The sequence below is a fragment of the Micromonospora sp. NPDC005161 genome (genome assembly GCF_053599855.1).
Genome location: NZ_JBSFYQ010000015.1, coordinates 114475 through 171480, shown reverse-complemented (window position 1 = coordinate 171480; position 57006 = coordinate 114475). Strand labels below are relative to the sequence as shown.

Here is a 57006-nt window from a genome sequence, read left to right as displayed (position 1 = left end):
GGCCGGGTTCGAGGTGGATGAGCTTCGGCGTGGTGGTGTTGCGGCGTGGCCCGTACTCCGTCTTCACGCTGTCGTAGATCTTCGTGCTCCAGATCGACACGGTGATCGTGCTCGACCTGTAGGACGTGTCGATGAGCAGGCCGTACTGGGTGTTGTTGCGGAACTTGAAGTCCAGGTTCGGCCAGAAGATGGTCGACTCGATGACCGCCGGGTACCGGTCGAACCAGTACGAGTGCGGCTTGTGCTCGACGTCCTCCAGCCCCGCGTAGTAGGTGGCGTTGAACAGCGTGGTGGTGAACTGTGAGGTGCCGCCCCCGACACCGGGCACCAGCTTGCCGTCCAGGATCACCGGCGCGTCCCGGTAGCCCTGCGCGTAGCCGCGTTCGCCGGTGTGGCCGTTCAGCGAGAACGTCTTTCCCGGCAGCACGACCGTGCCGTCCACCTCCCTGGCGATCGTGGCGATGTTCTGGCTGCGCGACGAGGCCATGCCCCCGGTGAACCGGGTGGTGAAGGTGGAAACCCGCTCCTTGATGCCGAGACCGGCCAGCTCCTCCGCGGTCAGCTCGGGCGGTGTCGGCTTCAGTTCGCCGGTCACCTCGCGGCCGTCCGGCTTCGGCAGCACGGCCAGCAGATCACGGCCCAGGGTGGCGGTGTCCAGCTGCTGCCCCGGTCGCCCGTCGGTGACCTTCGGTCGGCCACCGGAAATGGTCATCGTCGCGTTCTTCGGCGGCACCTCGATGGCGTCCAGGTCGTCGCCGAGCGCCGAGCGCAGCCGCTTGACGTCCACCGTCGGGGTCAGCTTGCCGGCCTTGTCGGCGGTGAACCGCAGGCCCTTCGCGATGGCCGCGGGCGGGATCTTCAGCGAGCCGCGATCGGTGCGCAGGGTGACCGGTGCGGAGACCGCTGGCTTCGCCAGCTCGGCGACCAGCCGGTCCAAGTCCTCGGCGGTGGTCGCCGGCTGGCTCTCCACCAGCGGCACGGTGACCGGGGTGCCGGCCAGCCAGCCGGCGCGGACCGCGTCGGCGGAACGCTGCGGGTCGAACGCCAGCCCCGGCTTGGGCTGGACCACCTTCGGCGTGGTGCCCTTGTAGGTGATCGCCGGCATCGTCATCGGGCGGGCCTGGTCGCCGAGCACCTTGCGGAGCGCGACGTCCAGCCGATCCACGTCGACGGTGACGACCGGGTCGACGGTGCGGGAGCCGACCAGTCGGCTGACCGGGTGCGCGTCGGCCTCGGCTGCGGCCGCCACGGTGCCCTCGACGTCGACGTTCAGCCCCACGTCGGTGGGGTTGATCTCGGCCGTGCGCTCCCCGACGCTGACCCGCAGCGGCGCGGCGAGGGCCGCCGCCCGCCGGTCCAGCTCCGCCCGCAGCTCCCGGTGGGCGTCGGTAAGGCTCCGGCCACCCAGCTCGGCGCCGAGCACACTGGTGCCACGGGGAACATCCCCGGCGTACGCCCAGGCGCCAGCGCCCGCCACGGCGGCGAGCACGCCGCCGGTGACGCCGGCGGCGAGGAGCATCCGTAGCCGGCGGGGGCTACGCCGGCCGCCCGCCGGCTCGCCGATGGGAGGTGGCGTGACCTGCCCCGGCCCGTCGTCGGGCCAGGTGACCGCGGTGACCTGCACGGTGGGCCGGTCGTCGGCGGGTGGACTTATTTCGCCGTACAGCGTCACTGCAACCTCGATCGCCAGGTGCCGCGGGAGGTCCTCCCTCCCGTAGGCACCTACGGTAACGAATGCCCGGCCGTCCTCGTCGGCTGCACGCCCACCGGTGCCGATACCGCGTGTCGTCCCGGCGTGTCGCGCGGGGCGGGGGCGATGTCCGCGTGGGACCGCGCACGTGGCACGGTGGCGCTGTGAACACTGCGGAGCGGGTGTTGGCGTACGGCGGCGGGTGGCTGGACCGGGCGGGTGAGTTGCGCACCGATCCGGCCCGGCTGAGCGCACTGCTCACCGACGCGACCACCGTGGTGCTGCCGCTGTGGCGGGACCGCTGTCTCGTCGACGGGACCGGCCCGGTCCGGTTGACCGCGGAGCGGGCGTCTCTCGTCCGGTCCGCCGCGGGCGAGTCCGTATTCCTGGGGCTCGACGGGGACGCCGCCGTGTTCGCCGCGGACCTCTCCGCGCTCAGCGAGCAGTCCGCCGTCGAGATGGCCGGTGCGGCGCGGGCCGTCGACGTACGCGCACTGGTCGGCCGGCTGGACCCGGCCGAGGCGGCCGTCCAGGCGTACGCGCGGGGGTTGCTGCACTGGCACCGGCAGCAGCGGTACTGCGGCGCGTGCGGAGCGCCTGCTGTGGCTGGCGGCGGCGGGCACGTGCGGACGTGCACCGGCGGGGAGTGCGGGCGGCTGCTGTTCCCCCGGATCGAACCGGCGATCATCGTGCTGGTGGTGGCACCCGACGAACCGGGTGTGCCGGAGCGCTGCCTGCTGGCCCGGCACGCGGGCGCGGCGCAGGACGCGTACTCGACGCTGGCCGGCTTCGTCGAGGTGGGCGAGAGTCTGGAGGACGCGGTCCGGCGGGAGATGGCCGAGGAGGCCGGGATCACCGTGACGGACGTGGCCTATCAGGGGTCGCAGGCGTGGCCGTTCCCGGCCGGGCTGATGGTGGGCTTCCGGGCCAGCGCCGGATCGGACGAGGTCCGGGTGGACGGTGTGGAACTGCTGGAGGCCCGCTGGTTCACGCGGGCGGAGCTGCGGGAGCGGGTCTCCGCCGGTCGTCCGCTCGGCCGGGTCGACTCGATCGATCACCAGCTGCTGGGCGCCTGGCTGGCCGACGGCGACTGACCCTCGGCCACCGGTGGCCGGCCTTCCGGGGTCCGCCGCGGGTACGGCGAACGGTCAGCCAGATCATCACGGCGGCGGTCAGCGCGGCGGTGACCAGCGCGCAGCTGAGCAGGCCCTCGACCGTGCGCGGCGCCACCAGCAGGGCCGCCCCGACCAGGCCGGCGGTGGCCACCCAGAGCGGCGCGGCCGGCCATCGGGCACCGGTCGCCACCCGGTCGTTGACCAGCATGAACACCACCGCGTAGAGAGCGCCGGTGGCGGCGAAGAGCGGGGCCGCGCCGGCCAGGTGCAGGTAGTCCGCGCCGCCCACCAGCCGGAAGGCCAGCCCACCGGCGAGGGTGGCGGCGGTCACCAGCACCGCACCGCAGGCCACGATCAGCGCCAACGCGAGCGCGCGAGCCCTCCGGTCGCCCCACGCCAACCTCGGCAGCACCAGCAGCGTGACCACCTGCGGCGCCCAGAGCGCGCCCTTGGTGAGCACCGACCCGACCGCGTAGCCGCCGGAGCCGGTGGCCGGTAGGAGTTGGCGGGCGAGGATCAGGTCGGCGTACGAGATGACGAGCATCGCCAGGGTGGCGCCGCACGCTGTCAGCACCTGCCGGCCGCTCAGTGTGCGGTCCTGCTCGCCGGCAGGGGTGGGCGCGACCCTCGGCTCAGGGGCGGCACCGCTGACGGCCGTGCTGCCGGGGGCGGCGAGCCGGGCCAGCAGCGGCAGGACGAGGAAGCCGGCGAGCATGCCGAGCAGCAGGGAGCCGACCGGTCCCCACCCGAGGGTGAGCCCGACGATGAGCCCGCCGTAACGCCCGGCGGCGAGCCCGGTCATCGCGCCCGAGAGCCGCAGGAACCGCTGGTCACCTTGAAGCTCGCCGAGCCAGCGACCGGCCAGCACAGTGGCGAAGGTGGTCGGGGCGAGCAGCAGGGTCAGTGCGACCGGAAGCCGGAGCGCCAGGGTGAGCACCGGTGCCGCGGCGAGGGTCACCCCGGCGGTGAACGCGGCGGTACGCAGCGCCAGTCGTGTCGTCCCGCTGGACCCCCACCTGGCGCGGTGGGCCGCCACCGCGATCTGCAGGCCGAACCCGGGCACTGCCGCGATGGCGCCGAGCGCGAGCACCGTGGCCAGCGCGCCGAGGTCGGAGGCGGTCAGCTGCCGGGCACCGAGCATGGGGACCAGGTAGGCCAGGCCGTTGGTCAGCATGGTGGCGGCGGTGACGGCCGCGCCCGCGACACCGAGCCGTACGACCCCCTTGTCGCGGGCCGGGCGCTTCGCCGAGTCGGGCCGGGTCACCTCCGCCACCAGCCGGGGCTCTTCGGTGGTCACTCGGGCTTCGGCACCAGGTCGCCGATGGTGATCTCGTTCGTGCAGAGCGTCAGGTCCGAGCCGGTCACCGTCAGCTCCACCGCGTCGTCACCGCCGGTGATTTCGAAGAAGCGCTGGTTCAGGCCCCTCTTGACCGGGAACGTGTGGCTGCCCTGCCCGAACCGCAGCACGGCCATGCCATCGGTCGAGCTCAGGTAGCCGATACGGACGATCCAGTCCCAGTGGTGCCGTGGCTTGTCCAGCGGCATCCGGACGGTCTGGCCGGGCGTCACCAGGTAACCGCAGCCCTCCTGCGGACCCGGGACGATGCTGCTGCCCTGAATGGTGGCCACCTGCACCCGCCCGAGGCCGTCCAGGATCGAGGCGTTCTCCGTCTCGGTCACGAACTCCGGACGCGAGCCGGCGGCCGCGAAGAACCGGGACTGGTAGTTGTACGGCCAGGAGAGATTCGACAGGACTTCGCTCGGGAGCGGCGTGTCGAAGAAGACGGTGCCGGGCGGGGCGCTGGCCAGCTCGATCCGGGCCGTGTCGAGGTAGGACCGGCCGTACTTCTTCGCCCACTCGTCGCCGTAGCGCGACGTGGTCCAGACCGTGCCGAACATCGCGGCCACCAGCAGCAGCGCCAGACCAGCCGTCACCACCTCGCGGTACCGCTCGGGCACCGGCCCCAGCCAGTCCGGCGGTGGGGGCGTCGACGGCCGCCGCTCGCCTCGACTGGCCGGGGACGCTGCGGTGGTTTCCGGCGCGCGCTCCGCCGGGGGCCTCGGCCCTGCCGTCGGCCGGGGCTCCGGTGCCTGCTCCGGGTCGAGTGGGGTGTCCGGCTCGGTCGTCGGTTCGCCGGCCGGGCCGGGGTCCGGGTCGTCCGGGGCTTCGGCGTGGATCACACCGGCCCGGGACGAGTGGGCCGCGACCACGGAGCGCGGTGCGGCCGGCGACGGCTCCGAGCGCGGCGCCCTGGGCGCCACCCCGCTCAGCGCCGCGGCCGGCTCCGCGTCGGCGGGCGGTGCCGGAGACCCCGCGGGCGGAGTTGACTCGTTGTCGGTCGGCTCGCCGCCGGAGGGCGTTGATCGGGCGATCCCGACGAGGGCCACGCCGACGCAGAGGGCGGCGACCACCACGGCGTCGCTGACGTAGCGGGGTACCCCGCCCGCGACGCCGGAGAAGACCGAGCCGAGCCGGGTGGCCGCCAGCAGCGCCGTGACGAGGATCAGGTAGCTGCCGAGCAGCACCCATGCCCGGGTGGCCCGGCGGTCCCGCTTCACGGTCAGCACGATCAGCGCGGCGAAGACCGCCCAGGCGATCCAGCGACCGAGGTCGGGCGGTGCGACCACCGGCGACCCGTCTCCCGCGCCCAGCCAGCCCCAGGGGCCGCCCAGCAGTCCGGGCACGAGCGTGGAACCGAAGAGTTGGGTGAAGAACGACAGCACCTCCTCCACCGACTCCGGCCGGCGTACGGACGACTCGGCGCGCCCCAGGTAGACGGCGGCGAACGCGCCGACCAGCGCGGTCAGCACCAGCCAGGACGGCCACCAGCGGCGCAGCGCCGTCAGCACCGAGCGGACCGGACCGCCGTCGGTGAAGAAGCAGACGGTGAAGAGGAAGACCAGGGGTACGGCCAGCAGAGCCTTCTCGAAGAACAGCAGACCCAGCAGCACGGAGAGGACCAGCGACAGCAGGTGGCGCTTGCGACCGGTGCGGACGTACCTGAGCTGGGCACCGAGGGCGAGCACCATGCTCAGCTCCATGGGCAGCATGTTCGCGCCCACCGCCCACCACGAGGTGGCCTCCAGAGTCAGCGGGCTGAACAGGAACATCCCCAGCGGGACGAGCAGCAGGCGGCTCGGTCGCAGCAGGTCCCGCAGCAGTCGGTAGAACGCGACGGAGAGCACCGCCTGACCGGCGGCCATCAACAGCACGTACGGCCAGTAGGTGAGCCCGAAGGCGTCGGTGACCAGCCAGGTGAGCAGCCGTCCGCCCGGCATGAAGTGGTTGTTGTAGAGGCTGAGCAGGAAATCCGGGGTGAGGGCCGATTCGGTGGACTGCGTGACCAGCACGTAGTCGTCGGCCGCGAGGTAGCCGCGGGAGGCGATCTGCGCCCGCCACAGCACGCTGACCACGATCATCGTGACGGCCAGGGGTCGGATCGGATCGACGCGTACCCGTCCGCCGGCCTCGCCGGTCTCGCCACGCGCCGCGTCCACCTCGGATCCGGTCAATGCCATGGCGGGAAGACTGCCACACCGGTGACGGGTGGCCCCATCAGGTCAACGGATGGTTCAGGGGCCGACGGCGGTCCGCGTACAGTGGCCGCCACCAGCGCGACGGGTGCTCGCGCCGGACCGGGGTGGGGTCGACGAAATGCGCGAACGGTTGGTGCCGCACGGTGTCGCCGCCGCCGTCACGGCGGTGGTCCTCGCGCCGCTGGTGCTCCCCGGATACGTGCTCCGCTACGACATGGTCTTCGTGCCCCGGCAGGCGCTTGGCTGGGAGGTGATCGCTCCGGCCTCGGCGCTGCCCCGGGCCGTCCCGCAGGACGCCGTGGTGGCGCTGGCCAACCAGCTGGTGCCGGGCTGGTTGCTGCAACGGCTGGTGTTGGTCGCGATCCTCTACCTCGCGGCCCTCGGCGCGGCCCGGCTGGTGCCGACCGAACGGGTCGCGGTGCGGGTGGTGGCCGCCCTCGGGTACGCCTGGACGCCGTACCTGGCCGAGCGGCTGCTCGTCGGCCAGTGGGGGCTGCTGGTCGCGTACGCCGCGCTGCCCTGGCTGGTCCGGGCGGCGATCGGGGTACGGACCGGCCGGCCCGGCGCGCTGCCGCGGCTGCTGCTCGCCGCGGCGGCGTCCGCGCTCACCCCGAGCGGCGGCGTGATCGCGCTGGTGGCGATCGCGGTGCTGCTGCCCGGCCGGTATCCGGGGGCGGCCCGGGCGGCCTCGACCGCGCTGGGCGCGACGGTGCTGCTCAACGCGCCGTGGCTGGTCGCCGGGTTCGCGAGCACCGGCAGCGGGAAATCCGACCCGGCGGGCGTGCTGGCCTTCGCGGCGCGGGCGGAGAACTGGGCCGGGCCGCTGGTGGCGCTCGCCGGTACCGGCGGCATCTGGAACGGGCAGACCACGCCCGCCTCCCGGGGCGCGCTGCTGGTGCCACTGGTCACCGTGCTGGTGCTGGCCGTCGCCGGGTTCGGCGTACCGCTGCTGCGCCGGCGCTGGCCCGCCCCGGTGACCGGCCGGCTCGGCCTGCTCGCCGTCGGTTCCTGGCTTGTGGCGGCGCTCGGCGCGCTGCCCGGCGGCGCGGACCTGCTCGGCTGGCTGGTCGCGACCCTGCCCGGAGCGGGGCTGGTCCGGGACGGCCAGAAGCTGCTCATCCCGTACGCGCTGGCCCTGGCGGTGGCCGCCGCGGTCGGCGCGGAACGCCTCGCCGACCGGCTGGCCGCCCGTTTCGACCCGGCCACCGGGCGGGTGCTGCTGGTCGGTGCCGCGCTGCTGCCGGTGGCGCTCCTGCCCGACCTGGCGTTCGGTGCGGCGGGTCGGCTCCGACCGGTGGCCTGGCCGGCGGACTGGACCACGGTGGCCCGGCTGGTCGAGCAGCGGCCCGGTGAGGTGATCTCGCTGCCGTTCCAGGAGTACCAGCGCTACGGGTGGAACCGGGACCAGGTGGTGATCGATCCGGCGCCCCGGTACCTCGGTGTGCCGGTGCTGATCGACGACACACTGCGGGTGGGTGGGCTGGCGGTGGCCGGCGAGGACCCGCGCGCCGAGCGGGTGCGGGAACTCCTCGACGCCGGGACGCCGGTTTCGGCGGCCGGCGCCCGCTGGGTGCTGGTCCAGCGGGCGGCGGGACCGCCGCCGCCTCCGACGTCCCTGGCCGGACTGCGGATCGTCCACGATGGACCGGAGCTGACCCTGTACGAGAATCCGCGCTGGTCTCCGCCGCCCGCGCCGACCCGGCCCGGGCCGGTCGGGCTGGCCCACCTGCTCGCCGGAACGGTGGTGCTGGCCATCGGTTTTTCGGGCGCTGCGCGGGCACGCTACCGCGTGGTAGCGTCCCGGCACGCGAGTCCCGCGGAAGGAGAAGGTGGATGAGGAACCTGCCCGCGTTCGTCGCCGTCGGGGTGCTCGGGGTCGTGCTCGGCCTGCTCGGTAGCGTCGGTCTGGCGAATGTGCTCAGCCCGTCCGCCAAGGAGGCTGCCACCACCAACGTCAATGGTGAGCAGGGCGCCGAGCCTCCGCTGTACGGCACGCGCTAAGTCAGACGACGAAAGGGCGCCCGCTGGTCGCGGGCGCCCTTTCGTGGTGCTCGGGTCAGCCGGCCCGGCCCGTCGCCTGGGCCACCAGTTGGGCGAAGCGGGCCCCGGTCGCCGTCCAGGTGAAGCGGGACGCGTGGTGCAGCGCCGCCTCACCCATCGCCTTGCGCCGCACGTCGTCGGCGAGCAGTTCGCGGACCTGGGCGGTGAACTCCGCCTCGTCGTCGGCGAGCAGGCCGGTTTCGGTGTCGACCATCGCCTCGGCGACGCCGCCGGCGTAGCGGAAGGCCACCGTCGGGGTGCTGCGCGCGGCGGCCTCGACGATGGTGAGCCCCCAGCCCTCCTTCAGCGACGGGGTGAGCGCCACCCAGGCCGAGGAGAGCACGGCATGCTTCTCCTCCTCGCTGATGAAGCCGGTGAACCGGACGCGGTCGGCGATGCCGAGCGAGTCGCACAACTCCCGCAGCGGCTGCTCCCACCAGCCCTGACCGGCCACCACCAGCTCCAGGTCGGGCAGCTCACCGACGAGTTCGGCGACGGCGCGCAGGGCGATCTCCACCCGCTTGTGCGGGACCAGGCGGCCGAGCACCAGCAGCGACGGGTGTGGCGTGCGCGGCAACGGCGGTCCGGTCACCGGCGGCGTGCCGTTGGGCACCACGTCGATCCGCTCGGCGGCGACCCCGAGCGCGGCCAACTCGGAGCGGCTGGCCTCGGAGACTGTGACGTACCGGCAGCGCCGGTAGAGCAGGACGGCCAGCCACGACTCGATCCACCAGCCGAGCCGGGCCATCCACGGGCCGAAGACGACCGGCCACTGCTCCCGGTGCACGTGGTGCACCAGCGCGATCACCGGTCGGCCGGCGTACAGGGGGGCGAAGAACGGCACGCCGTTGCAGACGTCGATCACCAGGTCGGGCCGGCCGAGACCGCGCCGGCCGAGCGGGCCCACGCCGAACCGGCCGGCGAGACAGGTCAGCGCGGCCCGGGCGTAGACGGTGTGCCGGGAACCGCGCCGCAGCACGCGTACGCCCTCGGCGGTGGTGTCCGTCGGGCCGGCGTTGCCGTGCGCGGCGCAGAGCAGGGTCACCCGGTGGCCCATGGCGACCAGTTCGGCGGCGATCCGCTCGAGGTAGACCTCGGAGCCGCCGCCTTCCGGGTTGGTGGTGTCGCGCCAGTTGAGGAACAGGACGTGGCGTGTGGGGGTGCCGGAGGGGTCCACGCTGCTCCTACCGATGAGTAAGTGAGCACGATCGCGCCACCCTAGGGCGGCCCGGCCCGTGGGCGCAATGGGTCGCACCGGCAGCGAAGATCGGATAACCGCTCGTCGATCGGGGGTTTGCCGGCGGCGGAAAAGCTTGGCAGGGTGTGCAGCGCAACCGCGCGTGACGGCCGGCGTCCAGGTGACGCCGCCCGGCGGGCGCGATGGATTCCGACCTGCGCACGGACGCGCCGGTACGTGACGAGGAGGTGGCCGGCGGTGTTGCGCGACGGGCTCGCGCCGGTGCGCTCCCTCTTCCGCCGATCCCCGGTGGTGCTACTCAGCGCCGCCCTGGTGCTGCTGCTGACCGGTTGGGCCGCCGTGGCCTACGTGCGAGCGGACCGGGGTGTGCCGGAGTGCGCCGAGCGGGTCCAGCTGCGGGTGGCCGCCGCGCCGGTGATCGCCCCGGCCCTGGACCGGATCGTACGGGCCAGCGTCGGTCGGCAACCGTGCGTGTCGATCGCCGTGCAGGCCCGGGAGTCCGCCGCCGTGGCCGGGGAACTGGCCAACGCGGCGGACGTCGCCGACGCGTGGCTGCCGGAGTCCACGTTCTGGCTGCGCCGGGCCCGGGCCGGGGGCGCCTTCGAGGTGCCGGGCGAGGGCACCTCGGTGGCGAGCACCCCCGTGGTGCTCGCGGTGACCGAGCCGGCCGCGCGTCGACTGGGATGGCCGGCGAAGGCGGTGCCCTGGGCGTCGCTGATCGGACCGAAGGCCCGTCCGGCCCCGGTGGGAGTGCCGGACCCGGCCGCCGATCCGGCCGGGGTCGCGGCGCTGCTCGGCGTGCGCGCCCTGGTCGCCGGTGAGCGGCAACCGGCCGCCGCGATGGCGGCGGTGCTGCGCCGGCTCGCGGGTGAGACGTTCCCCGCTGGCGAGGGCGGGGGCGTGCTGGCACCCGGGGGCGGGCTGGCCGGTAAGGCCCAGGCGGTGGCGGCCAGCGAGAAGGCCGTGCTCGACCACAACGCGTTGGCCGGCTCCAACAAGCTGGTCGCCGCGTACCCGGAGATCGGCGTCCCGTCGCTGGACCTGCCGTACGTGGTGCTGCCCGCCGCCCGCGGCCAGGTCCGGGAGGCGGCCGCGGGCTTCCTGGCCAACCTGCTGACGGTCGAGTCCCGGGACGCGCTGCTCGGGTTCGGCTTCCGGACGGCGGCGGGCTTCCCGCCGGCCATTCCCGACGACCGCCGACTGCGGGCGGAGGAGCGCAGCCCGGTGCCGTTGCCCGCCGAGGAGGCGGTCACCGAGGTGTTGAACGGCTGGAGCGGCGTGCAGCGCAGCGCGCGGATCCTCACCGTCATCGACGTCTCCGGCTCGATGGCGGCTCCGGTGCCCGGCACCGGCGAGACCCGGCTCGGGGCGACCGTCAAGGCCGCCCAGGAGGGCGCCGGTCTGCTGTTGGACAACAGCGAGCTGGGGATCTGGGTCTTCTCCACCAAGGTGGACGGGGACCGGGACTACCGGGAGATCCTGCCCGTCGCCCCGCTGCGCGCCCAGCGGGCCCGGCTGGCCGATCGGCTCGCCGCCGTCCGGGTCAAGACCGGTGGGGGCACCGGGCTGTACGACACGACGCTGGCCGCGTACCGGGACGCCCGGCAGCACTGGACGCCCGGCCGGATCAACCTGGTGCTGGTCATGACCGACGGGCGGAACGAGGACGAGGACAGCATCGGCCGGTCGAAGTTCCTCGTCGAGCTGACCCGGTTGCAGGACCCCCGCAAGCCGTTGCCGATCATCTTCATCGGGCTGGGCCGGGACGTCGACCCGGACGAGCTGACCGCGATCGTCAAGGTGGCCGGCGGGCGGGTGTTCCGTACCGAGCAGCCCAGCGGCATCCGGCAGATCTTCTTCTCCGCGCTCGCCGACCTGAGCTGCCTGCCTCCGGAGTGCCGCCGATGATCCGGCCGCGCGTCCCCCGGCCGGTGCGCTCGGCGCCCTGGACCGCGCTGTCGCTGCTGCTGCTCACCGCGATCGCCTTCGGGCAGCGGCCCGGCCAGGTCACCTTCGACACCAAGCTCGACCTGGCCGCGAACCCGATCCACTTCCTGACCCGCGCGCTGCACCTGTGGAACCCGGAGGCGACCTCCGGCGAACTGCAGAACCAGGCGTACGGCTACCTCTTCCCGATGGGGCCGTTCTTCGCGGGCGGGCAGTTGCTGGGCGTACCGTCGTGGGTCACGCAGCGGGCCTGGACCGCGCTCCTGCTGGCGGTCGCGTTCTACGGGCTGCTCCGGCTCGCCCGGGCGTTGAACATCGGCACCGAACCGACCCGGTACGCGGCCGCGCTCGGCTACGCGCTGGCGCCCCGGATGCTCACCGAGATCGGCGCGCTCTCCTCGGAGACGCTCGCCGCGGCGCTCCTGCCGTGGGTGCTGCTGCCGCTCGTGCTGGTCCGCCGCATCGGCTCGCCACGCCGGGCCGCGGCGCTCTCCGCGCTGGCCGTGCTCGGCATGGGTGGCATCAACGCGGCGGTGGTCGTGCTGGCCCTGCTGCTGCCCGGGATCTGGCTGCTCACCCGACGCTGGGACCGAGCCCACCTGCGCCTGGTCGGCTGGTGGTGCGTGAGCGTCGCCGCGGTCTGCCTGTGGTGGATCGTGCCGCTGGTGCTGCTCGGCGAGTACAGCCTGCCGTTCCTGGACTACATCGAGTCGTCCACCACGACCACGGCGGTGGCGTCGCTCTTCCAGGCCGTTCGGGGCACCAACCAGTGGGTGGCGTACATCGTCCAGGGGGATCCGTGGTGGCCGGCCGGCTGGCTGCTGATCGACCACCCGGCGCTGATGGCGCTGACCGCGCTGGTCGCGTTGATCGGGCTGGCCGGGCTGGCCGGCAACCTGCTGCCCGAGCGGCGTTTCCTGGTGCTCGGCTTCCTGGCCGGGCTGACCCTGCTCACCATGGGCTACGTCGGCAGCCTGGACAGCCCGCTCTCGGGGCCGGTCCGGGAGCTGCTGGACGGTCCGCTGGCCCCGTTGCGCAACGTGCACAAGTTGGACCCGATGTTGCGGCTGCCGCTGATGCTCGGGTTCGCGCACGGTGTGGACGCGGTGGTCACCCGGCTGCACAACGCCGCCGCTCGGCGCCGCCCCGGTGTCCGGCTGCGGCCGCTGGCGCTCGTACCGGTGCTGCTGCTGGTGCTGGGCGCGGCCGCGCCGGCCTGGCTGGGCCAGCTGCGGCCCGGGCCGGGCTGGTCGGACCTGCCGCCGCACTGGCGGTCCGCGGCCACCTGGCTGGCCGACCGGGACGCGCTGGCCCGGACGCTGATGGTGCCCGGGTCCGGCTTCGGCCAGTACGAGTGGGGGCGGACGGTCGACGAGCCGCTCCAGGCGCTCGCCGGAGCGCCCTGGGCGGTGCGGAACCAGATCCCGCTCGGCTCGGCCGGCAACACCCGGGTGATGGACACCGTCGAGACCGTCCTGGCCGGCGGCCGGGGGTCGGCCGGGCTGGCCGACTTCCTGGCCCGTGCCGGCTTCCGGCACGTGCTGCTGCGCAACGACATCGACCGGAGTCAGGTGGACGCCCCACCGGTCGCGGTGCTGCGCCGTGCGCTGACCGGATCGCCGGGCATCGCCCGGGTGGCGACCTTCGGGACCACCACCGCTCCCGGTCGCACGCCGGGCAGCCCGGTGGACGACGACGCCGGCCCGGTGCCGGCCATCGAGGTGTACGAGGTGCAGCGACCGGTGCCGGTCGCCTCGGCGGTGCTCACCGACGACGTGCCGACGGTCAGCGGCGGGCCGGAGTCCCTGCTGCCCCTGCTCGAACAGGGGCTGGTGGAGCGGGACCGGCCGGTGGTGCTGGCCGGGGACCGCGCCGAGGTCGGTGACGAGCGGTGGATCGTCACCGACGGGCTGCGCCGCCGGGAACGCGACATCGGCCGGGTGCGGGACAACGTCAGCCAGACGCTGACCGCCACCGAGGCCGGCCGGCAGGGCCGGGTCGCCCTCGACCTGCTGCCGTTCCCCGGTAAGCGGCACCAGACCATCGCCACCTACCAGGGGGTGCGGGAGGTCAGCGCGAGCACCGCGACCAGCTTCGTGGACAACCTCGCCGCCGCCGACCCGTCGCACCTGCCGTTCGCGGCCGTGGACGGCGAGTACGCCACCGCGTGGCACTCGGCGCCGCTGGCCGGGCCGGTCGGCCAGTGGCTCCAGGTGGACCTGGACACCCCGCGTGCGGTGGAGACCGTGTCGTTGGCGTTCGTCGACGACCTCGGGGTCGGCTGGCCGGTGACCCGGTTCCGGATCACCACCGACCGGGGCTCGGTGGACCACGAGGTGGCCGACACGCTGGGTGGCCACTCGTACTACACGTTGCCCGGATCGACCAGCCGGGTACGGGTCACGGTGCTGGCCGTCGCCGGGGAACGACGCGACGGCGGGGTCGGCATCCGGGAACTCACCATCCCCGGCACCACCGCCCGTCGGGCGCTCAGGGCGCCGAACGACCTGCCCAACGGGTTCGGCGGACCGGTGGCCTGGTCGTTCAGCCGCGGCTCGGGCGACCGGCCCGCCTGCTTCCCGACCTCCGCTCCCGGCGCCGGTTCGGACGCGGCGGGGACGGGGAACGGGTCGGCGGGTGGCACCGGGACCCGGCCGGCCGGCGCGGTCGTACGGTGCGACCGCTTCCTGGCCCGCGCCGGCGAGGAACCGCTCGGCGTCGACCGGGTGTTCCGCAGCACCACCCCCGGCAGCTACCGGCTGGCGCTCACCGCCGTGCCACGGCCGGCCGGTCAGCTCACCCTGACCGGGGTGCCGGTGGTGGCCACCGTCTCCTCGTACCTGACCGGCGATCCGGCCGTCGCCGGCTACGCGGCCGTCGACGGCGATCCGGGGACGGCCTGGCTGGCGGACACCGGCGACCTGCGCCCCACGCTGCGGCTGCGGTGGCCCGGGCAGCGACGCCTCGCCGAGGTGCGGCTGCGGCCCGCGGAGTTGCCGGTCGGCTCGCTGCCCACCCAGGTCGAGGTACGGACCCCGGGCCGCAGCCTGGTGCTGCCGGTCGGCGCGGACGGAACGGTCCGCTTCCCGGCGGTCCGGACGGACCGGATCGAGATCGTGGTCCGGGAGACCGCCGCGCGGACCGCCGACCGGCGCGGTAACGGCTGGACCGCCACCGCCGGGATCGCCGAGGTGGAGATTCCGGCGCTGGACGACCTGCTCCGTCCGCTTTCCGGCGGTACCCGGGTCACCGAGAGGTGCGGCACCGGCCCGGCCGTGGAACTGGACGGCTACCGCTACGAGACGTCCGTGACCACCACGCTCGCCGACGTGCTGGCCGGGCGGCCGGCACCGGTGACGATCTGCGGCTCCACGGGGGCGGTGGTGGACCTCCCGGCCGGAGGGCACCAGCTCGCGACCGCACCGTCGGCCGGTTTCCTGGTGCAGGACGCCACGCTGCGCCCGGAGGCAGCGGTGCCGGCACCCCGGCACCGTGCGGTGACCACGCTCGACTGGGACCCGACCGACCGCCGGGTGCGGGTGGCGGCCGGCGGTGCGGCGCTGCTGGTGGTGCCGGAGAACGCCAACGCCGGCTGGACGGCCACGCTGGACGGTCGAAAGCTGACCACGACCCGGGTGGACGGCTGGCAGCAGGCATGGGTGCTGCCGGCCGGTGACGCCGCGGAGGTCCGGCTGGTCTTCGCGCCGGACCGGACGTACCGGGGCGCTCTGGCGGCGGGCGCGTTCGCCGCGCTGGTGGTGCTCCTGCTGGCCGCATGGCCGGTCCGCCGCGCCGGGGTGGACCGGACGATTCCGGCCGAGGGCCCGGCGTGGGCGATCGGCGTCCTGCTGGTGGTGCTGCTCGCCGCCCTGGGCGGGGTGCTGCCGGTGGCCATCGTGCTGGCCGCGATGCTGCTGCGGCAGCTCGCCATCCGGGCGTTGCCGGTGGTGGTGCTCGGCGGGCTGACTGTTGCCACGGTGACCGCGGTAACGGGCCGGTTGCAGGGCCACGGGCAGGAGTGGGCGTACGGCCCGTGGGTGCAGGCGGCGATGCTGGTCGCGGTCGCCGCGGTCACCGCGGCGGTGATCCCGGCTCCCGGCACGCCCGCCGAGCGACTCGTGCCTGCGGGCGCGGGCGAGGCGGCGACGGACCCGTCTCCGCAGACGAACGACGGTGGGCCGGACGCGGCCGGCCCCACGGATCAGGACGAGGACGGGACGGTGGCGCGATGACCACAGCAGACGGGGTCGCTGGCCCGGCGGACCGCCGCCGGTTCGCCACGCTGGGCCGCTCGGTGACGCTGTTCCGGGCGTTCCTGGTCGAGCAGACCGATCCGGACCACTTCTACGGCCTGCTGGCCGGGGACTCGGTACGTCAGGTGTCCGGCTACACCGCGCTCGCCGGGCGGACCGTGCTCGACGTCGGCGGCGGTCCCGGCTACTTCGCCTCCGCCTTCCGGGCCGCCGGTGCCCGTTACGTTGGCCTCGACCCGGACGTCGGCGACTTCTCCGCCGCCGGGGAGTCCGTCGCCGGCATGCTGCGGGGCAGCGGCACCGCCCTGCCGGTCCGGTCCGCCAGCGTGGACGTGACGTTCTCCTCGAACGTGCTGGAACACGTCTCCGAGCCGGCCCGGATGCTGGACGAGATGGCCCGGGTGACCCGTCCCGGTGGTGTGCTCTTCGTGTCGTTCACCCCGTGGCTGTCACCGTGGGGCGGGCACGAGACGGCCCCCTGGCACTACCTCGGCGGCGACCGGGCCCGGCGGCGCTACCAGCGAAGGATGGGCCGGCCGCCGAAGAACCGCTACCTCGAGACGCTCTTCCCGGTGTCCATCTCGGACGCCCTGCGCTGGGCCCGCGGCAGCCGCGACGTCGAGGTGCTCGAGGCGCTACCGCGCTACCACCCGTGGTGGGCCCGCTGGGTGATCCGCGTGCCCGGCGTACGGGAGATCGTGGCCTGGAACTTCGTGCTCGTCCTGCGGCGCACCGGTCCGGAACCGGGCGGCGCGGCGGAAAAACAGAGCTGACCGGGGGTCGCGTTGCGATGTGACCAGGTAGTAACCTCGCGGCCACATCACTGATCGATAGCGGCGAAATTAGGTCCTCCAGGGAGGAAACATGAAGCACCGCGCCATAGGTGCCGTGCTGTTCGGTGGCGGCGTACTGCTCCTGGCGTTGGCCGCCGGATTGGTGTTCGTCGTCAAGCCCGCGATGACCAAGCTGCCCTACGATTTGGAGGCGTCGACGTCCGTCGCCGAGGCGAAGGGTGCGACCTTCCTTCAAATCGCCAACGGCGCCATCGCCATCAACCAGGGTGACCTCAAGTCCACCGTCCTGGTCACGCCCAACCGCGAGCAGACCGCCAACCTCAGTGGCGACCTCGAAGGCGACACGGTGGTCTGGACGGTCGGTCAGACGGTCGACCGGACGGACACCAAGGAACTGGTCAACGCGTACGGCGCCACGCTGGCGCTGGACCGGGTCTCCGGTGCCGCCATGGACTGGGACGGTCAGTACCTGGACGACACCGGCACGCGGGAGAAGGTGACGTTCGCCGGCCAGGTCTACAAGTTCCCGTTCAACACCGAGAAGCGGAGCTACGACGTCTTCGACCGTGATCTGCGGAAGGCGCTGCCGGCCGAGTTCAAGGGCACGGAGGACGTCAACGGGCTCGAGGCGTACCGGTTCGAGCAGGTGATCACCGACCAGCAGCTGAACCTGGCCGCCGACCGGATCGGCCTGCTGCTGGGGGCCCTCGCCCCCGGCGCGACCCAGGGCACGATGACCTACAGCAACACCCGGACGCTCTGGGTCGACCCGGTCACCGGGTCGTACGTCAAGGTGCGGGAGGTGCAGAGCAAGGCCCTGGTGCCGGACGTCGGCACCCCGATCTCGCTGCTCAAGGCCGACTTCACGTACAACGACGCCACCATCGAGGCTTCGGTGGAGCGGGCCAACGAGAGCCGCGGTCAGCTCACCATCCTCGGCGTGTGGGCCCCGATCGGCGTGGCCGTGCTGGCTCTGCTGCTGATCGTCGCCGGTCTGCTGGTGGCCCGTCGAGGCGGGGCTGTGCCGGCGGGCGAGGCGCGCCACCGGGCCGACCCGGTGCCCGTGGAGGACCCGACGCCGACCCGGGTGGACCAGCCGGCGGTGCGGGACGACGAGTCCGAGCGGGAGGGCGGTCCACTGACCGACGAGATTCCGCCGGCATCGACGAACTGGAAGTCCGAGGACCCGACGGTGCCGACCCAGCGCCCGGCTCCCGGCGAGGTGGAGCAGCGCTGACGCGCGTACGACCGGAAGTACGACGAAGGGGTGGACCGCGATGCGGTCCACCCCTTCGTCGCGTGACGGGGGTACCCCTCGCACGTCCACACAGCGGCCACGACCTGCGCACTTTACATCTGTTACCTGATTGTAATCGGTCGATGTGATTGTGACTCTCCGTCGCCCTGTAGTGGGCATATGCCGGCTTTGTCGGCACTCCAGACCACTCTGCACGTGGAGGGCTCGACACTTCGTGACACCCTGCCACCGTTCGGTCGCCCGTCTGTTACCGCCGGGTAATCAGGGGGTTGTGAGCCGCGCCGCAACGGGTGCACGATCAGGCTCGATCGTTACCCGCCGGTAACAGGTGACGGGCCCGGTGCGGGCCGCCAGTCCGGGACCGGCCACCCGCGCGCATCCGCCCGAGGAGGAACCCGTGCAGGATCGGTTTGACAATCAGGGTCGTACCCGGTGGCGGCGGTTCGTCGCCATGATGGTGCCCGCCACGGCCGCCGCTGGAGCCATCCTGTTCGGGATGTCGACCGGCGCGATCGCCTCCGACATCACCGTGTCCGGGCAGACGTTCAAGATCGGCGCCAAGCGCCTCGAGGGCGACGGCTTCAGGCAGTACGGCGGCATCGTCCGGGAGAAGGGCAAGGACGGTAAGGCCGGCGAGGTGCATCCGATCGCCCTCTCCGAGATCAGCAGCGCCGAGCTGTACAGCCTCTGCCAGTCGGTCCGCGCCGACCTGCCCGGCCTGCCGGTGGTACTCACCATCAACGCCGGTGAGGGCAAGGAACCCGCCCGGGCCAAGGACCTGCTGATCGCGATGGACTCGCTGGACGGCAACGCGACGTTCACCAACATCAAGATCGGCCGGGACGCGACCGACCTGAACCCGATGGCGAAGGCCGGTTCGTTCGGTCAGAACTCCGACCACGTCACCATCACCAATCTCCAGCAGGTGTCCCGGTACACCACGGCGGCCACCTTCAACCTGGTCGGACTCCGGCTGAAGGTCAACGTGGGCGACGACGCCAAGGGCAAGGAGTGCTTCTGAGGTGAGCCGTGGCCCGCGGTGGCCGACCGCCGCGGGCCACGTCCGTGTCCCCGTCCCCGCTCCGCCAGGAGGAGTACGTGACAAGCGACAACCCGTCCCACGCCCGGCCCGGCGATCCGGCTCAGGCGTGGCGGATCTTCCGCCGTTGGCAGCGGAGCCGACCGTTCTGGGGCGGCCTGTTCATCGTCCTGGCCGGAGTGGAGATGTTCGCCTCCACCCGGATGACGCTGAACGGCTTGAGCTTCCACAGCGGAGCCACCGGCCTGCTCTCGCTGCTGATCCCGGTCATCCTGGTGACCTGTGGCCTGCTGCTATGGCTCAGCCCGGCGCAGCGGCTGTTCTACTCGATCGTCGCGGCGGTCACCGCCGTCTACGCACTCATCGGGCTCAACCTCGGCGGCTTCTTCGTCGGTCTGCTGCTCGGCATGGTCGGGAGCGCACTCGCCTTCGCCTGGACGCCGACCCGCCCCGCCCCACCCGCCGCCGAGCCAGTCGACACCGAGCAGTCCGACACCGAGCACTCCGCTGATCCGCGTACCTTCGCCATCGTCCTGGTGGTGCTCGGTGTCGCGGCCGCTGGACTGGCCACCCAACCCCGACCCGTGCAGGCCGCCCCCGCCGCGACTGCCTGTCCCACCCCGCCCAGCGTGGTCATCCCGTCGCCCAGCCGGAGCGCGCCCACCGCGACGCCGACGCCCAGCCCGAGCCCGACGCCGGAGCGCGACCCGGACGGCAACCTGATCACCGACATCCTGGACGGGATCGGCGACCTGTTCACCGGTGGACGCCGCGACGACACCGCGACGCCGTCGGCGAACCCGACCGCGACACCGTCAGCGAAGCCGACCGGCACGCCGACCCGGCCACCGGCCAGCCGCCCCGAGCCCACGGACTGCCCGTCGCCGACCCTGACCCATCCCGCCAAGCCGGGCAAGGCGGAGCCGGGTAAGCCGCTGCCGCGGCTCGCCGTCGACCCGACCCTGCCGAAGGTCGCGCAGATGCCGTCCAAGCTCACCGGCTCCAAGGTCATCATGACGGGGCTGCGGTTCGAGGGCACCACCGAGCTGCGGTCCGAGAAGGGCGACCTCAAGGTGCTGAAGTTCAGCATGCGCGAGGCGGTGACCGACGACTTCCTGCTCCGCGCGGACGGCCCCGAGGGACGCAGCCAGCGGTACGCGACCGACCGGCTGACCATTCGCGGTGACGTGGCCTTCTACGCCACCCGTTTCGTCGGCCGGCTGCTCGGCATCAAGGTCACTCTCACCCCGGACCTGCCGTTGCCGGACGGCATACCGGTCACCCTGCCCATCCCGGTCACGTTCACCGAGCCGGTCATCGACCTGGCGTACGTCACCAGCGACACGCTGACCGCTCGGCCGTCGTTGGCGCTGACGCTCGGTTAGGCCCTGGACCCACACGGCGACGGACGCCGGCGGTACGGGGCGTACCGCCGGCGTCCGTCACCGTCGTGATCGGTGCCGGGACGGCTCAGAGCCGGGCCAGCGCCTTGCGCAACGGGTCGAGGCCCAGCGCACCCAGGTCCAACGCCTGCCGGTGGAACTCCCGCAGGTCGAAGTCCGCGCCCTTACGGGCCTTGGCATCCTCGCGGGCCTGGAGCCAGATCCGCTCACCGACCTTGTACGAGGGCGCCTGCCCCGGCCAGCCCAGGTAGCGGTTCAGCTCGAAGCGCAGGTTCTCGTCCGGCACCCGGCAGTGCGCCCGCATGAACTCCCAGCCCAGCTCGGGCGTCCACCGCTCGCCCGGGTGGAAGCCGAACGGGTTGTCCTTCGGGATCTCCAGCTCCAGGTGCATGCCGATGTCGACGATCACCCGGGCCGCCCGCATCGCCTGGCCGTCGAGCATGCCCAGCTTGTCGCCCGGGTCCTCCAGGTAGCCCAGATCGTCCATCAGCCGCTCCGAGTAGAGCGCCCAACCCTCGCCGTGCCCGGAGACCCAGCAGAGCAGGCGCTGCCAGCGGTTGAGCAGGTCGGCGCGGACCGCGGTCTGCGCCACCTGGAGGTGATGACCCGGCACGCCCTCGTGGTAGACCGTGGTCACCTCCCGCCAGGTGGAGAAGTCGGTGATGCCCTGCGGCACCGCCCACCACATGCGACCCGGGCGGGAGAAGTCCTCGCTCGGCCCGGTGTAGTAGATGGCGCCGTCACTGGTCGGGGCGAGGCAGCACTCGATCCGGCGAACCTGCTCCGGGATGTCGAAGTGGGTGCCGTGCAGCTCGCTGATCGCCTTGTCGGCGAGCGCCTGCATCCAGTCCCGGAACGCCTCCTTGCCCTGGATGGTCCGCGCCGGGTCGGCGTCGAGCGCGGCCACGGCCTCGTCGACACTGGCGCCGGGGCCCGCGATGCGCCCGGCGACGACCCGCATCTCCGCCTCCAGGCGGGCCAGCTCCGCGAACCCCCAGGCGTACGTCTCGTCCAGGTCGACCTTGGCGCCGAGGAAGTACTGCGAGGCGAGCTCGTAGCGTTCCCGGCCGGCGGCCTGCTTGTCCCGCCCGTGCGGTGCCAGTTCGGCGCGCAGGAACTGGCCGAACTCCGCGGTCGCCGCGGTGGCCGCCGCCGCGCCCCGGCGCAGCTCGGCGCCGAGCGTGCCGTCCGCGCCCAGCCGCTCGACCAGCCCGTGGAAGAAGTTGTCCCCGGTCGGGTCGACCCAGACGTCGCACTGCTTGGCCACCTCGACCAGCTGCACCTTCGAGCTGATCTGGCCGGCGGCGAGCGCCTCCCGCAGCGTGGTCTTGTAGCCCTCCAGCGCGCCGGGGAAGCCGTTGAGTCGGGCGGCGATGTTGGCCTGAGCGTCGGCCGTCGCGGTCGGCATCAGGTCGAACACCATACGGATGTCGTGCAGCCCGCTGGCGATCACATTGACCTCGCTGGTGGCCTCGCCGGCGTCGTACCGGGCCAGGTCCAGGCCGAGCCGTTCCTGCATGGCCTCCTTGGCGGTCCGTTCCGCCTCGGTGTCCGGGTCGGTCACCTCCAGCTCCGAGAGCGTCCGGCGGGTCAGGTCGGCCCGCGCCCGGTAACCCTCGGGCGAGAGATCGTCCAGCTGGTCGTCATGGCCGGCGATGCCGACGTAGGTGGCGCCGGTCGGGCTCAAGGGCGCCCACTCGGCCACGTAGCGGTTGGCGAGTTCATCAATTCGTCCCACGGTGCGACCCTACGTGACCACCCCGCCCCGGTGTCGACGACGTTTGTCGTGTTCAGCTGGCAGTTGGCGGCACCGTGGTGGTCAGAGATGGTGTCCGAAAGTCGTGCGACTTTGTCGTACGCCTCGGGCAGAGTGTCAGGGGTGAACACCGACATCACTCCTGACAAGGCAGCGCTGCGCGCCTGGCTGCCGGGATTCATCGCCCTCGCCGCCATCTGGGGCTCCAGCTTCCTGTTCATCAAGGTCGGGGTGGCCGAGCTGCACCCGGTCCAGCTCACCCTCTACCGGGTCCTCGCCGGCGCGCTGACCCTGCTGGTGGTGCTCGCGGTGCTGCGCGACCGGCTGCCCTCCGAGCCCCGGGTCTGGGCGCATCTCTTCGTGGTCGCCGCGTTCGGCGTGGCCGTGCCGTTCACCCTCTTCGGCTACGGCGAGCAGCGGGTCGAGTCGATGCTCGCCGGCATCTGGAACGCCACCACGCCACTGATCGTGCTGCCGCTGGCGGTGTTGGTCTTCCGCACCGAGCGGCTGACCGTACGCCGCGCGGTCGGGCTCGGGCTGGGCTTCCTGGGCGTGCTCGTGGTGCTCGGGGTCTGGGAGGGCATTGGCGGGGCGCACTTCATCGGGCAGCTGATGTGCTTCGGCGCGGCCGCCTGCTACGGCCTCGCCATCCCGTACCAGAAGCGGTTCGTCGCGGGCAGCAGCCACTCCGGCCTGTCGCTCTCCGCGGCGCAGTTGCTGCTCGCCGCCGGCCAGTTGGCCATCGTCACCCCGTTCGTCGCGGGCGCGCCACCGCTGCCCACCGACCTGTCGCCGAAGGTGGTGGCCAGCGTGCTGGCCCTCGGCGCGCTCGGCACCGGGCTCGCCTTCGTGATCAACATGCGCAACATCCGGGTGGCCGGGGCGAGCACCGCCTCCACCGTCACCTACCTGATCCCGATCTTCGCGGTGCTGATCGGGGCCGTGGCGCTCGATGAGCGGCTCAACTGGCACCAGCCGGTCGGCGCGCTGATCGTGCTGCTGGGGGTCGCGGTCTCGCAGGGCGTCTTCGGCCGGCGGCGGCCGCGGCCGCTGGTTGGCGTCGGCGCGCCCGCCGCCCCCGCTGCCGAGCCCGCCGCCCAGCGCTGACCCACGGCGGCCGCCGATCCGTCAGGGCCGGTCGGCGGCCCACTTCACGAGTTGTTTCGCAGACCAGGTGTTGACCACCCGGTCGGCGGGGACGCCGCAGCGGGCCGCCCGCTCGCAGCCGAACCGCTGCCAGTCGAGCTGGCCGGGCGCGTGCGCGTCCGTGTTGATCGCGAACCGGCAGCCGGCCTCCAGGGCGCGGCGGATCAGCCGCTTCGGCGGGTCCTGCCGCTCCGGCCGCGAGTTGATCTCGACGGCGGTGTCGTGCTCCGTGCAGGCGGCGAAGACGGCGTCCGCGTCGAAGTCGCTCTCCGCCCGGGTCCGGGCCCGGTGCCCCCGGTCGCCCGGCCCGGTCACCCCGGCCGGGCGCGACGACACCATCCGGCCGGTGCAGTGACCGAGGATGTCCAGATGGGGGTTGGCGACCGCGGTCAGCATTCGCCGGGTCATCTTCGCCCGCTCGTCGTTCAGGCCGCTGTGCACCGATCCGACCACCACGTCCAGCCGGGCCAGCAGCTCCTCGTCCTGGTCCAGTGAGCCGTCGGCGAGGATGTCCACCTCGATCCCGGTCAGGATCCGGAAACCCTCCGGCAGCGCCGCGTTGACCTGCGCCACATGGTCGAGCTGACGGCGCAGCCGATCGGCGGTCAGCCCCCGGGCCACCTTCAACCGTGGCGAGTGGTCGGTCAGCACCATGTACTCGTGACCCATCTCCACCGCGGCCAGCGCCATCTCCTCGATCGGGGAGCCGCCGTCGGACCAGTCCGAGTGGGTGTGACAGTCGCCGCGCAGGGCGGTGCGCAGCGCCGTCGCCTCGGCGTCCAGGTCGCTGCCCTCGGTCGCCACCAGCCGGCGCAGGTAGACCGGCTCCTCACCGGCCAGCGACTCCGCCACACAGCGGGCCGTGACGTCACCGACCCCGGCCAGCTTGGTGAGCGTGCCGTTGCCGGCCCGCTCGGCCACCTCGGCCGCAGGCAGACCGGCCAGTGCCTTGGCCGCCGACCGGAACGCCCGTACCCGATAGGTGGCCTCGTTCGCCCGCTCCAGCAGGAACGCGATCCGGCGCAGGTCGGCGATGGGGTCCCGGGCCTTCATCCCACCGAACCTAGCCGTTGCCGGGCCCGTCAGGGAGCCTTCGGGCAGCCGTGTTTACGCTGCCACGCCGTCACCTCGGCGGCCGGTTCCCGATTGCCGCCACGCCGCCAGGAGTCCAGGTAGCGCGCCGGCCAGAGCACCCCGCGCCGGATCCACCAGCCGTCCCGGCCCGTACACGGCGGCGAGATGCCGAAGTGCACGTGGCAGACGTTGTTCGCGTTGCCGGTGCGACCCACCTTGCCGAGCTGCTGCCCGGCGCGCACCCGGGCCCCGGGGTCGACGCCGCTGGTCACCACGCTCAGGTGCGAGCCGTAGTAGCGCACCCCGTCATCGCCGAGCAGGGCGACCGACAGGCCCCCGTTGTCCGGACCCTGCGGCCCGCGCTTGTCGTACCGGTCGGTGCGACTCACCTCGAGCACCGTCCCGTCGGTCACCGCGACGAACCGCTCACCACAGTCGGCGAAGATGTCCGTCGCCGGGTAGGCGCCGTGCGTCGGGTGGTACGCCACGTCGTCGGCGCGTACCGGGAAGACATGTCGCAGCTCGGCGCGGGGTGCGGCTGTCGACGGCCGGGCCGACGACGGCGCCGTGCTGGCCGGACCGGTCGCCGTCGGCGTGGCGGATGGCGCCCCGGGCTGGTCGGCCGTCGCCCAGACCGCCGGCGGCGTCGGGGCGGCGCCATCCGCTGGCACTCCCGGCCGGGTCGTCGCGCAGCCGGCGGCCAGCACCGGGGCGAGCAGCAGCAGGATCGGGTACGCCGGACGCGTGCGGCGGCCGATCGTCGGCGAGGGCATCCGGTCATCCTGGCAGACCGGTACCGTGGGCACGAGCGACGCGTGTAGGGGAGGGCAGCGACGGTGACCATCGCCCGGCCCGATCCCGGCCCGGATCCCGACGCCGTCGCGCGCCCGGCCGCGCGTACCCCCTCGGGGCTCTTTCCGGCCGGGCCACCGACCCGCCCCACCTACCGCGAACCGCACCCGGTCACCGGCGGCGGTGTCGCCGCCGGCGGCGGTGCGGCAGCCGCCTGGCTGGTGCTCTTCGGTCTGCTCGGCACCGGCGTGGCCAGCTACGCGTGGTGGACGGTGGTGGCCGGTCTGCTGGCCTGGACGACAGCCCTGGTCCTCGTGCGCCTCGGCGACCGTGGGGTGGCCGCCGGGGTGGCCATCGTCACCGCCGGTGGCTGGAGCATCGCCGCCGCCGTGGTGGCGGTCAAGTGGGCGACCGGTGGTGACTGGCCGCTCTGGTGAACGGGCCGGCGGGCCTCGGTTCGGGTCGACGGTGACTGCGCCGCGTGCCCGGTTGGCTGCACAGCGAACGCCGTCTTGACGTGGCCGCCGAGACTGGGCACGCTCGGCACTATGGCCTGGACCACCCAGCGGCAGGACCCCGATCGAAGCCGCCGCCGCCTGCAGCTGCTCGCCGAACTGGCGGGGGCCCGGCAGGTGCGTCAGCGCACCCGGCCCCAGCGGCTGCGCACCGAGCGTCTGCGCCAGCTCATCGCCACCCGCCGTCGGGTAGCCGGCTGATCCGACTTTGTCAGGAATGACCGGCCCTTCGGGGCGTTGACCGGTCGCCTGCCGACCCGACCGGCTAACGTGCACGCGTAACGAGTCGGCGCTGTGCCGAGGGCTATTGGGGGGACCGTGTCGTACTTCGCTGCGGCCGTGGTGCGCGACGACAGCGGCTGGACCGCCGCAGAGGTCAACCTGCGCGGCGCCACCGACATCGACGAGGTCGCCGACCGGCTGCGTGACGTCGACCAGGAGGCCGACATCTCGCTGCTCTTCGTCGAGGCGGACGACGCCTACCTGGTGATCCTGCGGCTCGACGAGGGCGAGGACCTGCGGGTGTTCGGATCGGACTCCGCGTACGCCGAGGAGTCGCGGCTGGGTTCGCTGCTGGTCGGTGATCTGAAGACCTCGGTCACCGGGCTCGACGGCGACGACGAGCCGCGCCCGGCGGCCAGCGGCGACGAGGAGAGCGAGCAGCCCGTCGTCGACCCGGAGGCCGACCCGGTGGGCGACGCCGACCTGCTCGCCAACCTGGGCATCCCCGCGCAGAAACTGCTGGCCCTGTGCACGCACGAGGGGATGATGCCGGCCGACGTCACCGCCGAGATCTGCGAGGTGCTCGGCTGCGCCGACGAGGTCGAGGACCTGCGTGAGGTCTGATCCCACCGGGTCTGACGGTGGGATGCCGCCGGTGGGCGGCGGGGAGCCCGCCGACGCCACCGATCCCCTGCTCGAGACGATCCGGCCGGGGCAGCCGACCCCCCGCGCGGTCGGCCGCGCCGGACCGGGCGCCCACGAGGGGCTGGCCGACCCGGGTGAGGTCGGCCGGCGCCAGCGGCACGAGCTGTGGATGCGGCGTGCGCTGGAGGTCGCCGTCACCGGCCCCGCCGTGGACGACGCGGGCGCTGTCGACGTGGACGACGTGCCGGTGGGTGCGGTGCTCTACGGCCCCGACGGGACCGAGCTGGCAATCGGGCGCAACGAGCGGGAGCTGACCGGCGACCCCACCGCGCACGCCGAGGTGCTGGCGCTGCGCAGGGGCGCCGAGCGGGCCGGCCGGTGGCGGCTGGACGACTGCACCCTCGTGGTCACCCTGGAGCCGTGCACCATGTGCGCGGGAGCGCTCGTGCTGGCCCGGGTCTCCACCGTCGTCTTCGGTGCCTGGGAGCCGAAGACCGGGGCGGCGGGCTCACTGTGGGACGTGCTGCGCGACCGCCGACTCAACCACCGCCCCGAGGTCTACGGCGGCGTGCTGGAGGCCGAGACCGCGGCCGTGCTGCGCGCCTTCTTCCGCTGACCCGCAGCGCGTCAGGCGGAGGTGGCGGTGGTACGGAGGAGGGTGGCGGCCACCGCCCGGGCGGCCTCCGTCCACGGCGCGGGCCGCAGCGTCGCCGGGTCGAGGCGGACGATCGCCCGCCGCCCCTCGGCGTGCACGGTGTCGCCGTCGACGGAGCGGAACTGGAAGGCGTACTCGGCGCTGCTGGTGCCGAAGTGTTCGAGCCAGAAGTGCACGGCCACCGGGCCCGTGGCGGCGATCGGCGCCCGGTAGGTGATGGTGAACTCGCGGACCGCGTGGAACAGGTCCGGCGGGGTGGCGCTGCCCCGGTAGGCCAGCCCCCGCTCGGTCCAGTACGGCGTCAGGGCCCGTTCCAGCAGCACCGCGTAACGCGCGTTGTGCAGGATGCCCATCGCGTCGAGGTCGTCGAAGTGCACCGTGACGTGCTCGACGTGCCCGAACTCGGCGGTGGGCTGGTCGGCGACGGCGTGGGTCATGAGGTGCCTTCCGTTAGCAGGGTGGGGTTGGGGCAGAGCGCCCGCAGGCGGTCCAGCAGGCCGGCGCGGGCGTAGCGGTAGGCGGCGTCCGGGTCGAGCAGCCGGGACTGCATCGCGGCACCCATCCCGAGCGCGTCGATTTCGTACGCCAGCTGTGGGACGTTCAGGTCGGTGGGGAGTTCGCCGGCGTCGACCGCCTGCTGGACGAGGAGTTCGAGGAACGCCGTCCACTGGCTGTACGTCTCGGCGAGCCGGTCCCGGACCGGGCCGGGGCGGGCGTTGAACTCGAACTGGGTGTTGGCGAAGAAGCAGCCACCGGGGAGCACCCGGCTGGCGTAGAAGTCGATCCGTGCCTCGTGCAGGGCGCGAAGCCTCCGTACGCCCCGGGGGGCGAGCAGCGCCGGCGCGACGATCCGGTCCTGCCAGAGCGTCACCGCACGGTCGATCGCGGCGAGCTGGAGCGCCTCCTTCGACCGCCAGTGCGCGAAGAGGCCCGACTTGCTCACGCCGAGCGTGTCGGCGAGCTGGGCGAGGCTGAGACCGTCCAGGCCGGACTGGGTGGCGAGCACCACGGCCGCGTCCAGCGCGGCGTTCCGGCTGCGCTCGCCCCGAGCGAGGCGTCCGTCGACGGTCATGGGGACACCGTACTAATAAAGCACGACCGGTCGTGTTGTTTTCTGTCGTGATCGTCATCACCCCGCCACCCGACCGACAGCACACCGCCCCGCCGTCCAGACGGACGACGGGGCGGCGGGTGCGCCAAAGGGTCAGGCGATGATGGTGTCCAAGGCGATCTCGACCATCTGGCTGAAGGTCTGCTCCCGCTCCTCGGAGGTGGTCTTCTCGCCGGTCTTGATGTGGTCGCTGACGGTCAGCACGGTCAGCGCGCGGGCCTTGAACCGGGCGGCGATCGTGTAGAGCGCCGCCGACTCCATCTCCACCGCCAGCACGCCGTAGTCGGCGAGGGTGTCGTAGAGGTCCGGCCGGTCCGTGTAGAAGGCGTCCGCGGCCAGGATCGGCCCGACGTGCATGCTGATGCCGCGCCGCTCGGCCACCTCGACCGAGGTACGCAGCAGCCCGAAATCGGCCACCGGGGCGTAGTCGATCAGACCGTCGAAGCGCATCCGGTTCATGTTCGAGTCGGTGGACGACCCGATCGCGGCGACCACGTCGCGCAGTTGGAGGTCGGTGCTGAGGGCACCGCAGGAGCCGACCCGGATCAGCGTCTTCACGCCGTACTCGTTGATCAGCTCATGGGCGTAGATGGAGGCGGACGGCATGCCCATGCCGGAGCCCTGGACGGAGACCTCGACGCCGTTCCAGCGGCCGGTGAAGCCCAGCATGCCCCGGACCGTCGAGTAGCAGGTGGCGCTCTCGAGGTAGGTCTCCGCGATCCACTTGGCCCGCAGCGGGTCGCCCGGCATCAGGACCCGCTCGGCGATCTCTCCCGGCTTCGCGCCGATGTGCGTACTCATGGCAAAGATCCTGCCAGGCCGCTGCCGGTGATACCGGTTCGGCGTCGGAACCAGCGGTCCTGTACCCTCGTCGGCGGTGGCGTGTCCGAGCGGCCTAAGGAGCACGCCTCGAAAGCGTGTGAGGGTTAACGCCCTCCGAGGGTTCAAATCCCTCCGCCACCGCTCCTGAAATGCAGAAACGCCCGGACGATCCGTGAGGATCGGCCGGGCGCTTTCGTTTCTGATTCCGGGCAGGCGTCAGGACTGCGGCAGGATGCCGACGTCCACCGGGGTCTCCGCGCCGTCACGAACCTCGACGAGGGCGCTGAGCCCGTACGGGTAGTAGCCGCCGACGTAACTGACGATGTCCGAGTCGGTGGCGTCGTCGCCCAGGTCGGGCGTGCTGAACTGGGTGCTGCTGCCGTCCGGCAGGATGACCTTGACGGTGTACCGGCCCGGCTTCAGCCGTCCGCCCCAGTACGTCCCGCTGACCGTGTTGGTGTAGATGCCCTGCCAGTCCCACGGCAGCGAGCCCGTCTCCGGTACGACGGTCAGTCCGGCAATCTTGTCGAAGGCCATCGGCTCCCCGGCGTCACGCTGGCCGTCCCGGTCGAGGTCGAGCCAGACGCGGCCGGTGACGGCGCCCTCGGCGACGTAGGTGACGGTGTCCGAGGCGGTGTTGTTCTCCGTCGACGACTCCGGCGTGCTGGCGGACCCGGTCACGGTGAAGGTCAGCTGGCCGGCCGGCGTGCCGGGCTGCGCCCGCAGCTTCACCCGCACCTTGAGCCCGTCGGTGGCGATGTCCCAGTGGTCACGGGTGCACTCGACGACCCGCTCAGTCGTCTCCTCCAGCCGGCAGGCCCAGGCGGGGCCGCCAGCGTCGACCGAGAGGAACTCGACGGTTGGCGGGAGCGGGAGCCGGACCACGACGTCCTCCGACGGGCTGCCACCCTCGGTGTACACGTACGCCGACACCTCGAACTCCTGGTTCGCCCGCAGCTCATCCGTGGCGACCACGTCGAGCCCGTAGACGTTCAGATCGCCCGGAAGCGGCACGGCGTACGTGAAGGTGGTCGTGTCGCTGTTGTTGGCCAGCGACCGCTCGATCGCCGGGGTCGACACCGAGCCGGTCACCGTCCGGGTGTCGCCCGCCGTACCGGCCGGGAAGTACGGGTAGAGGTTGAACTGGGCCGCCTCGCCCGGGCGGATCTCCTGGTCGTTCTCACAGACCCAGGTGGAGGTGGAGAAGTCGCACGTCCACGATGGGTCGCTCTGGGTCCAGGCGCCGGCGAAGGCGCCCGGTGGCATCTGGAAGGTGAAGCGGGCACCGGGGGCGCTGACGGTGCCCTCGTTGACCGCCCGGGCCCCCACGGAACCCCGCGAGCCGTTGCCGCCGAGGGTGGAGATCTCGCCCCCGTCCCATTCAACGAAAGAGAAGCTGAGGTCCGGCTTCACCACGTACTCCACCGTGGCCGTGCCGGTGTTGTTGGTGGTGGACGACTCGCGGCTTTCGGTGGTGGCGGTGGCGGAGACCGTCACCTTCCGGCCGTCGGTGCCGGGAGGCAGGGTCGCCCAGACGTCGAGCTCGGCGGTGGCGCCCGCGGCGAGGTCGCCCCACTTGCACTTGGCGGCGGCCGCGTCGCACCTCCAGCCATTGAGTCCATCGCCCCAACCGAGGGTGGCGTCGGCCGGCAACTTCAGTTTCACGGTGATGTCGGTGGCCTCGGCGCCCCCCGCGTTGCGTACCGAGACGTGGAGGCGGACGCGGCCGCCGTCCGGGCCGACCTCGCCGGGGTCGGCGACCAGGCCGAGGACGACGTCGGCGGGGCTGGGTGCGGCCACCGCCGCGCCCGGGAGGGTGGTGAGCATCGACGCGACGACGGCGGCCGCGAGCGAGCCGGTCCGCAGCGCGCGGCGGAGCGTTGGTCGGAACAGGTGGTTGACCATGGGTTCCTATCGTGGTCGGGATGGGACGTGGGGCCGGGACCCGCGCTGGAGACGGTCACCGGCCCGGCCGGCATCTGGCCCGGTCGATAGGTCAGGCGTCCCTCCGGCCGAAAGGGTTACATCGCTCACGAACAGGCGACACGCCCGGTTGATCCGCACGGATCGGCCGGGCGTTCATCGTTCGAGCAGAGCCGCCACCCCGTCGAGCAGCCGTTGCAGACCGAATTCGAAGAGGCTCTCGACGTTGAGGTCGACCGCGGACCGGGTGAGCCGGGCCAGGTGGGGAAACTCGCCCGCCGTGAGCAGCGCGGTCAACACCTCGGCCTGGGCCGCCATCCACTCGTCGTCGGTCAGGCCGGTGTCCTGTTCCGCCTCGGCCTCCCGCTCCAGGCTCACGGCGGTGCCGCGTACGTGGTTGGCCAGCGCGGCCACCAGGTGGAGCTGGGTGTGCTGGTCCAGGCCGTGCCCGGCCAGGGCGCGCAGGGCCCATTCGGTGTGTGCGACGGCGTGCGGCGCCATGAGTGGGCGGGTCAGCGAGATGACCTGGGCCAGCCAGGGATGCCGCCGATAGATCGACCACTGGAGCCGGCAGAGCAGTTCCAGTTGGGCTCGCCACCCGGGCGGGAGGGTGTGGGGCAGTCGATGCGCGGCGAAGGCCGCGTCCGCCATCAGCAGTAGTAGCTGCTCCTTGCCGCGGACCTGCCGGTACAGCGACATGGTCGGCACGTCGAGTTCGGCCGCGATGCGCCGCATGCTCAGCGCCGCCAACCCCTCGGAGTCGGCGATGCCGGTGGCGGTCCGCACCACCTGATCGCGGGTCACGCCGCGGGCGGAGCCCCGCCGGGCGTCGACCCGGGCACCCCGCGCGGCCGAGGTCGGCTCCGGGCCGGTCACCACCATGCCCACACCGGGTAGCGCCCGGACCAGGTCCTCCTGGCGGAGCACGGTGAGCGCCCGGCTGGCGGTCGCCATCGCGACCCCCCATTCCCGGACGATCTGCCGGGTGGACGGCAACCGGTCGCCGGGGCCCAACTCGCCTGCGGCGATGCGCCGCCGCAGCTCCCCGACGATGCGCAGGTACGGGGGTGTCGACTCGTCGATCTCCGTCACGGTCGGCCTCCCGCCGGTCGGGCTGTGACGGTAGCGCACTAGAGCACCGACAGTCGGCCCGTCGGTGTTCGTCGGCCCCGGCGGTCGGGCGTACTAGAGCTCCCTGGTCGCGTGGTTGCCAGGTCGGCATGCTCGCCGCAGCACGGTGCGTACGCCGTACCGGCTTCGACGAATGGAGGAAACATGGCCAGCATCCCGTACCTCGGAACGGGTTCTCCGAAGCGGTGGGTCGCCGCGCTGGGTGCCGTCGCGCTGCTCGTGCCGATGGTGGCCGTCGGCCCGGGCGCCTCGGCAGCCACCGGCCGGAGCGCGGCCGTCGTGCGGACCGACCAGGGCGCGGTGCGAGGGACCGTGGCGGCGGACCACCGCTCTTTCCAGGGCATCCCGTACGCCCGCCCGCCGCTGGGCGCGCTGCGCTGGGCCCCGCCGCTGCCGGGTGCCGCCTGGACGGGCGTACGCGACGCGACCCGACCGGGCGACGCGTGCGCCCAACTCCAGGGTCTGCCGATGGACGATCCGTCGGAGTCCGAGGACTGCCTCTACCTCAACGTCACCACGCCGCGTGCCGCCGCGCGGACGCCCCGCCCGGTGCTGGTGTGGCTGCACGGTGGCGACTTCCGGTTCGGCAGCGGGGACGTGTACGGCGGGCGGCGGCTGGCGACCGGCGGTGACGTCATCGTCGTCACGCTGAACTACCGGCTCGGTGCGCTCGGCTTCCTGGCGCATCCTGCGCTGGCCGACGGGGGCGGGTCCGTCGGCAACTACGGCCTCCAGGACCAGCAGGCGGCGCTGCGGTGGGTGCGACGCAACGCGGCGGCCTTCGGCGGGGACCCCGGCAACGTCACCCTGTTCGGCCAGTCCGCCGGGGCGACCAGTGTCTGCGCGCAGCTGGCCGCGCCGGCCTCCGCCGGCCTGTTCCACCGGGCGGTCATGCAGAGCAACTCGTGCGCCAACCCGGTGCAGACGCGGGCCGGCGCGACCGAGGCGGCCGAGGAGTTCGCGCGCGGGGTCGGCTGCGTCGATCCGGGTACGGTCGCCGCCTGCCTGCGCGGGCGTGACCCCTCCAGTCTCATCGAGGCGGCCGGCTACCCGGGTGCGGGTGTCGACCTCGGTCCGGTCGTCGACGGCCGCACGCTCCCGGTGGACCCGGCGGACGCGCTGGCCACCGGGCGACTGCATCCGATGCCGGTGTTGACGGGGATGAACCGGGACGAGTCCCGACTCCTGGTGTGGGGGATGGAACGCAGTGGGATGAACTGCCCGACGCCACCGGAGCCGGGTGAGCAGCCCGAGTCGTGCCCGCTCACCGACGAGCAGTACCGCGAGCAGGTGCGGGCCGCCTTCGGTGACCGGGCGGGGGAGGTGCTGGCCCGCTATCCGCGCGACGCCGCGCGATCGGCGAGCGAGACGTTGGCCGCCGTGCTCACCGACCGCGACTACGCGGAGCCGGTCTACTCCGCCGCGCTGGAGTTCGCCCGGCGGGTGCCGACGTACGCCTACGAGTTCGCCGACGACGACGCGCCGTTCTTCGCCGACGGGCCGGAGTCGACCTACCCGACCGGCGCGTACCACTGCGCCGAGCTGCCGTACCTGTTCACGGTCGACTACGCCGAGGCGCTGACGCCGCCCCAGCGGCGGCTGTCCGACGAGATGGTCCGCGCCTGGAGCGACTTCGCGCGGACGGGCCGGGCGGACTGGCCTCGACTGCGCAGCGGTTCGCCGTACGTGCGGGTGCTGGGCGGCGGCGGGTCGGGCACGAAGGGTTTCGCGGAGGCCCACTCGTACGACTTCTGGCGGTCGTTCCGCGGCTCAGCAGGGGCCGGTGCCCTCGTCGAACATGCGGCGGGCCCAGTCGGCGTACCCGGCGATGGTCTTGCGGACCGTGCGCCCGTCGTGCAGGAAGAGGTACGCGCGGTCCCCGCTGCGGGCGAGCAGCCCATCGAGCCGGTACGTCCCCTGTGGAGCTCGCAACCGGGTGACCGACGGATAGCGGGACCAGACCTGGTCGACGGGTGAGCCTGCCGTGATGCCCTCCGGTGTCCGCATCGGGTCGCCGACCCAGAGCAGCACCAGTTTGTCCCCGGCGAAGACCGGGCTGACCGTGTCGTGGCCGGCGAGCATCGGCCCGCAGGCGTCCAGGTCGGTACGCAGGATGCCCCGGCGGGTCAGCTCGTCCTCGGTGTCGCCGAACTCGATGTTGCGCAGGCCGTTCAGGTCGATGATCTCCACGCTGCTGGCGGGCCGGCCGTCCGGGACCGGCCCCGGTGGTGGCACGCCGCTGCCGGCGATCGAGGCAGCCGTCAGCAACGCGGAAATAAAAGCAAATTGTCGCAATTTCATGGAATCCCCCAGTCCACAACGGAACCAGGCGTCCAAGTTGCTGCCGGTCACCGGATTTCTGGTGGGCTGATCCTCGGCGGGCCGTCGTCAACCCTGCCCGTTCGCCTCATTTCGGTGATCCGACCGTCCGCCTACGGTGTCCAGGCGCCCAACGGAAGCGGGGTATCTATGCAGCGAGCTGCACCAATCTTAGTAGTTTCGACCGTTCTGGCCAGCCTGGCGCTCAGCGTCCCGGCACAGGCTGCGGGAGGCGTCCGGACCATCACCCGTGAGGGCATCGTTCTCCAGCACCACAGGGTCGCGGTGCCAAGGACGATCACCCCGGTACGGGGCAAGGGCGCCGGCCGCTCCGACTTCGACGGCGACGGCATCGACGACATCGCGGCCACCGGCGACCCGTTCAACTACAACCTGCCCCTGACCCCGGCTGGTGTGGTCACCGTGCGCTACTCGTCGGCCGCGCAGGTCGATTACCTCCTAGGCGTCGTGCCGCCGGACGGCGGCTGCGTCTGTTTCGGGATGGCTCTCGTGGCGGGAGACTTCAACGGCGACCGTTACGACGACCTGGCCATCGGCAACAGTGACGAGGTGAATCCCCGGACCAAGACCCGCGCCGGCGGGGTCTGGGTCATCCCGGGCAGCCGTACGGGCCTGGTGGTCGACTCGGCGATCCACTTCAACCAGGATTCGCCGGGCGTTCCGGACGACCCGGAGAGCTTCGACCAGTTCGGTGCTGCCCTCGCGGCCGGTGACATCAACGGCGATGGCCGCGAGGACCTCGCCATCGGCGCGTACGGAGAGTCGATCGGGAGCAAGAGTTTCGCCGGCGCGGTCACCGTCCTCTTCGGCGGGTCGACGGGCCTCACGGCCACCGGAGCGCAGCACCTCCACCAGGACCAGGCTGCGGTGCCCGGCGGGGCCGAGGGCAACGACCAGTTCGGCTTCTCACTCGCGATCGGGAAGGTCGACAACAACGGTTACAACGACCTGGTGATCGGCGCTCCTCGCGAGAACGACGGCGTGGCCTCGGACGGCAGCGGCATGGTCACCCTGATGTGGGGCTCGGCGAGTGGTGTGTCGTCCACCGGCGCCACCGCGGTCACAGGTGCGGCGGTGCGGCCGAAGGATCAGAGCGGCACCATCGCGTGGTACCTGGGTGACACGCTCGCGATCGGCGACGTGAACGGCGACGGGCTGGGCGAGGTGGTCGCCGGGGCGCCCGGCGCGCAGACCCCGCACATCAACGGCGGCCTCGTCGCGGTCTTCACCGGCCGCTCCGGCGGCCTGTCCAGCGGCGCGGCAAGAATCATCACGCAGAGCACGGCCGGCGTACCGGGAGATCCTGAGGACGACGACCGCTTCGGTGGTGCGCTGGCGGTCGGCGACGTGACCGGCGACGGCAGGGCGGACGTGCTGATCGGCGCCCCTGGCGAGGGCATCGGCTCGCAGACCGAGGCGGGCGGCGTCACCCTGCTCAAGGGCTCCGCCGCCGGGCTGACGGGGAGCGGTGCCCAGGCGTTCGACCAGAACCACCCGACCGTCCCGGGCGGGTCCGAGAGCCGAGACGTGTTCGGCGCGTCCGTCGCCCTGCTGAACCTCAACGGCGTCGGCGGGCTCGACGCCGTCGTGGCGGCGACCGGGGAAGAGGTGAGCGGTGACCTTGCCGGATATCCGTCCGGGACCATCATCCCGTTCCACGGGGCCGCCGGCGGGCTCGAACCGCTCAACAGGTCGTGGAGTGGGCTGACCCTGCGCACCCAGGTCGTCTGGCCCCAGCGCTACGGCCTCCGGATCGCCGGGCCGCAGAGTGGTGGCCCGCTGTTCTGAGCTGAACACGGCGACGCCCGGCCGGTCCGTCACGGACCGGCCGGGCGTTGTGCGCGGGTGCCGGGCCGTCAGGCCCCGTCGGCGACGGTCGATGCCGCTCGGCGGATCACCGGTTCTCCCACTGCTCGACCAGCTCATCCCAGTAGTCGGCGCTGAGGCGGCGCCGCCCGTGCGCAAGCCAACCGTCGGTGTTGCTCTCCAGGTGCAACCCCAGCTCGGCGAACGGGTCGATCCAATTGCCCGGCTCGACACCGAGCCGGGTGAGCGCCATGTTGATCGGCCACTGTCCACGCGGCGCGTCGAGCACGTCGTCGAACCGTGGCCCCCAGGAGAGCGCGCCGCCCAGCCATACCGCCGCCGACTGGTAGCCGGCGCCGCCGCCGAACTCCGCCTCCAGGTACGCCACCGGCCCGGACCGCGACCAGCGGGCCAACAGCTCGACCAGTGCCGGCGACAACACCAGGTCGAACGGGTGCTCGGCACTCCGGTCGTCCAGCGCGAAATCCGGCAGCGACCCGGTCAGCTCCACCACCAACTGAGGGGTGACCGGCAGCAGCGCGAAATCCTGGCGCAACTCGCCGAGGACCGCGTGATCCAGCTCGGCGGTCTGCTCGCGGAGCAGTTCCGCGTCCGCGACCACCGCGCTGAGCTGGTAACCCATCGAACCCTCCGCCGTCCACAGCCTGTGGATAGAACATGTGTACGACGGATTCCGGGCCGGCCGCCGTCGATCCCCGGACCGTACCCGCCGGCCGGGCCGGACAACTGCCGTGGCCGCCGTTCGGGCAGAATCTGCCGGTGGTGGGGAGGTGCGATGAGCTGGGGTACGGCCAGGGTGCTGACCAACCGCGACGCCGGCCGCTATCTCGGCGGGGTGCTGGTGTCCGGCTTCGGCACCGCGGCGATGCTGCTGGTGGCCGGCATCTGGGTGAAGGAGCTGAGCGGGTCGAGCGGCCTCGCCGCCCTGGTGACCCTGGGGGTGTGGGCGCCGACGCTGGTCGGGCCACTGCTGGGGCTGCTCGCCGACCGGTTCCGCCGCCGGCCGCTGCTGATCGTCCTGCACGCGGTGATGGCGGCGCTGCTGCCGGTGCTGCTGCTGGTCGACTCGGCGACCCGGGTGTGGTTGATCTTCGTGGTGATGACCGCGTACGGGATCAGCTTCGTACTGAGCGACGCGGCCGAGGCCGCGCTGGTACCGGCGGTGGTGTCCGGCCCGCTGCTCGGCGACTTCAACGGGCTGCGGACCACGATCAACGAGGGGATGAAGCTGCTCGCCCCACTCGCCGGAGCGGGGCTGTTCGCCGCGTACGGCGCGCACCCCGTGGTGCTGCTGGACGCGGCCACCTTCATGCTGGCCGGCCTCGTCTTCTGGTCGCTCCGGGTCCGCGAGCAGCCGCCGGGGCGCCCCGAGCGCTGGAGCCGGCAGCTCGCCGACGGGTGGGGACACCTGCGTCGGCATCGGGCGCTACGGCACGTGGTCGGCTGCGCCGCGCTGACCATGGTGCTGATGGGGCTCAACGGCGCCGTCGCGTACGCCGTGGTGGACGCCGGCCTGGGGCGGCCGCCCGAGTTCAACGGCGTGCTCGCCACCGTGCAGGGCGTCGGGTCCCTTCTCGGCGGCCTGGCCGCCGGGTCACTGCTGCGCCGCTTCGGTGACCGGCGGGTGGTGGCCGGGGCGGTCGCGGTCTTCGCCGTCGGGCTGGCCCTGCGGGCCACGACCTCGGTCGGACTCGTGGTCGCCGGCGGGGTTGCGGTGGGGCTCGGCGTGCCGCTGGTGCTGGTCACCGTCTGGACGGCGGTGCAGCGGGAGACGCCGGGCGAACTGGTCGGGCGGGTGGCGTCGACGGTCAACACGCTGACCTTCGGCCCGTCCACTGTGGCCCTGATGGCCGGCGCGAGCCTGCTCGAACTCGTCGACCATCGCCTGATCCTGCTGACCGCCGCGGTCGCCGCCGTGCCCCTTGCGCTCTGGTCCCTCCGGGCCACGCCTGCCCCGGCGGACGGACCGGACGCGTCGGTCCCGGTCAGGGCCGCCGAGCGAGCTGGGTGACGAACGCGCGCCAGGCCGCTGGCGCGAAGGTGAGGGCCGGCCCTGCCGGGTCCTTGGAGTCCCGCACGGCCACGACGCCGGAACGGTTGTCGGCGACCTCGACACATGCGCCGCCGTTGCCGCTGCTGCGGCTGCTCTTGCGCCACCGGGCGCCGTTCAGCTCCATGTCTCCGCCACTTCCGTGATGAGTTCAACCGACTGCCAGTGGGACAGCGCCTCGCCGCGCACGTTCTCCCACGCCGCCATCATGGCCGCGATGTCCTCCGGGTCGCTAGCGAGATGTCCCTGGAGTTGGTTGTCCAGGTAGCCGGCGACCCGGTGGTCGTGGCTGTGGGCGATCACGAACGGCCCGTTGAGACCGGCGTAGGCGCCGACCGAGGCGGGCACCACGTGCACCCGGACGTGCGGCTCGGCGCAGGCCGCGACCACAGCCAGCAGTTGCTCGCGCATGGTGGACCGGCCTCCGACCGGCCGGCGAAGGATGGCCTCGTCGATGACCGCCGTGAACTGCGGCGGGTCGTCCCGTTTGAGTACGCCCTGCCGGGTCAGCCGGACCGTGAGGTGCCGCTCGATGTCGGCCGTGGGGATCAGGCCCGCGCCGCTGAGCACGGCACGGGCGTACGCCTCGGTTTGAAGCAGTCCCGGCAGGACGGTTGACTCGTACCAGCGCAGCGACACCGCCTCGCGCTCGATTTCCTGCCAGGGACGGAACCAGATGGGGTCCCGACGTCTCGAAGTGTCCGGCCAGATGTCCGACACGTCCCGATGAAGGGCTTCCGCTGCCGCGAACCGGTGCCGAGGATGCGGGATGCGACCCTCGGTCAGCCAGCGCGCCACGGTCTTCGGGTCGACACCGACGGTCTCGGCGAGGGACTCGGTGGTGTGCCCGGTGTCGCTGAGCGCCACCCGCAGCGCGTCGTTCACGGCCCCTCCATCGGATGTCTCGAATATCTGACGACCATATCGCTACGGGATGTATCTGTCTGGTGACGCGCGCAAGGGTGGTCCACAGAAGACGGCGCGGCCGGTGGAGGCAAAGGAGCCCGGCGGTCGGCGTCAGTCGGGGGACCGCCCGGACGGGGAGGCCGGGCGGCCCCCCTCCACCGTGAAGGAGGCCCGCCCATGCCCCGCCGATCCCGGAACCATTTGCCGACCCGTCCCACCTGGCGGTGCGGGACGTGCGGCATCGCCTGGCCCTGCTCGGCGGCGAAGCTGCGGCTGCTCGCCGAGTACCGGCACGACCGCGTGGCGTTGATGGTCTACCTGGCGACGCTCCAGGCCGAGGCCGGCGAACAGCTCACCAGCGTGGATCCGACTCGCCTGGCCGAGCGCTTCCTGTACTGGGCACGCGCTCGTGGGTGACCGGCGGGGTTGGCAATCCACACGGCCGCTGTGGTGGTCAGAAGCCGTTCGACGCGGTGCATGCGGTGTGGGAAGGTCGCCTGGTGCCTGCATCCGGTGGTGATCTGCTGCGTTGGCAGTTAGAACTGACCTGGTCGCTGTTCGAATATCACCTCGTTCCGACGATCGGGTGGATCACCTGGCATATCGGCTGGTGGTGGACCGTCGCTATCGATCACCTTCAGGGGCGGCCGGCGCGGGAGCGTACCGAGGTCAACTGGCCCGGTGATGGCGACAAGACGGTGGCGTGGCTGCGTGATCTCCGTACCGAATGGTTGGCGGTGTTCGACCGGCTCAGCGAGACCGACCTTGACGGTACGGCGCCGTTCCCGTGGCAGGACGACCCCGAGCACACCGTCGCCCACATGATCGCCTGGGTGAACGCCGAGCTGATGAAGAATGTCGCCGAGGTCGGCCAGCTTCGGTTGCTGCGGCACGCAGGCGGGTAGCCAGGTCAGGGGTGCCAGATGACGACGTCGATCCCTCGTCTCCGCTCAGCGAAGCGGCCGTCGCGCGCCGCTTCGGACAGGAGGCGACGCAGGTCCGCCTCGAAGGCGGGGAGTCGATCGGCGAACAGGTGCGGTGCCGAGCTGGACAGGGAGAACACCGCGGAGGCGATCTCGTCGACACCGCGTTCCACGACCATGCCTTGATCGACCGTGAGACGGGTGGGGCCGGTGAAGCCGGCCTGCCGCATGATCTCTTCCTCCCCGCCGGGGGTGCCGGCGGGTAACCATCCCTGACCGGCCCGGCGGACCGGTCCCAGGTAGCTGGCGACCAGGTCGTCGATCTGCCGCCACGGCGGCCGGGGGTACGGCAGCGTCTCGTCGTCGGCCACGCCCTGGTGCGTGTTGGCGCTGACGTGGACCCACGCCCCGCCCGGCGCGAGCATGTCGCGGACCCGACGGGTGACGAGAGGCCGGTCCATCCAGTGGAACGACTGGGCGAACGTGGCTACCCGGAACGTGCCCAGATCTGCGGGCAGGGCCTCGGCGCGCAGGTGCCGCCACTCGACGTTTGTGGCTCCGACCTCGCTGGCTCTGCGCCGCGCCTCGGTGAGCATGTCCGGGTCGGCGTCGACGCCCACCGCCGCCTGGAACAAGGGCGCGAGCAGGAGCGTCACCGATCCGGGCCCGCAGCCGACGTCCAGCAGTCGGCCGGTGCCGTCGAGGCCGAGTGCCTCCCCGACAACCTCGGCGAGCCGGGACGGGTAGGGCATGCGTCCAGAGCTGTAGTGGCTCGCGCTGCCCGCGTACAACGTCTCGTCCCATTGGCACGTCGTGTCCGCCACGACGTCGATGAGACCACAAGATCAACGCCCGGCGGACCGATTATGGTCTGCCGGGCGTCTGTGCTGCTCAAGCGAGCGGAGGATACGAGATTCGAACTCGTGAGGGTGTAAACCCAACACGCTTTCCAAGCGTGCGCCCTAGGCCTCTAGGCGAATCCTCCGCGAGCCAGGATACAGGCCCCCGCCAGCCCGGCCACCCCACCACCCCCTGAAGATCGACGAGCGGTCGGGTAGGCTTGGCGGCACCTCCCGTGCGGCGGTATCTCGTGAACCTCCCCAGGGCCGGAAGGCAGCAAGGATAAGCGAGCTCTGCCGGGTGCACGGGAGGCCTTTTCGTCTGTGGCCGGTTGATCCACTCGACATCCGTGATGTCGGGACATCCCGGGCGTAGGGACACCGCGACTTCCAGGAAGCCGAGTCGATCAAGCGGGGCAACCCGTGGCAACCCGGCGTCGGGCCGGGGTGGTGGGTGGTCACCCGCGCCCGAGCGGCGCAGAATGGCTCGGTCGAGAGGAGGCGGGACGAGTGACGCTGGCGCTCTACCGCAAGTACCGGCCGCGTACCTTCGCCGAGATGATCGGCCAGGAGCAGGTCACCGAGCCGCTGTCACAGGCGCTGCGCAGCGGGCGGCTCAACCACGCCTATCTCTTCTCCGGCCCGCGCGGCTGCGGCAAGACCTCCAGCGCCCGGATCCTGGCCCGTTCGCTCAACTGTGAGCAGGGCCCCACTCCCGAGCCGTGCGGCAAGTGTGAGTCCTGCCGCTCGCTGACCACCGACGGCGCCGGCTCGATCGACGTCATCGAGATCGACGCGGCCAGCCACGGTGGTGTCGACGACGCCCGCGAGCTGCGCGAAAAGGCGTTCTTCGCGCCGGCCCGCAGCCGCTTCAAGATCTACATCATCGACGAGGCGCACATGGTGTCGACGCAGGGCTTCAACGCCCTGCTCAAGCTGGTCGAGGAGCCGCCGGAGTACGTCAAGTTCATCTTCGCCACCACCGAGCCGGAGAAGGTCCTCGGCACGATCAGGTCGCGGACCCACCACTACCCGTTCCGGCTGTTCCCGCCGAAGGTGCTTCGGCCGTACCTGGAGCAGCTCACCGAGGCGGAGGGGGTGACCGTCGAGCCGGCGGTCTTCCCGCTGGTGGTGCGCGCCGGTGGGGGCAGCATGCGGGACAGCCTCTCGGTGCTCGACCAGCTCATCGCCGGTGCCGGGCCGGAGGGGGTCACCTACGCCCGGGCCGCCGCGCTGCTCGGGGTCACCGACGCCGCGCTGATCGACGAGATGTGCGACGCGCTGGCCGCCGGGGACGGCGCCGCCGCGTACGCCACCGTCGACCGGGTCGCCGAGGCCGGGCACGACCTGCGCCGGTTCGCCTCCGACCTGCTGGAACGGCTGCGCGATCTGATCGTGCTCCAGCAGGTGCCGGACGCCGCCGCGAAGGGCCTCATCGACGGCCCGGCCGACCAGATCGAGCGGATGGCCGCGCAGGCCTCCCAGCTCGGTCCGGGCACGCTCTCCCGCTGCGCCGACATCGTGCACGACGGCCTGGTGGAGATGCGCGGCACCACCGCGCCCCGGCTGCTGCTGGAGCTGATCTGCGCCCGGATGCTGCTGCCCGGCGCGGACGACTCCACCGGCGGCCTGCTCCAGCGCTTGGAGCGGATGGAACGCCGGCTCACCCTGAGCGGCGCCGACGCGCCGTCGGCCGCCGCCGGCTCCGCCCCGGCGACCCACCCGGCGGTACGCGCACAGCAGGCCTCCCCGTCCCCGGCACCCGCTGCCGCCCCGACCTCCGCACCCCCGTGGGCGGTCGACCCGGCCCCGAACACCCCGTCATCGGCCCCGAGCACTCCCGCCTCGGCCGCTGACACGCCGATCCCGGCGTCCCCCGGTGCGTCGGCGACCGTCGATCGGGCCGTACCCGTCTCGCCAGCCGGGCCCGGCTCGCCCGGTGGGTCGCCGGCCCCCCGCCGCGCGGTGCCGTCGTCGGCGGTGCTTCCCGACCCGGCGACGCCGGCGCCGCCCCGACCCGGTGCGCCGGCCGCGGCGCTGGACGCCGTCGCGGTCCGCCGGGTCTGGCCCGACGTGGTCGGCAAGGTCAACCGGACCAACAAGCGGATCGCGGCCCTGATGCGCGACGCGGTGGTGCGCGACCTCGACGGCGACACGCTGGTGCTGACGGTCAAGTCCACCGTGCTGGCCAAGATGATGGCCGACCACTCGGCGGTGCTCACCGACGCGCTCTACGAGGAGTTGGGCGGGCGCTGGCAGATTCGTTGCGAGGTGGCCGGCGAGCGGGGCGGCGTCTCGCTGTCCGGCCCGCCGCGTTCGCAGGCCGCCGCGCCGGCCCGACCCGCTTCCTCGCCGACGCAGGCGGACGCCTCACCCACACCGACGAATGCGACCGCCGCCCCCGGCCCGACCGGCGGTCCGGATTCCCGCGCTGGTCTGCCCGGGGGCGCGTCCGGTGCGCCGGGCGTTTCCGGTGTCTCCTCCGGCGCCGGTGCCAACGGAAACGCCCCCAACGGTCGCGCCACGGGTCGGCAGCCCGGCGGGCAGCGGTCCGGGTCGGCTCCGCCGGCCGAAGCCGAGGACGACTGGCCGGAGGCGGCCCGCCCCGGTGGCAGCGCCCCCGCCGCCGCGCCGACGGATGACGAGGACTGGCCGGAGGCCGCCCGACCGGGCGGCGTCGTCGCCGACACCGCGCCGGCCGGCGCCAGCTCGGCACCCGCCGGCGCGAACGGCACGGACCAGGGCGGCCCCGACGCGACGGCCGCCGGTGCGACCAGCACCGACCTGGGCCGCGCGGGTGAAAGCGGCACCGGCGCGACCGGCGGCGGTAAGCCGAACGCGCGGGCCAACCCCACACCGGCGGCCCGCCAGCCCGCCGCTGGCGGCGCACCGGTGAGCAGCGCCATCGCCGCCGCCCGCGCGGCAGCGGCGGGGCGCGGTCCGCGTACCGGAGCGACGGCCCGGCCCACGGCGGACGCCGAATGGGCCGGCGAACCGCCCTACGACCCGGACTTCGACGGTCCGTTGCGCGGTGCCAAGCCGGGTGCCGCGGCACCGGCGGCCACCCCGACCTACGAGGGGTTCGACCCGGGCGACGAGCCGCTGGACGAGGTCATCGACGAGAAGACCGCCCGGGAGTCCAGCGAGGAGCAGGCGGTACGGCTGCTCCGCGAGACGTTCGGGGCCGAGAAGATCGACGAGGTCGACGCCCGCTAGCGGCGCTGCCAGCGATGATCATTGGACGGTCGGCGCTGCCGACCGGGTGCGCTGCGCCCGCCGCCGGGTGGCTCGGCGAGCAGGACACCGAGGCAGCAGGCCCAGAGCGGGAAGGGCAGCACGGCGACCCGTTCCATGCCGCCCACCCCGATCCCGAGACCCTGCTGGGCGAAGAACAGCACCGTCCCGACCAGCGCGGTCAGCCCGGCGGTGAGGGTGAGCCGGCGCCACCGGCCGAGCATCGTGGTGCCCGGTGCCAGCCCGGCGAGGAGCAGGCCGAGGTTGCCCACTCCCATGATCAGGACAGCGCCGAGGACGTGCCGGTTCTCGTCGACGTCCGCTGGGTAGACGGCTGCCAGCGCGTACCCGCCGGTGGCCAGCAACAGCAGCGTCTGGGCCGACCGCACCACGCCGCCGCGACCGAGGATCCGCCCGGTCAGCAGGAGCCCGGCGGCGAGCAGAACGGCGGTGGCCAGCGTGGCGGTGTTCATCAGTGGGTGCCAGGGCGAGCAGACGTAGCGGGGTCGGCTGCTGTCCCAGATCCCGCAGTGGACGTTGCCGAGGTCGCTGATGTTGTGGGTGGCCCAGCTGTAGGACGGGTGGCGCCAACGAAGGCCGGTGACCAGGTTGGCGGCGAGGAAGATTGGTACGGCCGCCACCCAGCACAGCGCGCCGACCCGGGTGGTGCGGTTGAGGTTCATGCCGACGAGCAGACCAAACCGGCGGGTGTTGCCGCACTACGCGTAGGTGGCCGGTTCCGGGTAGTGACAGGTGTACTCCTTCCGGCTCCGGCGTGGGCGGACGCACCGGGCGGGGCGGGGTCGGTCCCAGCGGATAGGCTGGGCGGCGGCCGAGCAGACGAGTGCGAGAAGGAGCCATCCGTGCGCCCAGGTGGACAGCCGAACATGCAGCAGATGCTGAAGCAGGCGCAGAAGATGCAGCAGCAGATCGCCGCCGCCCAGGCCGAGCTGGCCGAGGCCGAGCTGACCGGCACCGCCGGCGGTGGGCTGGTCACCGCGACCGTCTCCGGTTCCGGGGAGCTCAAGGCCATCAAGATCGACCCGAAGGCCGTCGACCCGGACGACGTGGAGACGCTGGAGGACCTGGTCGTCGCGGCCGTGCACAACGCCGCCGAGGCGGCGCGTGAGCTGACCGAGCGCAAGATGGGTCCGGTCACCGGTGGCATGGGCGGCCTCGGCCTGCCCGGTTTCTGAGCCGGCAGATGTACGAAGGTGCCATCCAGGATCTGATCGACGAGCTGGGTCGGCTGCCGGGCGTGGGCCCGAAGAGCGCCCAGCGGATCGCGTTCCACGTCCTGTCGGCGGATCCGGCCGACGTCAACCGGCTGGCCGGCGCGCTGCGCAAGGTCAAGGAGCTGGTGCGGTTCTGCACGACCTGCTACAACGTGGCCGAGTCCGAGCAGTGCCGGATCTGCCGCGACCCACGCCGTACCGACGAGGTGCTGTGTGTGGTGGAGGAGCCCAAGGACGTGGTGGCCATCGAGCGGACCGGTGAGTTCCGCGGCCGCTACCACGTGCTCGGCGGCGCGATCAATCCGCTGGAGGGGATCGGTCCGGACAACCTGCGCATCCGGGAGCTGATGACCCGGCTGAGTGGCGGCAAGGTGCGCGAGCTGATCCTGGCGACCGACCCGAACACCGAGGGCGAGGCGACCGCCACCTACCTGGCGCTGATGGTGAAGCCGATGGGGATCGCGGTGACCCGGCTGGCGAGCGGGCTGCCGGTCGGCGGTGACCTGGAGTACGCCGACGAGATCACCCTCGGCCGGGCTTTCGAGGGGCGCCGGGCCGTCTGATTCGTACCCCCGGGGGTGGTGTCGTCCCTGACGATGCCACCCCCGTCGCGGTGCCCCGCCCCGCGCGGATCGATGTGTCGCCCCATGTGTTCGTCGTGCCGTCGACTGTCAGACCCCCGCGCAAGGTGTCGGCTTGATAGCGATTGCCTGACGCCAGTTCCGCTTCGCGTGTGACATGTCATAGCCTCCCGCACACGGACCGAGCCACAACTCGGCGTGGTCATGCGCATGACAGAGGTGAGAGATGCAGGCGAGAAGGCTTAAAACGGCTGTGGCCATCGCGGCCGTTGCCGCTCTGGCGGTCGGCGCGGCCGGCTGCGCGGAGAGCGAGCGCGACGGCGACAGTGGCGAGGCCAAGACTGGCGGCACCTTCATCTTCGCGGGTGCCGGTGACCCGAAGAACTTCGATCCGATCTTCAACGATGACGGTGAGTCGTTCCGGCCGGTCCGGCAGATGTTCGACACCCTGGTGAGCCACAAGCCGGGCACCGCGGAGCTGCAGGGCGGCCTGGCTGAGAGCTGGGAGCACGACCCGGACGGCAAGGTCTGGACGTTCAAGCTCCACCAGGGCGTGAAGTTCCACGACGGTACGCCGTTCAACGCCGCTGCGGTCTGCTTCAACTTCGACCGCTGGTACAACATGAAGGGCGCTGCCGCCCAGTCCCAGATGATCTACTACATGGACACCTTCGGCGGGTTCGCGAAGAACGAGGCCGAGGGCGCCGGCGAGTCGATCTACAACAAGTGCGAGGCCAAGGACGACGGGACCGCCGTCCTGACCCTGAACAAGTACAAGGGCGCCTTCCCGGGCGCCTTCGCGCTGACCTCGCTCTCGATCGCGAGCCCCGAGGCGCTGGGGAAGTACGACGCCAACACGGTGAAGCAGAACGGCGACTCGTTCGAGTACAGCGCCTTCGCCACCACCAACCCGGTGGGCACCGGCCCGTTCACCTTCGGTGGCTGGGACAAGGCCAAGAACGAGATCACCCTGAACCGGAACCCGGACTACTTTGGCGAGAAGGCCAAGGTGGACAAGATGATCATCAAGGTCATCAAGGACGAGAGCACCCGCAAGCAGGAGCTCCGTGCCGGCACCGTCCAGGGCATCGACTTCCCGGCCCCGGCCGACCGCACGGCGCTCGAGGGTGAGGGCTTCCAGGTCATCAACCGCCCGGCGTTCAACGTCCTCTACCTGGGCATCAACCAGAAGAACCCGAAGCTGAAGGACCTGCGGGTGCGCCAGGCCATCGCCTACGCGCTCAACCGCCAGCAGCTGGTGCAGACCAAGGGCCCGGGTGGCGCCAAGGTCGCCGACGAGTTCATGCCGGACACCGTGCTCGGCTACGCCCCGGACGTGCAGAAGTACGAGTACAACCCGGACAAGGCGAAGCAGCTGCTCAAGGAGGCCGGCGCCGAGGGTCTGACGCTGAACTTCTACTACCCGCCGGACGTCTCCCGGCCGTACATGCCGAACCCGCAGGAGATCTTCACCGTCCTGGCCAACGACCTGCAGGCCGTGGGCATCAAGGTCAACGGTGTGCCTCGCCCGTGGAACGGTGGCTTCAAGGACGACGTGCAGCAGTTCGGCAAGCACGACCTGCACATCCTCGGCTGGACCGGTGACTACAACGACCCGGGCAACTTCGTCGGCACGTTCTTCGGCCGCGGCAAGGCCGAGTTCGGCGACCAGTCGATGACCGAGATGTTCGAGGCCATCACCAAGGCCGACGCCACCGTCGACGAGGCGGGCAAGAAGGCGGCTTGGGAGCAGGTCAACAAGGACATCGCCGCCAAGTGGCTGCCGGCCGTGCCGGTCTGGCACGCGCCGCCGGCCATCGTCGTCACCAAGGATGTCAAGGGCCTGGTGGCCAGCCCGCTGACCGACGAGCGGTTCAACACGGTCAGCGTCGCCAAGTGACGTACGTCGGCTGACGCCGTAGGCGCGAATCGGCCCGGTCCGGGGCTCCTTCCCCGGTCCGGGCCGATTCCGCGATCATCGAGAGTCTGGTGTGTGAGAGATGTTGCGAGTCATAGTCCGCCGCCTGCTACAGCTGGTGGTGACGCTGATAGCGCTGTCGGCGCTGATCTTCATCTGGCTGCGGAATCTGCCCGGCGGCCCGGTGGAGGCGCTCCTCGGCGAGCGGGGCACGCCCGAACGCCGCGCCCTGCTGACCAAGGCCCTCGGCTACGACCAGCCGGTCCTGGTGCAGTACGGCAAGTTCATGCAGCGGGTCGTCACCGGCGACTTCGGCAACTCGATCCGGACCGGTGACCCGGTCACCGAGGTCATCAGCCGTGCGTTCCCGGCCACGATCGAGCTGGCTCTCGCCGCGATGATCATCGCGGTCGGCCTCGGGGTGCCGCTCGGCTACCTCGCTGCCCGCTGGCGGGGACGTTCCCTGGACAATCTCACCATTGCCGGCACCCTGCTCGGCATCTCGATCCCGATCTTCTTCCTGGGTTACCTGCTCAAGGATGTCTTCACGCAGAACATCCACTGGTTCCCGCCGTCCGGACGGCTCACCACGGGTCTGGACAACACCAACGTCACCGGCTTCTTCGTGCTCGACGGCCTGCTCACCCGGGAGTTCGACGCGAGCGCCGACGCGCTGTGGCACCTGATCCTGCCGGCGATCACGCTCGCCACGATCCCGCTCGCGGTGATCGTGCGGATCACCCGTGCCAGCGTGCTGGACGTGCTCAACGAGGACTACGTGCGGACCGCCGAGGCGAAGGGCCTGCGGCACCGCACCATCCGCGGCCGGCACATCCTGCGCAACGCGCTGCTGCCGGTGGTCACCACCATCGGCCTGCAGACCGGTGCGCTGCTCTCCGGCGCGGTGCTCACCGAGAAGGTCTACAACTGGGGCGGCCTCGGCACGCTGATCACCGACTCGATCAGCGGCGGCCGGGACTATCCGGTGCTCCAGGCGATCATCCTGCTCGCCGCGATGGTCTTCGTGGTGGTCAACCTGCTGGTCGACCTCTCCTACGCCTTCATCGACCCGAGGGTGCGTGTGCGATGAGTGACCCGATCACCCAGGCCGGCACGCCGGCTCCCCGCAGTGGGGACGACAAGCCACGCCCCGGCATGAGCGAGCGCAGCATCGGCCTGCTCGGCGACCGCAAGAAGGCCCGCCTGGATGAGCTGGCCCAGGCGAGCGCGGCCGACCGGGGCGGAATCAGCCTCGTCCGCGATGCCGTGCGCCGGCTGCGACGCAACCCGGTGGCGATCGTCGGAGCCAGCATCGTGGGTCTGTTCGTCCTGGTGGCGATCTTCGCTCCGCTGATCGCCCCACACGACCCGGTGCAGCGCTTCGACGAGCTGACCAGGAACCTCACCGTGGATTCCATCCCGGGCGCCAGCGGCGAGTTCCCGTTCGGCTCCGACCCGCTCGGCCGGGACTTCCTGTCCCGGATGATCTACGGTGCCCGGCAGACGCTCTTCGTCGGCGTCCTCGCCACCCTCATCGGTCTCGCGCTCGGCGTGCTGCTCGGCGCGATGGCCGGTGCCTTCGGCGGTTGGGTCGACGTGGTCCTGATGCGGCTGACCGACGTGATGCTGGCCCTGCCCAGCCTGCTGCTCGCGATCACCCTGGTCGCGATGGCCAGCCGGTCGAGCCAGTGGACGGTCATCTTCGCGGTGGCCATCGTGAACGTGCCGATCTTCGCCCGACTGCTGCGCGGCGCGATGCTGGCCCAGCGGGAGAGCGACCACGTGCTCGCCGCCCGCGCGCTCGGCGTCAAGCAGCGCAACATCGTGCTGCGGCACATGCTGCCCAACTCGCTGACCGCGGTGATCGTGCAGGCCACCCTGACCTTCGCGGTGGCCATCCTGGACGCCGCGGCGCTCTCCTTCCTGGGCCTCGGTGACCCGGACATCAACCGGGCCGAGTGGGGCCTGATGCTCGGCGTGGACGGTCAGCGCTACTTCGAGGTCCGCCCGGAGCTGGCGTACTACCCGGCGCTCGCGATCATCGTGGTCGCGCTCGGCTTCACCCTGCTGGGCGAGGCGATGCGCGAGGCGATCGACCCGAAGAACCGGCGGTGACGGCGGTGCGAGTGAACAGCACGACCAACGAGCGCCAGTGGCGAGCGCGAGGAGTGAGCTTGCGGGACCCGCAGTCGCGAGCGCCGCGCCAGTGCAGTGAGGAAGTGACCCGATGAGCCTGCTCGACGTCCGTGACCTGAGCGTGGTGTTCCAGCGACGCGGCGAGCGGCCCTTCACCGCCGTCGACAAGGTCAGCTTCACCGTGGAGCCGGGCCAGACCGTCGGCCTGGTCGGCGAATCCGGCTGTGGCAAGAGCGTGACCAGCCTGGCGATCATGGGCCTGCTGCCCAAGCGGGGCAACAAGGTCACCGGGGAGGTGCTCTTCGAGGGCGCCGACCTGCTGAAGCTGCGGCCGGACGACATGCGCGACCGGCGCGGCCGGGAGATCAGCATGATCTTCCAGGACCCACTGTCGTCGTTGAACCCGGTCATCCCGATCGGGATCCAGGTCGCCGAGGTGCTGGAGCGCCACCAGGGTCGGGACCGCAAGCAGGCGTTGCGGGAGGCGCGGGAGCTGCTCGACGCGGTCGGGATTCCGGATCCGCAGCGGCGGCTCAGCGAGTACCCGCACCAGATCTCCGGCGGGATGCGCCAGCGCGCGTTGATCGCCATCGCGTTGGCCTGCAAGCCTCGGCTGCTGATCGCCGACGAGCCGACCACCGCGCTCGACGTGACCATCCAGGCGCAGATCCTCACCCTGCTCAAGCAGCTGGTCGATGAGACCGGCACCGCGCTCGTCATGATCACGCACGATCTGGGCGTGGTGGCCGGCCTCTGCGACACGGTCAACGTGCTCTACGGCGGCAAGGTGGTCGAGCGGGCACGACGGCACGAGCTGTTCGCGCACGCCCGGCACCCGTACACGCACGGGCTGCTCAACTCGGTGCCCCGGCTCGACTCACCGCGTGGTGAGCGGCTCCACGCGATCCGCGGGTCGGTCTCCGACAACATCCCGTGGGCCGAGGGGTGCGCCTTCGCGCCGCGCTGCGACAACGTCGTGGACGCGTGCCTGGAAGGGCCTCCGCCGCTCGAACCCACCGCCACCGGCGGCGACATCCGCTGCAACAACCCCGTCTCCGAGGAGGTGGCGGTCCGATGACCGAACAGACCGGACCTCTGGTCGAACTGCGCGACGTCAAGGTCCACTTCCCGATCAAGAGCGGCCTGCTCTTCGACCGCACCGTCGGGTACGTCTACGCGGTGGACGGCGTCTCGCTGAGCATTCAGGCGGGTGAGACGTACGGCCTGGTCGGCGAGTCGGGCTGCGGCAAGTCGACGCTGGGCCGGGGCCTGCTGCGACTGGTCGAGCCGACCGACGGCGAGATCGTTTTCGACGGCACCGACGTACGTTCGCTCAAGGGCGAGTCGATGCGTCAGGCCCGGCGCCGGATGCAGATGATCTTCCAGGATCCGCTGTCCAGTCTCGACCCCCGCCAGTCGGTGGAATCGCTGCTGGTCGAGGGGCTCAAGGCGCACGGCCTGGCCGGTGACAAGGCCGAGACGAACCGGCGGCTGCGCGAGACGCTGGAGGCGGTCGGCCTGCCCGCGTCGGCGCTGAGCAAGTACCCGCACGAGTTCTCCGGCGGTCAACGCCAGCGAATCGGCATCGCCCGGGCGCTGGTGCTCGACCCGGACCTGATCGTCGCCGACGAGCCCGTCTCCGCACTGGACGTGTCGATCCAGGCCCAGGTGCTCAACCTGCTGGAGGACCTGCAGAACGAGCGCGGCCTGACGTACCTGATCATCGCTCACGACCTGGCGGTGGTCCGGCACATCGCCGACACGGTGGGCGTCATGTACCTCGGCGGGCTGGTGGAGGAGGCGTCCAGCGACGACCTGTACCGCGAGCCGATGCACCCGTACACGCGGGCGCTGATGTCCGCGGTGCCGGTACCGGACCCGGTGGTCGAGGATCGTCGGGAGCGGATCCTCCTCGCCGGCGACCTGCCCTCGCCGACCAACCCGCCGTCGGGCTGCCGGTTCCACACCCGGTGCCCGTGGGCGCAGCCGACCCGCTGCGCGGACGAGCGGCCGGCTCTACGCGACGTGGTCGGCGGGCACCGGGTGGCCTGCCACTTCGCCGAGGACATCGCCGCCGGCCGGATCCGGCCGCACGAGGTCGAGGTGGAGCTGGTCCGCCCGACCGAGGGCACCGGCCCGGTCGACCCGCCGGGCGAGCTGATCCCGACCCCGTGACGCAGCCAGGGGCCGTCCTGTCACAGGACGGCCCCTGGGCACTGCGGCCTGGCGTGCCCCGGCGTGGGGCTCAGCCCTCCGGACGGTGCAGCAGGGCCACCGCGACGCCGTGCACCGCGTCGAGACCCGCCGGGTCGGGCAGCGGCACCGAGCCGCCGGTCACCGCGTACCACTCGTCCGCGTCCTTGTACTGCACGTTCAGCGTGACCCGGCCGTCGGCGTAGCTGGTGCGCAGTGTCAGCTCCCCGGTCACCACACCCACCTCGTCGGTCATCACTCCGCCCGGCCCGGGGACGATGTCCGCGGTACGCGTGGCGCCGCTGGCCGCGTCCGCATCCATGCCGGCGCCCGGCGTCGCGGTGTCGGGCGGGTTGGGGCCGTCCGCGTTCATCCCCGCACCGGGCACCGTGCCGGCGGTGCCGGTGCTGCCGTCCACGGTCATGCCCGCGGTCGCCGGTCCGGCCGGCGCGCTGCCGGCCGCAGCCGCGTCGTCGCCGCCCGCGTCCGGCGTCTGCTCCGGGGCGGGGGTTCCCCCAGCGCCCGTCACGGCTTGTTCGCCCATGTGCAGCCCTCCAACATCTCGGTCAGGGCGGTCTTCTCGGCGCTGGTCACCGTCAGCCGCCAGTGGTGCTTGACCGTCACCCAGCTCTCGGCGTACTGGCACCAGTACGACCGGTTCGCCGGTTTCCACTGGGACGGGTCCTGGTCACCCTTTGCCCGGTTGGAGGACGCGGAAACCGCGAGGAGCTGAGGCCGCGTCGTGTCGTTGGCGAAATCGCCGCGCTTCGCGTCGTTCCACTCGTCGGCACCCGAACGCCACGCGTTGGCCAGCGGCACCATGTGGTCGATGTCCACGTCGGAGGGATCGGTGGCGCTGCGACCGTCGTACACGCTCTCCCAGCGCCCGCCGACCACATTGCAGCCGGAGAGCTTCACGTCCTTGCCGTCGCGCTGCAGGATGGTGTCCCGCACGTCGCAGTTCTTGCCGGTGTTCCGCCAGTGCGGGAAGTGCTCACGGCTGTAGCCCTTCATCGAGCCGGCGCTGGCGACCGTCAGCTGGCCCAACTGCTCAACGGCGTTGCTGCCGCCACCCGGTGGCGCGGTGTCCGGCTCATCGGGCGGGACGCAACCGGCCACGCCGAGCGCCAGCGACGCGACGAGCGCGGCCACCGCCGCGCGCGGTCCTGATCTGGTACGCACAGACGACACCTCTCCAGCTTGCGGTCTCCCGGCGATTGCGCACAGTACCCGGGGATGGTTTCGGCGTTTCGTGGCGTCTCCCACATGCTGCAAGGCAGATTGGTGGGATGACCGCACCCGTACCGGCGCCGGCACTGCGGATGGGGACCGCCGCCGGCCGGGGGACCCTGCTCGCCACCGTGCTCGCCTCCGGCATGGTCTTCCTGGACAGCACGGTCGTCAACGTGGCGCTGCCGAAGCTCGGCCAGGACCTCGGCGCAAACGTGGCGGATCTGCAATGGACCGTCAACGGCTACCTGCTGATGCTGGCGGCGTTCGTGCTGCTCGGCGGCGCGCTCGGGGACCGCTTCGGCCGGCGACGGGTCTTCCTGACCGGGGTGGTCTGGTTCACCGCCGCCTCGGTGCTCTGTGGGCTTGCCCAGGGCACCAGCTGGCTGATCGCGGCCCGGTTCCTCCAGGGCGCCGGCGGGGCCCTGCTCACCCCCGGATCGCTGTCGGTGCTCCAGGCCAGCTTCCACCCGGACGACCGGGGTCGGGCGATCGGCGCCTGGGCCGGGCTGTCCGGCGTGTCCACCGCACTGGGTCCGTTCATCGGCGGCTGGTTGATCGACACGCTGTCCTGGCGGTGGATCTTCTTCCTCAACCTGCCGATCGCCGTGCTGGTACTGCTGGCGGCCCTGCGCTGGGTGCCGGAGAGCCGGGACGAGAAAGCATCCCGGACCGTGGGACCGGGCCGGACCCGACGCCGGTTCGACGTGGCCGGGGCGCTGCTCGGCGCGCTCGCGCTCGCCGGCGTCACGTACGCCCTGATCGACGCGCCGGCGCGCGGCTTCGACTCGGCCGTGGTGGTGGTCGCGGCACTGGTCGGTGTGCTAGCCGCGGTGGCCTTCGTGCTGCTGGAACGGCGGCGCGCAGACACCGCGATGCTGCCCACCGGGCTGTTCAGCAGCCGGCTCTTCTCGGTGCTGAACATCTTCACCGTGGTGGTCTACGCCGCGCTCAGCGGCTTCACCTTTTTCTTCGCCGTCTACCTGCAGAACGTGGTCGAGTGGTCGGCCTTCCGCACCGGGATCGCGCTGCTGCCGATGACGGTGCTGCTGCTGATCGGCTCCGCCCGGGCCGGCGCGCTGTCGGCGCGGATCGGCCCGCGGCTGCCGCTGGCCGTCGGACCGGCGGTGGCGGCCGTCGGTCTGCTGTTGCTGCGCGGCGTCGGCCCGGGCGCGTCGTACTGGCGGGACGTGCTGCCCGGGGTGCTGCTCTTCGGTCTCGGGCTGACCCTGGTGGTGGCGCCGTTGACCGCGTCGGTGCTGGCCGCCCTGGAGGACCGGTTCTCCGGGGTGGCCAGCGGTTTCAACAACGCCGCGTCCCGGGCGGGCGGCCTGCTCGCGGTGGCCGCGCTGCCGCTGCTGGTCGGCCTCTCCGGCGGCGGGTACGAGCAGAAGGCCGACCTGACGCACGCGTTCCGGGGCGCGATGACCTGGTGCGCCGGCCTGCTGCTGACCGGCGCGGTGCTGGCCCTCGTCCTGGTCCACCGGCCGCCCCGCGCGGCCCCGCCGTCGCAGCCCTGCCACTCGCTGCCCGCCGCCACACCCCCGAAGTAAGGAAGGGCCCCTTATTAACGCCAGGCGTTAATAAGGGGCCCTTCCTTACACTTCGACGTCCGGAGGGTGCGTTCAGCCGCGGGCGCGGTTGACGGCGCTGGTGACCGCCTTGATCGAGGCGGTGACGATGTTGGCGTCGGTGCCCACGCCCCAGACCGCCCGGCCGTCCACCTCGCACTCCACGTACGCGGCGGCCTGCGCGTCCCCGCCGGAGGAGAGCGCGTGCTCGTGGTAGTCGAGCACCCGGACGCCCACCCCGACCGACTGGAGCGCGTTGACGTACGCGTCGATCGGGCCGTTGCCGACCGCGGCGAGCGAACGCTGCTCGGCGCCCACGCCGACCTGAGCCTCGATCTCGACCTTGCCGTCGGTGGTGCTGATCGTGTAGCCGGCCAGGCGTACGGCCGGGTCGGGCTGGTGGTCGAGCAGGTAGTGCGTCGCGAAGATCTCCCACATGGCGGCCGGGTCGACCTCGCCGCCGTCGTGGTCGGTGACCTGCTGCACCACGCCGGAGAACTCGATCTGGAGCCGGCGGGGCAGGTCCAGCTGGTGCTCGCTCTTCATGATGTACGCGACGCCGCCCTTGCCGGACTGCGAGTTGACCCGGATGACCGCCTCGTAGGTGCGGCCCAGGTCCTTCGGGTCGATCGGCAGGTAGGGGACCGCCCAGGTGTGCTCGTCCACCGGTACGCCGGCAGCCGCCGCGTCGGCGGTGAGGGCGTCGAAGCCCTTCTTGATCGCGTCCTGGTGGGAGCCGGAGAAGGCGGTGTAGACCAGGTCGCCGGCGTACGGGTGGCGTTCGTGCACCGGCAGCTGGTTGCAGTACTCCACGGCCCGCCGGACCTCGTCGATGTTCGAGAAGTCGATCATCGGGTCGATGCCCTGGGAGAAGAGGTTGAGCCCCAGCGTCACCAGGTCCACGTTGCCGGTGCGCTCGCCGTTGCCGAACAGGCAGCCCTCGATCCGGTCCGCGCCGGCGAGCAGGCCCAGCTCGGCGGCGGCCACGCCGGTGCCCCGGTCGTTGTGCGGGTGCAGGCTGAGCACCAGGCTGTCCCGGCGCGGCAGGTGCCGGTGCATCCACTCGATCGAGTCGGCGTACACGTTCGGCGTCGCCATCTCGACGGTGGCCGGCAGGTTGATGATCAGCTTCCGGTCGGGCGTCGGGTCGATCACGTCGATGACCCGGGCGCAGACCTCCACCGCGTACTCCAGCTCGGTGCCCGTGTACGACTCCGGCGAGTACTCGTAGTGGATGTCCGTGTCCGGGGTGTGGATTTCGGCGTACTTCTGGCAGAGCCGGGCGCCGGAGGTGGCGATGTCGGTGATGCCGTCCCGGTCCAGGCCGAAGACCACCCGACGCTGGAGGGTGGAGGTCGAGTTGTAGAAGTGCACGATCGCCCGCTTCGCACCGCGCAGCGACTCGAACGTGCGCTCGATCAGGTGCTCCCGGCACTGGGTGAGCACCTGGATGGTGACGTCGTCCGGGATCATGTCCTGCTCGATGAGCTGCCGGACGAAGTCGAAGTCGGTCTGGCTGGCCGACGGGAAGCCGACCTCGATCTCCTTGTAGCCCATCTGGACCAGCAGCTGGAACATCCGGCGCTTGCGCTCGGGCGACATCGGGTCGATCAGGGCCTGGTTGCCGTCCCGCAGGTCCACGGCGCACCAGCGCGGCGCGGCGTCGACGTGCCGGGTGGGCCAGGTGCGGTCCGGCAGGTCGACCCGGAACTGCTCGCGGTAGGGCTGGTAGCGGTGGTACGGCATCCGGCTCGGGCTTTGCCGGGCGATCGGATCGGTCTCAGCGTCGGTGACAGGTTGAGCCATCTCAGAGTGCTCCCTGGAACATGTGGCGTCAGCAGATCGGAAGGTGTCGGCGAGATGCCGGGCGACGGTGCGCGGCGGTGCCGAGAAGAAGTTCGGATGTGCTGGACGGCGCGATGCGACTCCGCGACGAGGTGCCGGCCGGTCAGGCCTC

Annotated in this window: 48 protein-coding genes, 2 tRNA genes, 1 other RNA gene and 1 pseudogene (1 of these 52 only partly in view); 30 read left to right on the top strand and 22 right to left on the bottom strand. The window is 72.2% G+C overall.

Annotated features, from left to right (window positions below):
- On the bottom strand, window positions 1-1672 hold the 5' portion of the coding sequence (locus ACWD5O_RS17255; RefSeq protein WP_450085887.1) for a VanW family protein. 149 nt of this gene lie to the left of the window's left edge; the window shows 1672 of its 1821 coding nt (coding positions 1-1672); the start codon lies at window positions 1670-1672; its stop codon lies beyond the left edge, outside the window.
- Between the two features lie 182 nt (window positions 1673-1854).
- Between ACWD5O_RS17255 and nudC the strand changes: the two genes are divergently transcribed.
- Complete coding sequence (gene nudC, locus ACWD5O_RS17250; protein WP_450085886.1) at window positions 1855-2784, top strand: NAD(+) diphosphatase; 930 nt, start codon at window positions 1855-1857, stop codon at window positions 2782-2784.
- Here the strand turns inward: nudC and ACWD5O_RS17245 are convergent.
- Together ACWD5O_RS17245 and ACWD5O_RS17240 are read right to left on the bottom strand one after the other, a co-directional pair.
- Complete coding sequence (locus ACWD5O_RS17245; protein ID WP_450085894.1) at window positions 2678-4081, bottom strand: polysaccharide biosynthesis protein; 1404 nt, start codon at window positions 4079-4081, stop codon at window positions 2678-2680. The genes nudC and ACWD5O_RS17245 overlap by 107 nt on opposite strands.
- Before the next feature lie 17 nt (window positions 4082-4098).
- Window positions 4099-6324: a hypothetical protein gene (locus ACWD5O_RS17240; RefSeq protein WP_450085885.1), complete on the bottom strand. Its 2226-nt coding sequence runs from the start codon at window positions 6322-6324 to the stop codon at window positions 4099-4101.
- Between the two features lie 136 nt (window positions 6325-6460).
- On the opposite strand from ACWD5O_RS17240, the gene ACWD5O_RS17235 reads away from it, so the two are divergent.
- The gene (locus tag ACWD5O_RS17235; RefSeq protein WP_450085884.1) at window positions 6461-8179 is read left to right on the top strand and encodes a hypothetical protein; all 1719 of its coding nucleotides are present in this window, start codon (window positions 6461-6463) and stop codon (window positions 8177-8179) included.
- A complete protein-coding gene (locus ACWD5O_RS17230) occupies window positions 8176-8343 on the top strand; it encodes a hypothetical protein (protein WP_158609830.1) in 168 nt (55 codons plus the stop codon). The genes ACWD5O_RS17235 and ACWD5O_RS17230 overlap by 4 nt, the downstream gene beginning before the upstream one ends.
- Before the next feature lie 55 nt (window positions 8344-8398).
- Here ACWD5O_RS17230 and ACWD5O_RS17225 read toward each other — a convergent pair whose 3' ends face one another.
- Window positions 8399-9559, bottom strand: coding sequence for a glycosyltransferase family 4 protein (locus ACWD5O_RS17225; protein ID WP_449935813.1), 1161 nt, complete (start codon window positions 9557-9559; stop codon window positions 8399-8401).
- 258 nt (window positions 9560-9817) lie between these two features.
- Here ACWD5O_RS17225 and ACWD5O_RS17220 point away from each other — a divergent pair, with 258 nt between their 5' ends.
- The 6 genes from ACWD5O_RS17220 to ACWD5O_RS17195 all read left to right on the top strand — a co-directional run bounded on the left by ACWD5O_RS17220 (window position 9818) and on the right by ACWD5O_RS17195 (window position 20256).
- Window positions 9818-11488, top strand: coding sequence for a substrate-binding domain-containing protein (locus tag ACWD5O_RS17220; RefSeq protein ID WP_450085883.1), 1671 nt, complete (start codon window positions 9818-9820; stop codon window positions 11486-11488).
- Entirely contained in the window at window positions 11485-15759 is a 4275-nt protein-coding gene (locus tag ACWD5O_RS17215) for an alpha-(1->3)-arabinofuranosyltransferase domain-containing protein (protein WP_450085882.1), read from the top strand. The genes ACWD5O_RS17220 and ACWD5O_RS17215 overlap by 4 nt, the downstream gene beginning before the upstream one ends.
- On the top strand, window positions 15756-16553 hold the full coding sequence (locus ACWD5O_RS17210; protein WP_450085881.1) for a class I SAM-dependent methyltransferase: 798 nt from the start codon (window positions 15756-15758) through the stop codon (window positions 16551-16553). The genes ACWD5O_RS17215 and ACWD5O_RS17210 overlap by 4 nt, the downstream gene beginning before the upstream one ends.
- Window positions 16554-16644: 91 nt before the next feature.
- Window positions 16645-17811, top strand: a complete 1167-nt coding sequence (locus ACWD5O_RS17205) for a DUF3068 domain-containing protein (RefSeq protein ID WP_450085880.1) — start codon at window positions 16645-16647, stop codon at window positions 17809-17811.
- A 418-nt stretch (window positions 17812-18229) separates the two neighbouring features.
- Window positions 18230-18853 (top strand): DUF6230 family protein, encoded by a 624-nt coding sequence (locus ACWD5O_RS17200; RefSeq protein ID WP_450085879.1) that lies wholly within the window; start codon window positions 18230-18232, stop codon window positions 18851-18853.
- A 77-nt stretch (window positions 18854-18930) separates the two neighbouring features.
- Window positions 18931-20256, top strand: a complete 1326-nt coding sequence (locus ACWD5O_RS17195; RefSeq protein WP_450085878.1) for a DUF6114 domain-containing protein — start codon at window positions 18931-18933, stop codon at window positions 20254-20256.
- Window positions 20257-20341: 85 nt separating this feature from the next.
- Here the strand turns inward: ACWD5O_RS17195 and ACWD5O_RS17190 are convergent, their stop codons facing one another.
- Window positions 20342-22012 (bottom strand): DUF885 domain-containing protein, encoded by a 1671-nt coding sequence (locus ACWD5O_RS17190; RefSeq protein ID WP_450085877.1) that lies wholly within the window; start codon window positions 22010-22012, stop codon window positions 20342-20344.
- A 141-nt stretch (window positions 22013-22153) separates the two neighbouring features.
- On the opposite strand from ACWD5O_RS17190, the gene ACWD5O_RS17185 reads away from it, so the two are divergent.
- Window positions 22154-23137 (top strand): DMT family transporter, encoded by a 984-nt coding sequence (locus ACWD5O_RS17185; protein WP_354963337.1) that lies wholly within the window; start codon window positions 22154-22156, stop codon window positions 23135-23137.
- Between the two features lie 21 nt (window positions 23138-23158).
- Here ACWD5O_RS17185 and ACWD5O_RS17180 read toward each other — a convergent pair whose 3' ends face one another.
- Window positions 23159-24229 (bottom strand): PHP domain-containing protein, encoded by a 1071-nt coding sequence (locus tag ACWD5O_RS17180; protein WP_354963338.1) that lies wholly within the window; start codon window positions 24227-24229, stop codon window positions 23159-23161.
- Between the two features lie 29 nt (window positions 24230-24258).
- Window positions 24259-25023: a M23 family metallopeptidase gene (locus ACWD5O_RS17175; RefSeq protein WP_354963339.1), complete on the bottom strand. Its 765-nt coding sequence runs from the start codon at window positions 25021-25023 to the stop codon at window positions 24259-24261.
- A gap of 63 nt (window positions 25024-25086) precedes the next feature.
- Between ACWD5O_RS17175 and ACWD5O_RS17170 the strand changes: the two genes are divergently transcribed.
- The 4 genes from ACWD5O_RS17170 to ACWD5O_RS17155 all read left to right on the top strand — a co-directional run bounded on the left by ACWD5O_RS17170 (window position 25087) and on the right by ACWD5O_RS17155 (window position 27040).
- Complete coding sequence (locus tag ACWD5O_RS17170) at window positions 25087-25479, top strand: hypothetical protein (RefSeq protein WP_387324047.1); 393 nt, start codon at window positions 25087-25089, stop codon at window positions 25477-25479.
- Window positions 25480-25590: 111 nt separating this feature from the next.
- Entirely contained in the window at window positions 25591-25758 is a 168-nt protein-coding gene (locus tag ACWD5O_RS17165; protein ID WP_354963340.1) for a hypothetical protein, read from the top strand.
- A 117-nt stretch (window positions 25759-25875) separates the two neighbouring features.
- Complete coding sequence (locus ACWD5O_RS17160) at window positions 25876-26403, top strand: tRNA adenosine deaminase-associated protein (protein ID WP_354963341.1); 528 nt, start codon at window positions 25876-25878, stop codon at window positions 26401-26403.
- 190 nt (window positions 26404-26593) lie between these two features.
- On the top strand, window positions 26594-27040 hold the full coding sequence (locus tag ACWD5O_RS17155) for a nucleoside deaminase (protein ID WP_328426144.1): 447 nt from the start codon (window positions 26594-26596) through the stop codon (window positions 27038-27040).
- An 11-nt stretch (window positions 27041-27051) separates the two neighbouring features.
- On the opposite strand, the gene ACWD5O_RS17150 is transcribed toward ACWD5O_RS17155, so the two are convergent.
- The 3 genes from ACWD5O_RS17150 to deoD form a co-directional block, all read right to left on the bottom strand.
- Window positions 27052-27516 carry an acyl-CoA thioesterase gene (locus tag ACWD5O_RS17150; RefSeq protein WP_354963342.1) on the bottom strand — a complete coding sequence of 155 codons (465 nt, stop codon included), beginning with the start codon at window positions 27514-27516 and terminating at the stop codon, window positions 27052-27054.
- Complete coding sequence (locus ACWD5O_RS17145; protein WP_354963343.1) at window positions 27513-28151, bottom strand: TetR/AcrR family transcriptional regulator; 639 nt, start codon at window positions 28149-28151, stop codon at window positions 27513-27515. The genes ACWD5O_RS17150 and ACWD5O_RS17145 overlap by 4 nt, the downstream gene beginning before the upstream one ends.
- A gap of 132 nt (window positions 28152-28283) precedes the next feature.
- The gene (gene deoD / locus ACWD5O_RS17140; protein ID WP_354963344.1) at window positions 28284-28991 is read right to left on the bottom strand and encodes a purine-nucleoside phosphorylase; all 708 of its coding nucleotides are present in this window, start codon (window positions 28989-28991) and stop codon (window positions 28284-28286) included.
- Window positions 28992-29066: 75 nt separating this feature from the next.
- Here deoD and ACWD5O_RS17135 point away from each other — a divergent pair.
- Window positions 29067-29153: transfer RNA gene (locus ACWD5O_RS17135), tRNA-Ser, on the top strand.
- A gap of 75 nt (window positions 29154-29228) precedes the next feature.
- On the opposite strand, the gene ACWD5O_RS17130 is transcribed toward ACWD5O_RS17135, so the two are convergent.
- Both ACWD5O_RS17130 and ACWD5O_RS17125 read right to left on the bottom strand, forming a co-directional pair.
- Window positions 29229-30917: an SdrD B-like domain-containing protein gene (locus ACWD5O_RS17130; RefSeq protein ID WP_450085876.1), complete on the bottom strand. Its 1689-nt coding sequence runs from the start codon at window positions 30915-30917 to the stop codon at window positions 29229-29231.
- A 174-nt stretch (window positions 30918-31091) separates the two neighbouring features.
- Window positions 31092-32027: a TetR/AcrR family transcriptional regulator C-terminal domain-containing protein gene (locus ACWD5O_RS17125; protein ID WP_354963346.1), complete on the bottom strand. Its 936-nt coding sequence runs from the start codon at window positions 32025-32027 to the stop codon at window positions 31092-31094.
- Window positions 32028-32210: 183 nt separating this feature from the next.
- Here ACWD5O_RS17125 and ACWD5O_RS17120 point away from each other — a divergent pair.
- A pseudogene (locus tag ACWD5O_RS17120) lies at window positions 32211-33704 on the top strand (carboxylesterase/lipase family protein); the annotation flags it as partial.
- Between the two features lie 132 nt (window positions 33705-33836).
- Here ACWD5O_RS17120 and ACWD5O_RS17115 read toward each other — a convergent pair.
- Complete coding sequence (locus ACWD5O_RS17115; protein ID WP_387324608.1) at window positions 33837-34331, bottom strand: polysaccharide deacetylase family protein; 495 nt, start codon at window positions 34329-34331, stop codon at window positions 33837-33839.
- A 204-nt stretch (window positions 34332-34535) separates the two neighbouring features.
- Between ACWD5O_RS17115 and ACWD5O_RS17110 the strand changes: the two genes are divergently transcribed.
- Entirely contained in the window at window positions 34536-36194 is a 1659-nt protein-coding gene (locus tag ACWD5O_RS17110) for a hypothetical protein (RefSeq protein WP_450085875.1), read from the top strand.
- A gap of 106 nt (window positions 36195-36300) precedes the next feature.
- On the opposite strand, the gene ACWD5O_RS17105 is transcribed toward ACWD5O_RS17110, so the two are convergent.
- Entirely contained in the window at window positions 36301-36855 is a 555-nt protein-coding gene (locus tag ACWD5O_RS17105) for a hypothetical protein (protein WP_354963347.1), read from the bottom strand.
- 153 nt (window positions 36856-37008) lie between these two features.
- Between ACWD5O_RS17105 and ACWD5O_RS17100 the strand changes: the two genes are divergently transcribed.
- Window positions 37009-38244, top strand: coding sequence for an MFS transporter (locus tag ACWD5O_RS17100; protein ID WP_354963348.1), 1236 nt, complete (start codon window positions 37009-37011; stop codon window positions 38242-38244).
- Here the strand turns inward: ACWD5O_RS17100 and ACWD5O_RS17095 are convergent.
- Window positions 38219-38410, bottom strand: coding sequence for a DUF397 domain-containing protein (locus tag ACWD5O_RS17095; protein WP_354963349.1), 192 nt, complete (start codon window positions 38408-38410; stop codon window positions 38219-38221). The two genes, ACWD5O_RS17100 and ACWD5O_RS17095, sit on opposite strands and share 26 nt — an antisense overlap.
- Window positions 38401-39168: a helix-turn-helix domain-containing protein gene (locus ACWD5O_RS17090; protein WP_354963350.1), complete on the bottom strand. Its 768-nt coding sequence runs from the start codon at window positions 39166-39168 to the stop codon at window positions 38401-38403. Before ACWD5O_RS17090 ends, ACWD5O_RS17095 begins: the two co-directional genes overlap by 10 nt.
- Window positions 39169-39366: 198 nt before the next feature.
- Between ACWD5O_RS17090 and ACWD5O_RS17085 the strand changes: the two genes are divergently transcribed.
- Window positions 39367-39606 (top strand): flavin reductase, encoded by a 240-nt coding sequence (locus ACWD5O_RS17085; RefSeq protein WP_354963351.1) that lies wholly within the window; start codon window positions 39367-39369, stop codon window positions 39604-39606.
- Window positions 39603-40094, top strand: a complete 492-nt coding sequence (locus tag ACWD5O_RS17080; RefSeq protein WP_354963352.1) for a DinB family protein — start codon at window positions 39603-39605, stop codon at window positions 40092-40094. The genes ACWD5O_RS17085 and ACWD5O_RS17080 overlap by 4 nt, the downstream gene beginning before the upstream one ends.
- 5 nt (window positions 40095-40099) lie before the next feature.
- Here ACWD5O_RS17080 and ACWD5O_RS17075 read toward each other — a convergent pair whose 3' ends face one another.
- A complete protein-coding gene (locus tag ACWD5O_RS17075; RefSeq protein WP_387324062.1) occupies window positions 40100-40936 on the bottom strand; it encodes a class I SAM-dependent methyltransferase in 837 nt (278 codons plus the stop codon).
- Window positions 40937-41012: 76 nt separating this feature from the next.
- Window positions 41013-41097 (bottom strand) — tRNA-Ser (locus ACWD5O_RS17070).
- A gap of 82 nt (window positions 41098-41179) precedes the next feature.
- Here ACWD5O_RS17070 and ffs point away from each other — a divergent pair.
- An RNA gene (gene ffs / locus ACWD5O_RS17065) (signal recognition particle sRNA small type) lies at window positions 41180-41269 on the top strand.
- A 192-nt stretch (window positions 41270-41461) separates the two neighbouring features.
- A complete protein-coding gene (locus tag ACWD5O_RS17060; protein ID WP_354963354.1) occupies window positions 41462-44167 on the top strand; it encodes a DNA polymerase III subunit gamma and tau in 2706 nt (901 codons plus the stop codon).
- Here the strand turns inward: ACWD5O_RS17060 and ACWD5O_RS17055 are convergent.
- The gene (locus ACWD5O_RS17055; protein ID WP_354963355.1) at window positions 44164-44868 is read right to left on the bottom strand and encodes a DUF998 domain-containing protein; all 705 of its coding nucleotides are present in this window, start codon (window positions 44866-44868) and stop codon (window positions 44164-44166) included. The genes ACWD5O_RS17060 and ACWD5O_RS17055 overlap by 4 nt on opposite strands.
- Window positions 44869-45072: 204 nt before the next feature.
- On the opposite strand from ACWD5O_RS17055, the gene ACWD5O_RS17050 reads away from it, so the two are divergent.
- The 7 genes from ACWD5O_RS17050 to ACWD5O_RS17020 all read left to right on the top strand — a co-directional run bounded on the left by ACWD5O_RS17050 (window position 45073) and on the right by ACWD5O_RS17020 (window position 52230).
- Window positions 45073-45381, top strand: a complete 309-nt coding sequence (locus ACWD5O_RS17050) for a YbaB/EbfC family nucleoid-associated protein (RefSeq protein ID WP_231931157.1) — start codon at window positions 45073-45075, stop codon at window positions 45379-45381.
- 8 nt (window positions 45382-45389) lie between these two features.
- Window positions 45390-45983 carry a recombination mediator RecR gene (gene recR, locus ACWD5O_RS17045; RefSeq protein WP_354963356.1) on the top strand — a complete coding sequence of 198 codons (594 nt, stop codon included), beginning with the start codon at window positions 45390-45392 and terminating at the stop codon, window positions 45981-45983.
- A 244-nt stretch (window positions 45984-46227) separates the two neighbouring features.
- Window positions 46228-47901, top strand: a complete 1674-nt coding sequence (locus tag ACWD5O_RS17040) for an ABC transporter substrate-binding protein (protein WP_354963357.1) — start codon at window positions 46228-46230, stop codon at window positions 47899-47901.
- A 100-nt stretch (window positions 47902-48001) separates the two neighbouring features.
- Window positions 48002-49009 carry an ABC transporter permease gene (locus tag ACWD5O_RS17035; protein ID WP_354963358.1) on the top strand — a complete coding sequence of 336 codons (1008 nt, stop codon included), beginning with the start codon at window positions 48002-48004 and terminating at the stop codon, window positions 49007-49009.
- Between the two features lie 65 nt (window positions 49010-49074).
- Entirely contained in the window at window positions 49075-50034 is a 960-nt protein-coding gene (locus ACWD5O_RS17030; RefSeq protein ID WP_354963657.1) for an ABC transporter permease, read from the top strand.
- A gap of 112 nt (window positions 50035-50146) precedes the next feature.
- Entirely contained in the window at window positions 50147-51133 is a 987-nt protein-coding gene (locus ACWD5O_RS17025) for an ABC transporter ATP-binding protein (protein ID WP_354963359.1), read from the top strand.
- Entirely contained in the window at window positions 51130-52230 is a 1101-nt protein-coding gene (locus tag ACWD5O_RS17020) for an ABC transporter ATP-binding protein (protein WP_354963360.1), read from the top strand. Before ACWD5O_RS17025 ends, ACWD5O_RS17020 begins: the two co-directional genes overlap by 4 nt.
- Window positions 52231-52300: 70 nt before the next feature.
- Here the strand turns inward: ACWD5O_RS17020 and ACWD5O_RS17015 are convergent, their stop codons facing one another.
- Entirely contained in the window at window positions 52301-52792 is a 492-nt protein-coding gene (locus tag ACWD5O_RS17015) for a hypothetical protein (protein ID WP_354963361.1), read from the bottom strand.
- Entirely contained in the window at window positions 52774-53430 is a 657-nt protein-coding gene (locus ACWD5O_RS17010; RefSeq protein WP_354963362.1) for an HNH endonuclease family protein, read from the bottom strand. Before ACWD5O_RS17010 ends, ACWD5O_RS17015 begins: the two co-directional genes overlap by 19 nt.
- A 107-nt stretch (window positions 53431-53537) precedes the next feature.
- Here ACWD5O_RS17010 and ACWD5O_RS17005 point away from each other — a divergent pair, with 107 nt between their 5' ends.
- A complete protein-coding gene (locus tag ACWD5O_RS17005) occupies window positions 53538-55031 on the top strand; it encodes an MFS transporter (protein ID WP_354963363.1) in 1494 nt (497 codons plus the stop codon).
- A 72-nt stretch (window positions 55032-55103) separates the two neighbouring features.
- Here ACWD5O_RS17005 and leuA read toward each other — a convergent pair whose 3' ends face one another.
- Window positions 55104-56855: a 2-isopropylmalate synthase gene (gene leuA, locus ACWD5O_RS17000; RefSeq protein ID WP_354963364.1), complete on the bottom strand. Its 1752-nt coding sequence runs from the start codon at window positions 56853-56855 to the stop codon at window positions 55104-55106.
- Window positions 56856-57006: the final 151 nt, after the last annotated feature.

Coding starts and splice junctions, on each gene's coding strand:
- ACWD5O_RS17240 (WP_450085885.1), bottom strand. CDS start 6,324: ATGGCATTGACCGGATCCGAGGTGGACGCGGCGCGTGGCGAGACCGGC.
- ACWD5O_RS17235 (WP_450085884.1), top strand. CDS start 6,461: ATGCGCGAACGGTTGGTGCCGCACGGTGTCGCCGCCGCCGTCACGGCG.
- ACWD5O_RS17230 (WP_158609830.1), top strand. CDS start 8,176: ATGAGGAACCTGCCCGCGTTCGTCGCCGTCGGGGTGCTCGGGGTCGTG.
- ACWD5O_RS17215 (WP_450085882.1), top strand. CDS start 11,485: ATGATCCGGCCGCGCGTCCCCCGGCCGGTGCGCTCGGCGCCCTGGACC.
- ACWD5O_RS17210 (WP_450085881.1), top strand. CDS start 15,756: ATGACCACAGCAGACGGGGTCGCTGGCCCGGCGGACCGCCGCCGGTTC.
- ACWD5O_RS17205 (WP_450085880.1), top strand. CDS start 16,645: ATGAAGCACCGCGCCATAGGTGCCGTGCTGTTCGGTGGCGGCGTACTG.
- ACWD5O_RS17180 (WP_354963338.1), bottom strand. CDS start 24,229: ATGAAGGCCCGGGACCCCATCGCCGACCTGCGCCGGATCGCGTTCCTG.
- ACWD5O_RS17175 (WP_354963339.1), bottom strand. CDS start 25,023: ATGCCCTCGCCGACGATCGGCCGCCGCACGCGTCCGGCGTACCCGATC.
- ACWD5O_RS17165 (WP_354963340.1), top strand. CDS start 25,591: ATGGCCTGGACCACCCAGCGGCAGGACCCCGATCGAAGCCGCCGCCGC.
- ACWD5O_RS17155 (WP_328426144.1), top strand. CDS start 26,594: ATGCGGCGTGCGCTGGAGGTCGCCGTCACCGGCCCCGCCGTGGACGAC.
- ACWD5O_RS17150 (WP_354963342.1), bottom strand. CDS start 27,516: ATGACCCACGCCGTCGCCGACCAGCCCACCGCCGAGTTCGGGCACGTC.
- ACWD5O_RS17145 (WP_354963343.1), bottom strand. CDS start 28,151: ATGACCGTCGACGGACGCCTCGCTCGGGGCGAGCGCAGCCGGAACGCC.
- deoD (WP_354963344.1), bottom strand. CDS start 28,991: ATGAGTACGCACATCGGCGCGAAGCCGGGAGAGATCGCCGAGCGGGTC.
- ACWD5O_RS17130 (WP_450085876.1), bottom strand. CDS start 30,917: ATGGTCAACCACCTGTTCCGACCAACGCTCCGCCGCGCGCTGCGGACC.
- ACWD5O_RS17110 (WP_450085875.1), top strand. CDS start 34,536: ATGCAGCGAGCTGCACCAATCTTAGTAGTTTCGACCGTTCTGGCCAGC.
- ACWD5O_RS17105 (WP_354963347.1), bottom strand. CDS start 36,855: ATGGGTTACCAGCTCAGCGCGGTGGTCGCGGACGCGGAACTGCTCCGC.
- ACWD5O_RS17100 (WP_354963348.1), top strand. CDS start 37,009: ATGAGCTGGGGTACGGCCAGGGTGCTGACCAACCGCGACGCCGGCCGC.
- ACWD5O_RS17095 (WP_354963349.1), bottom strand. CDS start 38,410: ATGGAGCTGAACGGCGCCCGGTGGCGCAAGAGCAGCCGCAGCAGCGGC.
- ACWD5O_RS17085 (WP_354963351.1), top strand. CDS start 39,367: ATGCCCCGCCGATCCCGGAACCATTTGCCGACCCGTCCCACCTGGCGG.
- ACWD5O_RS17055 (WP_354963355.1), bottom strand. CDS start 44,868: ATGAACCTCAACCGCACCACCCGGGTCGGCGCGCTGTGCTGGGTGGCG.
- ACWD5O_RS17050 (WP_231931157.1), top strand. CDS start 45,073: ATGCAGCAGATGCTGAAGCAGGCGCAGAAGATGCAGCAGCAGATCGCC.
- recR (WP_354963356.1), top strand. CDS start 45,390: ATGTACGAAGGTGCCATCCAGGATCTGATCGACGAGCTGGGTCGGCTG.
- ACWD5O_RS17040 (WP_354963357.1), top strand. CDS start 46,228: ATGCAGGCGAGAAGGCTTAAAACGGCTGTGGCCATCGCGGCCGTTGCC.
- ACWD5O_RS17035 (WP_354963358.1), top strand. CDS start 48,002: ATGTTGCGAGTCATAGTCCGCCGCCTGCTACAGCTGGTGGTGACGCTG.
- ACWD5O_RS17030 (WP_354963657.1), top strand. CDS start 49,075: ATGAGCGAGCGCAGCATCGGCCTGCTCGGCGACCGCAAGAAGGCCCGC.
- ACWD5O_RS17025 (WP_354963359.1), top strand. CDS start 50,147: ATGAGCCTGCTCGACGTCCGTGACCTGAGCGTGGTGTTCCAGCGACGC.
- ACWD5O_RS17020 (WP_354963360.1), top strand. CDS start 51,130: ATGACCGAACAGACCGGACCTCTGGTCGAACTGCGCGACGTCAAGGTC.
- ACWD5O_RS17015 (WP_354963361.1), bottom strand. CDS start 52,792: ATGGGCGAACAAGCCGTGACGGGCGCTGGGGGAACCCCCGCCCCGGAG.
- ACWD5O_RS17005 (WP_354963363.1), top strand. CDS start 53,538: ATGACCGCACCCGTACCGGCGCCGGCACTGCGGATGGGGACCGCCGCC.
- leuA (WP_354963364.1), bottom strand. CDS start 56,855: ATGGCTCAACCTGTCACCGACGCTGAGACCGATCCGATCGCCCGGCAA.